At 34.4% G+C, this 57,671-nt stretch carries 38 protein-coding genes (2 of these 38 only partly in view); 18 read left to right on the top strand and 20 right to left on the bottom strand.

The features are described from left to right. A protein-coding gene (locus tag FUA24_RS15390) for a dihydrofolate reductase (protein ID WP_148543901.1) crosses the window boundary here: on the top strand, positions 1–701 show its 3' portion. The gene continues 214 nt to the left of window position 1, outside the view; the window shows 701 of its 915 coding nt (coding positions 215–915); the start codon falls outside the window, past its left edge; the stop codon is at positions 699–701. Between the two features lie 7 nt (positions 702–708). On the opposite strand, the gene FUA24_RS15385 is transcribed toward FUA24_RS15390, so the two are convergent. After that, complete coding sequence (locus tag FUA24_RS15385) at positions 709–2,190, bottom strand: aminotransferase-like domain-containing protein (protein ID WP_148543899.1); 1,482 nt, start codon at positions 2,188–2,190, stop codon at positions 709–711. 90 nt (positions 2,191–2,280) lie between these two features. On the opposite strand from FUA24_RS15385, the gene FUA24_RS15380 reads away from it, so the two are divergent. The 4 genes from FUA24_RS15380 to lspA all read left to right on the top strand — a co-directional run bounded on the left by FUA24_RS15380 (position 2,281) and on the right by lspA (position 5,790). Next, positions 2,281–2,943 carry a pyridoxamine 5'-phosphate oxidase family protein gene (locus tag FUA24_RS15380; RefSeq protein ID WP_148543897.1) on the top strand — a complete coding sequence of 221 codons (663 nt, stop codon included), beginning with the start codon at positions 2,281–2,283 and terminating at the stop codon, positions 2,941–2,943. Positions 2,944–3,024: 81 nt separating this feature from the next. Continuing rightward, positions 3,025–4,338 carry a Kelch repeat-containing protein gene (locus FUA24_RS15375; RefSeq protein WP_148543895.1) on the top strand — a complete coding sequence of 438 codons (1,314 nt, stop codon included), beginning with the start codon at positions 3,025–3,027 and terminating at the stop codon, positions 4,336–4,338. Positions 4,339–4,399: 61 nt separating this feature from the next. Then, positions 4,400–5,293: an ACP S-malonyltransferase gene (gene fabD, locus FUA24_RS15370; protein WP_148543893.1), complete on the top strand. Its 894-nt coding sequence runs from the start codon at positions 4,400–4,402 to the stop codon at positions 5,291–5,293. Further along, positions 5,293–5,790, top strand: coding sequence for a signal peptidase II (gene lspA / locus FUA24_RS15365; protein ID WP_148543891.1), 498 nt, complete (start codon positions 5,293–5,295; stop codon positions 5,788–5,790). Before fabD ends, lspA begins: the two co-directional genes overlap by 1 nt. Positions 5,791–5,835: 45 nt before the next feature. Here the strand turns inward: lspA and FUA24_RS15360 are convergent, their stop codons facing one another. The 5 genes from FUA24_RS15360 to FUA24_RS15340 form a co-directional block, all read right to left on the bottom strand. Then, the gene (locus FUA24_RS15360) at positions 5,836–7,257 is read right to left on the bottom strand and encodes a RagB/SusD family nutrient uptake outer membrane protein (protein ID WP_148543889.1); all 1,422 of its coding nucleotides are present in this window, start codon (positions 7,255–7,257) and stop codon (positions 5,836–5,838) included. An 11-nt stretch (positions 7,258–7,268) separates the two neighbouring features. Continuing rightward, positions 7,269–10,421: a SusC/RagA family TonB-linked outer membrane protein gene (locus FUA24_RS15355; protein ID WP_148543887.1), complete on the bottom strand. Its 3,153-nt coding sequence runs from the start codon at positions 10,419–10,421 to the stop codon at positions 7,269–7,271. Positions 10,422–10,680: 259 nt separating this feature from the next. Next, on the bottom strand, positions 10,681–12,177 hold the full coding sequence (locus tag FUA24_RS15350) for a helix-turn-helix domain-containing protein (protein ID WP_148543885.1): 1,497 nt from the start codon (positions 12,175–12,177) through the stop codon (positions 10,681–10,683). 200 nt (positions 12,178–12,377) lie between these two features. Beyond that, a complete protein-coding gene (galE, locus tag FUA24_RS15345; protein WP_148543883.1) occupies positions 12,378–13,400 on the bottom strand; it encodes a UDP-glucose 4-epimerase GalE in 1,023 nt (340 codons plus the stop codon). Next, complete coding sequence (locus FUA24_RS15340) at positions 13,393–14,526, bottom strand: DegT/DnrJ/EryC1/StrS family aminotransferase (RefSeq protein WP_148543881.1); 1,134 nt, start codon at positions 14,524–14,526, stop codon at positions 13,393–13,395. Before FUA24_RS15340 ends, galE begins: the two co-directional genes overlap by 8 nt. Before the next feature lie 94 nt (positions 14,527–14,620). Here FUA24_RS15340 and FUA24_RS15335 point away from each other — a divergent pair, with 94 nt between their 5' ends. Both FUA24_RS15335 and FUA24_RS15330 read left to right on the top strand, forming a co-directional pair. Beyond that, positions 14,621–15,901, top strand: a complete 1,281-nt coding sequence (locus FUA24_RS15335; protein ID WP_246147059.1) for a 3-deoxy-D-manno-octulosonic acid transferase — start codon at positions 14,621–14,623, stop codon at positions 15,899–15,901. A 119-nt stretch (positions 15,902–16,020) separates the two neighbouring features. After that, positions 16,021–16,374 (top strand): hypothetical protein, encoded by a 354-nt coding sequence (locus tag FUA24_RS15330; RefSeq protein ID WP_148543879.1) that lies wholly within the window; start codon positions 16,021–16,023, stop codon positions 16,372–16,374. A 46-nt stretch (positions 16,375–16,420) separates the two neighbouring features. On the opposite strand, the gene FUA24_RS15325 is transcribed toward FUA24_RS15330, so the two are convergent. Beyond that, positions 16,421–17,704 (bottom strand): hypothetical protein, encoded by a 1,284-nt coding sequence (locus tag FUA24_RS15325; protein WP_148543877.1) that lies wholly within the window; start codon positions 17,702–17,704, stop codon positions 16,421–16,423. Between the two features lie 114 nt (positions 17,705–17,818). On the opposite strand from FUA24_RS15325, the gene FUA24_RS15320 reads away from it, so the two are divergent. Then, a complete protein-coding gene (locus tag FUA24_RS15320) occupies positions 17,819–21,118 on the top strand; it encodes a DUF5107 domain-containing protein (RefSeq protein WP_148543875.1) in 3,300 nt (1,099 codons plus the stop codon). An 88-nt stretch (positions 21,119–21,206) separates the two neighbouring features. On the opposite strand, the gene FUA24_RS15315 is transcribed toward FUA24_RS15320, so the two are convergent. The 7 genes from FUA24_RS15315 to FUA24_RS15285 all read right to left on the bottom strand — a co-directional run bounded on the left by FUA24_RS15315 (position 21,207) and on the right by FUA24_RS15285 (position 28,835). Then, positions 21,207–21,548 (bottom strand): L-rhamnose mutarotase, encoded by a 342-nt coding sequence (locus tag FUA24_RS15315; protein WP_148543872.1) that lies wholly within the window; start codon positions 21,546–21,548, stop codon positions 21,207–21,209. Positions 21,549–21,571: 23 nt separating this feature from the next. Further along, positions 21,572–22,879 (bottom strand): L-fucose:H+ symporter permease, encoded by a 1,308-nt coding sequence (gene fucP / locus FUA24_RS15310; protein WP_148543870.1) that lies wholly within the window; start codon positions 22,877–22,879, stop codon positions 21,572–21,574. A gap of 107 nt (positions 22,880–22,986) precedes the next feature. Next, positions 22,987–23,778, bottom strand: coding sequence for an SDR family oxidoreductase (locus tag FUA24_RS15305; RefSeq protein WP_148543868.1), 792 nt, complete (start codon positions 23,776–23,778; stop codon positions 22,987–22,989). A 3-nt stretch (positions 23,779–23,781) separates the two neighbouring features. After that, positions 23,782–24,609: an amidohydrolase family protein gene (locus FUA24_RS15300; RefSeq protein ID WP_148543866.1), complete on the bottom strand. Its 828-nt coding sequence runs from the start codon at positions 24,607–24,609 to the stop codon at positions 23,782–23,784. A gap of 3 nt (positions 24,610–24,612) precedes the next feature. Then, positions 24,613–26,049, bottom strand: coding sequence for a tagaturonate reductase (locus FUA24_RS15295; RefSeq protein ID WP_148543864.1), 1,437 nt, complete (start codon positions 26,047–26,049; stop codon positions 24,613–24,615). A gap of 105 nt (positions 26,050–26,154) precedes the next feature. Next, positions 26,155–27,807 (bottom strand): UxaA family hydrolase, encoded by a 1,653-nt coding sequence (locus tag FUA24_RS15290; protein ID WP_148543861.1) that lies wholly within the window; start codon positions 27,805–27,807, stop codon positions 26,155–26,157. Positions 27,808–27,824: 17 nt separating this feature from the next. Then, positions 27,825–28,835, bottom strand: coding sequence for a zinc-binding alcohol dehydrogenase family protein (locus FUA24_RS15285; RefSeq protein ID WP_148543859.1), 1,011 nt, complete (start codon positions 28,833–28,835; stop codon positions 27,825–27,827). A gap of 213 nt (positions 28,836–29,048) precedes the next feature. Here FUA24_RS15285 and FUA24_RS15280 point away from each other — a divergent pair, with 213 nt between their 5' ends. Next, complete coding sequence (locus FUA24_RS15280; RefSeq protein ID WP_148543857.1) at positions 29,049–30,074, top strand: LacI family DNA-binding transcriptional regulator; 1,026 nt, start codon at positions 29,049–29,051, stop codon at positions 30,072–30,074. On the opposite strand, the gene FUA24_RS15275 is transcribed toward FUA24_RS15280, so the two are convergent. Both FUA24_RS15275 and kduI read right to left on the bottom strand, forming a co-directional pair. After that, positions 30,064–31,230: a DUF4861 family protein gene (locus FUA24_RS15275; protein ID WP_148543854.1), complete on the bottom strand. Its 1,167-nt coding sequence runs from the start codon at positions 31,228–31,230 to the stop codon at positions 30,064–30,066. The two genes, FUA24_RS15280 and FUA24_RS15275, sit on opposite strands and share 11 nt — an antisense overlap. A 20-nt stretch (positions 31,231–31,250) precedes the next feature. Further along, the gene (gene kduI / locus FUA24_RS15270; protein ID WP_148543846.1) at positions 31,251–32,090 is read right to left on the bottom strand and encodes a 5-dehydro-4-deoxy-D-glucuronate isomerase; all 840 of its coding nucleotides are present in this window, start codon (positions 32,088–32,090) and stop codon (positions 31,251–31,253) included. A gap of 135 nt (positions 32,091–32,225) precedes the next feature. Between kduI and FUA24_RS15265 the strand changes: the two genes are divergently transcribed. Beyond that, entirely contained in the window at positions 32,226–33,245 is a 1,020-nt protein-coding gene (locus FUA24_RS15265; protein WP_148543840.1) for a LacI family DNA-binding transcriptional regulator, read from the top strand. A gap of 21 nt (positions 33,246–33,266) precedes the next feature. Here the strand turns inward: FUA24_RS15265 and FUA24_RS15260 are convergent, their stop codons facing one another. Continuing rightward, positions 33,267–35,732, bottom strand: a complete 2,466-nt coding sequence (locus FUA24_RS15260; RefSeq protein ID WP_148543838.1) for a glycosyl hydrolase family 95 catalytic domain-containing protein — start codon at positions 35,730–35,732, stop codon at positions 33,267–33,269. A gap of 36 nt (positions 35,733–35,768) precedes the next feature. Next, the gene (locus tag FUA24_RS15255; RefSeq protein ID WP_148543836.1) at positions 35,769–37,457 is read right to left on the bottom strand and encodes a DUF4955 domain-containing protein; all 1,689 of its coding nucleotides are present in this window, start codon (positions 37,455–37,457) and stop codon (positions 35,769–35,771) included. Between the two features lie 330 nt (positions 37,458–37,787). On the opposite strand from FUA24_RS15255, the gene FUA24_RS15250 reads away from it, so the two are divergent. The 6 genes from FUA24_RS15250 to FUA24_RS15225 all read left to right on the top strand — a co-directional run bounded on the left by FUA24_RS15250 (position 37,788) and on the right by FUA24_RS15225 (position 51,412). Further along, positions 37,788–40,859 carry a SusC/RagA family TonB-linked outer membrane protein gene (locus FUA24_RS15250; protein ID WP_148543833.1) on the top strand — a complete coding sequence of 1,024 codons (3,072 nt, stop codon included), beginning with the start codon at positions 37,788–37,790 and terminating at the stop codon, positions 40,857–40,859. A gap of 20 nt (positions 40,860–40,879) precedes the next feature. After that, complete coding sequence (locus FUA24_RS15245; protein ID WP_187388296.1) at positions 40,880–42,661, top strand: RagB/SusD family nutrient uptake outer membrane protein; 1,782 nt, start codon at positions 40,880–40,882, stop codon at positions 42,659–42,661. 139 nt (positions 42,662–42,800) lie between these two features. Further along, complete coding sequence (locus FUA24_RS15240; protein WP_148543829.1) at positions 42,801–46,943, top strand: hybrid sensor histidine kinase/response regulator transcription factor; 4,143 nt, start codon at positions 42,801–42,803, stop codon at positions 46,941–46,943. Between the two features lie 141 nt (positions 46,944–47,084). Beyond that, on the top strand, positions 47,085–48,284 hold the full coding sequence (locus FUA24_RS15235; protein WP_148543827.1) for a glycoside hydrolase family 88 protein: 1,200 nt from the start codon (positions 47,085–47,087) through the stop codon (positions 48,282–48,284). A 2-nt stretch (positions 48,285–48,286) separates the two neighbouring features. Next, a complete protein-coding gene (locus FUA24_RS15230; protein WP_148543825.1) occupies positions 48,287–49,846 on the top strand; it encodes a DUF4955 domain-containing protein in 1,560 nt (519 codons plus the stop codon). A gap of 3 nt (positions 49,847–49,849) precedes the next feature. Beyond that, a complete protein-coding gene (locus FUA24_RS15225; protein ID WP_148543823.1) occupies positions 49,850–51,412 on the top strand; it encodes a sulfatase family protein in 1,563 nt (520 codons plus the stop codon). Between the two features lie 51 nt (positions 51,413–51,463). Here FUA24_RS15225 and FUA24_RS15220 read toward each other — a convergent pair whose 3' ends face one another. Further along, on the bottom strand, positions 51,464–54,085 hold the full coding sequence (locus tag FUA24_RS15220; RefSeq protein ID WP_148543821.1) for a T9SS type A sorting domain-containing protein: 2,622 nt from the start codon (positions 54,083–54,085) through the stop codon (positions 51,464–51,466). 217 nt (positions 54,086–54,302) lie between these two features. On the opposite strand from FUA24_RS15220, the gene FUA24_RS15215 reads away from it, so the two are divergent. Together FUA24_RS15215 and FUA24_RS15210 are read left to right on the top strand one after the other, a co-directional pair. Further along, complete coding sequence (locus FUA24_RS15215; protein ID WP_148543819.1) at positions 54,303–55,406, top strand: helix-turn-helix domain-containing protein; 1,104 nt, start codon at positions 54,303–54,305, stop codon at positions 55,404–55,406. A 96-nt stretch (positions 55,407–55,502) separates the two neighbouring features. Next, the gene (locus FUA24_RS15210) at positions 55,503–57,239 is read left to right on the top strand and encodes a sodium:solute symporter family transporter (RefSeq protein ID WP_148543817.1); all 1,737 of its coding nucleotides are present in this window, start codon (positions 55,503–55,505) and stop codon (positions 57,237–57,239) included. A 4-nt stretch (positions 57,240–57,243) separates the two neighbouring features. On the opposite strand, the gene FUA24_RS15205 is transcribed toward FUA24_RS15210, so the two are convergent. After that, positions 57,244–57,671, bottom strand: the final stretch of a protein-coding gene (locus tag FUA24_RS15205; protein ID WP_148543815.1) for a PQQ-binding-like beta-propeller repeat protein. Its footprint extends 1,471 nt past the window's final position; 428 of the gene's 1,899 nt are visible here — the last part of the coding sequence; its start codon lies off the right edge, out of view; it ends in the stop codon at positions 57,244–57,246.

Raw genomic sequence — 57,671 nt, 5'->3', positions numbered from 1 at the left:
TGGTTTGGTTATTCTTTTTACTGTACCATACTTTTAATGTGTTTGTAACCCATAAATTCATGGGGAAATCTTGGGAACAACAGCAATTAGACAAACTTGTTTCTCTTCAAAAAGCACGAATTGAAAAGATAAAAAGCGAACTAAAAAAAGAAGCGCCAGTAATTGCTGAAAGTGAGGTCTATAATGAGACCAAAAGTTCCGATACAACAGGTTCTGAGTTAACGATAATAGTTGCTGCCGCTGAAAATAATGCCATTGGTAAAGACAACAAGTTAATTTGGCATTTAAGTAATGACTTAAAAAGATTTAAATCTTTAACCAACGGACATCACATCATTATGGGGCGAAAAACTTTTGAGAGTTTCCCTAAACCGCTACCTAACAGAACACATGTTGTTATTACAAGACAAGTAGACTACAAAGCGCCTAAGGGTGTTATTATCGTAAATAGTTTAGAAGCTGCTATTGACGCTTCTAAAAATGATTCACAACCCTTTATAATTGGTGGCGGACAAATTTATGAGCAGGCTATGATGATAGCCAATAAAATTGAGTTAACAAGAGTTCATGAAACTTTTGAAGCTGATGCATTTTTTCCAGAAATAGATCTGAACATTTGGCAAGAAATTGACAATGAATTCCATAAAAAAGATGCCAATCATGATCATGAATTTTCGTTTATCACTTACATAAGAAAATAACCTTCCTTTAAGCATCTAAAAGCAATAGCGTTGTTTTCAGTCTTTTTATAAATTCTTTAATCTCTTCGGTATTGTAACGTGCAAAACCTATTCTAATACCATTATGTCCTATGTTTGCTCTATCATATCGTTGCAATTCTACAAACAATAATTTTTGGTTTTTGGCCACCTCTGTAACTTGAGACCAAGTATACGTTTTACTTAATGTTACCCACACGGCCATTCCTCCTTTTGGAATTTCAAAGGTTAAATAGGCGCCGAGTTCTTCCTTGAGTAGTTTGCAAAACAAATCTCTTCGTTCCTTATATGTCTTGAGTACTTTTCTTTTATGACGGTCTAAACTTCCTTCCTTAATAAATTTTGCAAAGGTCATTTCTAATATTGCATCTCCTTGCCTATCTATAAATCGTCTAAGTTTTGCGCATTCGTCTACAAAGTCTTTCGATGCCACCAAATACCCTACCCTAAATACTGGTGCTACTGTTTTGCAGATAGAACCAACGTAAATTACATTTCCTGAAACATCATGACTTGCTAAAGGTAATATAGGTGCATGATTATAATTAAAGTCATAATCATAATCATCTTCAATAATGGCAAACTCATAACATTTCGCTAAATTGAGTAATTGCAACCTCTTTTTTGCCGACATAGTAACGGTAGTGGGATGATGATGATGAGATGTTGTATAAACCGCTCTAATGTTTTTGTCTTTACAAAGCTTTTCGATTGCAGTTATACTCAATCCGTCATCTTCAACTGGAACTCTTAAAATATTTGCTTTGGCATATTCAAAGGTAGTATCAGATGAACTATAGTTAGTCTCTCCTACAATTATATATCCTCCATTTTCAAACAATATTTGAGAAGATAGAAACATACCCATTTGACTTCCCCTGGTAATCATAATATTATCCAAACTTATGTTCAACCCTCGTGTTTCATTTAAATAGTCTACTAAGGTTGTTCTCAACTCTAAATTTCCATAAGTAGTACCATAACCAAAATGCACCAAGTTACTCTTCTTTCCTAACAATTTTCTGTATATAACACCTATCTCATCAGTTGGTGTTAAGCGTTCATCATTTACACCATCATTTACATACATATAAGACGCATCGAATGCTTGTGGAAAATTTCTATCTAGAGTGGTATCTTTATTAAAATAAAAGCCAGATTTGTTATTTTCCTTTACCCCCAAAGAATTGTCTAACTTTTGTTGGTTCAACTCGGGGAGATTATGATGCACATATGTTCCTTTTTGAGGAATACTTTCTGCCCAACCTTGTAAAACCAATTCTTCATAACACGCCACAACTGTTTTTCTATGCACCTCCAATAACTCGGCAAGTGTTCTACTTCCTGGCAGCCTTGTTCTCGGCAATAAGGTTCTATCTTTTATAAGCTGAATAAACTGATTAGTAAGTTGAATATAAACAGGAGTTCTACTCTCTCTACTAAAATTAACTATGGTTTTATAGGGAATCATAACTGGACTACTTAAAAAATGATTTCTGGATGATTACTGCGCTCCACAAAACTATTAATTTTGATTTAAAATAAACACAAAACACTTAAAATGAGTTCTTACAACACTTCAAATCTTAACAAAGTCATTAGAGGGTCTAATCGTGCCACTTATGATATTGAAACAGTTAACACTATTCTTGATGACGGATTTATTGGTTATGTATCTTATGTTTACGATGGCACACCAATCTCAATACCAATGGCTTATGGAAAAATAGGAGATAAAATCTATTTGCACGGGTCTTTAAAAAATAGAATGCTCTTATCTATTCTAGACAATAAAAAAGTAAGTATAACGGTTATGCATCTAGACGGCTTAGTTTTAGCAAGATCTGCTTTTCACCATTCTGTTAATTACAGATCTGTAACATTGTTTGGAGATGCTGTAAAAGTTGAAGACGAAAATGTAAAAAGAACAGCTCTTAAATGTATTGTGGATCAAATGATAGAAGGTAGATGGAACACGCTACGCCCTATGACTGATAAAGAATTTAATGCGACTCTGGTAATTGAAGTACCCATTCAAACTGCTTCCGCAAAAGTAAGAGCAGAAGGCGCCATAGATGAAAAATCAGATTTAGAATTACCAATTTGGGCAGGAGTTGTACCAATGAAACAAGTAGCCCTGGCTCCAGAAAGTGATAATTTATTAAACCCAAATACTCATGTACCTAAACATGTTTTGGAATATTGCGAAGAACATAAAGACTGAAATTCATTACGTTAGAAGGAAAGGTTCTTTCATCAAATAATCAAAAACTAATTAGTACATTGCATACACAAACTAAACACTATGCAATATCAACTAATTACCTTAAAGAAACTTTGCTTAAGTTTCTTTTTTGTTTCAGTATTTTTCTCATGTAAATCTCAGTCACAAATTAAGGATGTCTGGATTGATAAGGATGAAGACGAAAACTACACAGCACGTCATGAATGTTCATTTGTACAAGCTGGAGACCGATTTTACATGTTTGGCGGGCGTGAGTCTGCTCAAAAATTAGACATATATGACTATGAAAACAATTCCTGGTCTTCAGCAAAAAGTAGAGCTCCAAAGCAATTTAATCATTTTCAAGCCACTTTTCATAAAGGGTTTATTTGGGTAATTGGTGCTTTTAAAACTAACAAGTTTCCGAGAGAAATTCCAGCGGATAATATTTGGTTATATCACCCACCAACAGATGCTTGGATTCAAGGTCCTGAAATACCAGAAGATAGAAGACGTGGTGGTGCTGGCTTAGTAGTTTATAAGGACAAATTTTATTTGGTTGGAGGCAATACTATAGGCCATGATGGAGGTTATGTAAATTGGTTCGATGAATATGATCCAGTAAATAATACATGGACAGTCTTAGAAGATGCATCTCAGGCTAGAGATCATTTTAGTGCTGCTATAATTGACAATAAACTTTATGCCGTTGGCGGTAGACATTCGGGAGGTAAAGGTGGTGTTTTTGCACCATTAATTGGTATCGTAGATGTTTATAATTTTGACACTCAAAAATGGTCTACATTAAAACAAGATTTACCTACCCCTAGAGCAGCTCCTGGAGTTGCCGTTTTTGGCAGACAACTTTTGGTTATGGGAGGTGAGGGAGAAAAGCACGGACCTGCTTACAAAATTGTTGAAGCTTACAATCCAGAAACTGGACAGTGGACTAATAAAGCTAGTATGCATTATCCAAGGCATGGTACACAAGCTATTCTCTCTGGAAAGGGTGTTTATATTGCCGCTGGATCTCCAACCCGAGGTGGTGGAAGACAGCACAATATGGAAGTTTATAATGAAGACAAACCAGAAGGCAAGACTTTGACAGCTTCAAAATTAATTGTCCCAAAAAAAGTAAAAATTAAGAAAGGGCAATCTACCACTATAAGTATTAAAAATGAGGGTGGTAATACTGGTTGTTTTATAACGAGTTTGAAAATTCTTGATTCCGATGACTTTTTGCTCAAAAAAAACTACAATTATACCTTATTAGATGCCAATTCTAAATTAGAGATACGTGTTAATAATCAATCCAAAGCATCTAACTCTTACGCCAATTTAGAAGTCTCTTATAATGACAATAAAAAAGAAGTGATTAGGCTTATTAGTAAATAAGTTTCATAATATTGATAATAAGATATTATTCCTATTTTTGCCACACTTAAAAATGAATTAAATGAAGGCATATATATTTCCAGGTCAAGGTGCTCAGTTCTCAGGAATGGGCTTAGACTTATATGAAAACTCGGCAGAAGCACAAGAATTATTTGAAAGTGCTAATGATATTTTAGGTTTTAACATTACAGATACAATGTTCGAAGGTTCTGCAGATGATTTAAAACAAACTAAAGTAACACAACCTGCTATATTTTTACATTCTGTTATTTTAGCAAAAACCTTAGGAACATCTTTCAAACCAGACATGGTTGCGGGCCATTCGCTTGGAGAGTTCTCTGCGCTTGTAGCTAATGGTTCTTTGAATTTTGAGGATGGTTTAAAACTGGTGTCTCAACGTGCCCTAGCAATGCAAAAAGCATGTGAGTTACAACCAAGTACCATGGCAGCTGTTTTAGGGTTGGAAGATAAGATTGTTGAAGATGCTTGTGCTAGTACTGATGGTGTTGTGGTTGCTGCAAATTACAACTGTCCTGGACAGCTTGTTATTTCTGGAGAAATTGAAGCCATAAATAAAGCTTGTGAAACGTTAAAAGAAGCTGGCGCTCGTAGAGCTTTAGTATTACCTGTTGGAGGTGCTTTTCACTCTCCTTTAATGGAGCCTGCTCGTGAAGAATTAGCTGCAGCTATTGAAAATACTACATTCAGCAAACCAAATTGCCCAATTTATCAAAATGTAACTGCAAATGCTGTTACAGATGAAAGTGCTATTAAAACTAATCTAATTTCTCAATTAACAGCTCCAGTTCGTTGGACACAGTCTGTACAACAGATGATTGAAGACGGTGCTACATTATTTACTGAAGTTGGTCCTGGTAAAGTTTTACAAGGCTTGGTAAAAAAGATTAACAGAGCTTCAGAAACGGCTTCTGCAACTTTTGAAGGGTCTTTATAATGAAAGTTACGCGTCGTTCCATATATATTATTGTAACCATTATTGCTTCTATAGCTTTAGATCAAGTATCTAAAGTATGGGTAAGAACTAATGTAAAACGAGGAAGCCAATCGTCTATTATAGGAGACTATTTCTCTTTGCACAACGTTGAAAACACTGGCGCCTTTTTAGGTATGGGTGGAGACTTAGAAGACCCTTTAAGAACAATTTTACTTCTTGTGTTACCTGTTTTAGTATTAGGCTTTGTACTCCGTTATATTTTTAAGGATAAAAGTTTAGACAATTGGTCTCTTTTTGCCTTTGCCAGTATTATAGGTGGTGGTATTGCAAATGTTTATGACCGATTTGTTTACGGCAGTGTTACTGATTTTTGGTATGTTAAACTAACCGACACTTTAAGAACAGGGATATTTAATGTAGCCGACGTATTTGTTACTACTGGAATGATTATTTTAGTATTTATAACACTATTTAAAAAGAAAGCAAAACCCGATTAAAGATAATATTAATCGGGTTTTAACTAAATTCGAGAAGTCTAAATATTAGCGATTATCATTTACGCTCTCGTCTATATTAGGGTTTGCATCAATTTCTGAAATTGGAATCTTAAGGAAGAACTTTTTATCATCTGGCTCTAAATCTGAGTTTATTAACCTATGATTTCCAGTTCTTGGAATACCACGTCTTAAACGTTTTGCGTCAAACCACTCAACTCCAATTTCGGCATAAAGCTCTTTTCTTCTTTCAACCAAAATCTCTTCGTATAAATCATCACTAGTATTTGAAGATTTTACAGCAGCAGTGTCTCTATTAGATTGTAAGTCAAATAACAAATCATGCGCTGCCGATTCTTGACCTTGTTTAAATTTAGCCTCTGCTTCGATTAAGATCATTTCGGCTGTTCTCATTAAAGGCATATCCGAATCAAACTGAAAATTGAATTTAGTAGTTGTTAAGTACCACCAGTCTCCAGGTGATCCTCCGTAGGTGTTATCAAATAAATTTCTAACATCTGTATTAGAAAACAGGGCTGCAAATTCTTGATTTACCCAAGTTCCAAAATAACCATCGTTAAAGTGGTCTGTAAAAGCGTGAGGCGCAATATAAAAGAAGTTTGACTGATCATTAGTTTGTGGGCTTCCCCACAACCATTCTATATTTGAAATATCATCAAATCCATCTCCATAAGTATCTGGTGCAAGTACAGCGTTTACATCACCTCCATAAGCTGCATTTGCAGCAGCCTCTGCTCCTGCCCAATTTTCAACAACTTGATAAACTCTAGCCAAAATTCCATTAGCTACCTGTTGGTTAACATAAGATTTACCTAACCTATCGTTACCTAATCCAGCAACAGCATCTGTTAAATCGGCAATTATCAGATCATACATTTCTTCTAAAGTACTCATTGGCTTTCCTTCTTGAGCCACCTCGGTATAAATTGGAGGGGCAGGCAAAGAAGCATCATAGGTATACGTATGTTGATACTCCATAGCTAATTGGAAGTAGAAAAAACCTCTAAGCGCCTTTCCTTGGGCAATTAGCTCTATTTTATCTGCATCTGCTATAGATGTACTCTCTTCAACTCCGTTAATAAGCACATTCGCCTGATTGATTAAGTAATACGGAAATTCCCAATTAAATTTAGTTCTTGTATAATTTGGCTCCCTGTTATCATTATCATAATCAAAATTATACCAAGAATTTTGAATAAAGTCATTACCCTTTACCGTACGTGCAAAATAAAGTGTATAAACCCCACCAGCATCAGTTCTTGTAAATTGCCTTCTAAAATTTCTTTGTATTCCTGATAGTAAAGCCTCTGCTCCTTCTCTAGAACCAAAAATCACATTGTCTGATACCGAACTAGTAGGCGCTGGGTCATTTAAAAAGTCTTTTTCACATCCAGTAATCAACAAGACCACTAGAAATAAAGCACCGAATTTGTATAATATATTTTTCATAGTTATTTTTTTTAAAAGTCTAAATTAACACCAAAAGAGAACACTTTTTGATTGTACGATCTGTTGTTTGTTGTTCCAGCTAAACTCTGTTCTGGATCAATTCCTTTGTGACTTTGAAACGTAAGTAAATTATCCCCTTGGAAAAACACTCTAACCCTAGACACGCCGAACTTCTCTAAGTGTCTATTTGGCAAGGTATACCCCAAGGTTAATGCTTTTAACCTTACATAATCATTCTTGAATAAGAATCTATCGGATCTACTTGAAAAATCGTTTTGAGATTGTAATAGTAATGGAACATCTGTAATATCTCCTGGTTGTTGCCATCTGTTGGCATAGTCTACAGTTCCAGGTCCACCAGCAGTCTCAAAGTTTCCAAATAGTCCGGCATATATCGAATCATAAACGTATGAACCAAAACTAAAATTAAACAGCACATTTAAGTCAAAAGGTCCATAGGTAATACTATTATTGAAACCTCCAATTACATCGGGTAAAGATGATTTATTTACATAGTTTCTTGATGCTTCGGAGTACTCTTCTGTAATAGTCTGTTCTCCCGTTGGGTTTCCTTCTCCATCTAAAACATCTACATACCATTGGGCGTATCCATTATCTGGGTTTACACCCGCCCATTCTGGCATGAAAAACTCGTATAATGATCTCCCAACTTCCCATCTTTTTGTTCCATTAATGAAAGATTCTTGTGTAAGCTCAGTAATTTCATTATTATCAAATGAAAAGTTTAAACTTGAACTCCAACTGAATTTTTCAGTGCTAATTAAGTTGGCATTTAAAGTAACCTCAAGACCATAATTTCTTAGTGCACCAATATTTCTTTTAATGGATTCATTACCCGTAGAAATAGCTAATGGCTGGTCGTATATTAAGTCAACCGACTCTTTGTTGTAATAATCTATAGAACCATATAATGTGTTTCCAAATAGTGCAAAGTCTAAACCTATATTAGTCGAAGACGTTTTTTCCCATGTTAAAAACTCATCTGTCACCAAACCAAATAATACACCTGTATTATCTAATTCGTTTTCACCTGTATTAAATAGTGATAAGTAAGGGAAGTAATCTGGAACTAACACGCCGGTACCATCATCTACAAGCGTTCTATTGTTTCCAAGTTCTCCATATGATGCTCTTAATTTTAAAAGATTAATGGTATTGCTATCACTTAAAAAGTTTTCATCAGAAATTACCCAACTTCCACCTACTGAGAAAAAGTTACCCCATCTTACTGGCTCTGCAAACCTACTTGATCCATCAGTTCTAAAAGACCCCTCTAAGAAGTAACGTCCGTCATAATTATAGGCTAGTCTTGCCAAATAAGATTCTAACGTCTCATCTGTAAAAGAACCACTAATTGATTCTGGTGTTGTACTACCATTTAAAACTTTTACGTCTGGTAAAAATCCAGCACCTTGAGCTCCCAATTCATCATTATTTCTTTCAAAAGCTTCATGAATTGCATCTAGACTAAAGTTATGATCACCAAAAGATTTTTGATAGTTAAAAGCATTTGTAATGTTTTTAGTTGTAGTAAAATCTCTATCTTGATCTACACGCCCGCGTACACTAGCGGCAACACCAAATTCATTATGGTTGTACTCATAAGTATCTAAGATATATTTCTCATAAGACACTTGCGTTTTAAAACTTAGATTCTCTAGTATCTGAAATTTCAAGTAAGCATTTGCCGTAAAATTATCTCTTTTGGTAATGTTATCATATAAAAACAATGAACCTACAATGTTTTCACCTTGGTATTGAGGCCTTGAAGCGTTTACTGGCTGCCCCCCAGATGTGTTTCCATAATCATAGATTTTATTGCCGTTTCCATCTAACACCAATGCCCCATTTTGATCTCTTCTATAAAGTGGGTAGTACGAAGACATATTGTTTCTCCATTGAATGGTACTCGTAAACGATGTTCCATCCTGATCTGGAACATTTTGCTTAGAAGTGGAATAAAAAGTACTTAAACCAGCACTTAGCCAGTTATTTACTTTAGTATCTACACTAAGGCGTGTTGTTACTCTTTCAAAATCTGACGTATTAATTGATCCTTCTTGATCTAAATAATTTCCTGAGAAAAAATAGGATGTATTTTCACCACCACCAGATATAGAAAGTGCATGTTCCTTTCTAACCGCAGCATTGTTTACCAACAGACCAGTCCAATCTGTATCCCATAATTTTTCTGTTGTAGCAAGTTCTCCATTTGTGTTAACAGGATTAGCAACTCCGTAAGGGTTATAACCTAAAGTTGGAATTAAGTTATTAGTTGCAAACGTTGCTGCATCACTAGCTGAATTCCCATCTTCGTATTGAGATGCATTACGCATAGCCTCCCAAGTATACCTAGTAAAGGTATCTGTATCTGTAATGTCATGCATGTCTACAGCTTGACTTGCAATACCAATGGTAGATCTAAAGCTTACTTTTGGAGCAGAGTTAAGATTACCTTTTTTAGTAACAATTAATATAACACCGTTAGCACCACGAGACCCGTATAACGATGTTGAAGAAGCATCTTTTAACACATTAATACTCTTAATTTGGTCTGCACTAATCGTATTAATATTTCCGTTAAATGGTGCCCCATCTACAATAATCAATGGAGAAGCAGAGGCATTAATTGACGAAACACCTCTAATCCTAATTGTTGGATTATTTCCTGGTTGTCCTCCTGAAGAAATAATATTTACCCCTGGAACACTACCTTGAATTGAACTTGTAACATCAATTACCTGTTGCTTTTCAATTACACCTGCAGACACTTCGGCTATTGAACCTACCACAGATTTCTTGGTTTGTGAACCATAAGCTACTACTACAACCTCTTCTAAAGTGGCAGCATCTTCTGCCAATACCGCTGTAATGGTATTAGATGAACCTACTGTAATTTCTTTAGAAGCATAGCCAACAAAACTGAATACAAGGGTTTCTCCTTGGCTAGCTTTAATAGAATACACTCCATCAAAATCAGTTGAAGTACCTTTAGACGTGTTTTTAACCAAAACGGTGGCGCCTGGAAGTGGTAAATTGTCTTTGTCCACAACTTTACCTGTAATTGTTCTTTCTTGTGCAAAACCTAAAGACACGCAAAAGACTAAAAGCACCAATAATAAATAGCGTTTTTTTACTTTCATGAATAATAATTTTATGAGTTAGTCAAATGCAGATTGAATAAGGAAGGCAGTAAAGATTTTTTTAAGTGACTAATTCAAAAAATTATACTTTACTTACTGAAATCTAAAGTTTAGTGAATTCTAAGTGATATTTTGTAAAGCTTCTTTATCTGCCTTACCTTTTACAATTGCAATAGTAAAACAAATCATAATCTACCCAAACGCGGGTAACACTTATAATACTTTACTGTTCCGAAGAAAAATTACCTTGGGTTTACTCTTAACTATTACGAGTAATAGACTGAATGTATTCTGAAGGTGTAACAGACATTTCCTTTTTAAAAGCTTTATTGAAGGTGACTTTATTATTATATCCTACTTCATAGGCCACATCAATAATATTTAAGCTTCCATGTACATCATCCTTAAACATATTAACGGCTTCTTTAATTCTAAACTTATTAATAAGTTCAAAAAAGTTCATGTTAAAATGTTCATTTATAATTTGAGACGTATTATGCCTTGTGGTATTTAACTTATTTGATAAAATTTCTAGGCTAATGGCATTCTCCTTATAAATCTTATCATTGATAAATAGATTAATGAGATTTTGTTTTAGTTCTTCAGATAAGGCATTGGTTAACCCCGACTTTTGATATTTTTCTATAAGTTTATCTGCTTGCCTCTTAAAAATATCAGGCTGTAAATAGGCGTTATGTGCAATGTATACAACTGTAACCGACATAATTGTTATTTGCAGATAGTAAATCACTTCAGACCATGCTCCTAATAAATTAAAAATGGACAACCCATAGATTAGATAAGATATTATATAGGCCATATGAAACACATAAACATTTCTTTTCCATTTCCAGGTTTCATCATCATGCTTATTGACACCTTCTTCATTAGAAAACAACATTTTCTTAGTAAAAAATGCGTATACGGATAACGAAACAATTTTTGATACAAAAATTATAATATCATAAGTCTTATTTAATGGATTAAGTCCCAGCATCATTTTTAGCTTTTCCTCAGAACTTAGTATGTATAAAGGAATAAACAGAATTACAAAAATCACAAATGGTAAAAAATGAAGGCAATCAACCAATCTAAACTTATGATTTTCTACAATAGACTTAAAATAAAAAAACAGGAAAGGGCCAAACAATAAAGCCACTATTGAGGCCATTCTGTAAGTATGGGGAAACTGATATTGCACATTAGTCATGAAAAGCACAAACTCAAGAATAAATAGAGCATTAACTCCTATAAAACATCCCATAAATAACTTAGCATGCCCATTTACGTTCTTAATAAAATTCATTACCACCATAAAATAGAATCCTATTAGCGCAACGCAAAAATATATAAAAGCCAAAACTCCAATTTGAGGTTTATATTTCTTATCAAGTACTTCATATTGGGAAGTTCCTTTTAAAGACTCATAAGAAACATCTTCAAGGATAGATAGATCCAAAGTATTATGTATATACTTCTCTGTAAAAAGTAGGGCGTCCTCCGGTTGCTCTAATTCGGCATTTAACAATGCTAAATTTTTAAAAATACCAATGGAGTCTTTATGTTTTTGAGCCCATGCCTCTTGATAAAGTATTAATAGCTCTAGTTGAGTCATATCGCTGTTAATACTTTTTTCTTGAATTAAACTATCTATCTGAAAACTTCTAGTTTCCCCCAGTGAGAATCCAGAAGCTTTTAAGCAGAATAATAACGAAAAGCTTACAATAAAAACCTTCTGTTTTATTGATTTGAACATTCTTTAGATTTGTTAGTCCAGAGTAAAATAAAAATATTGCCTACTAAAAATCTTAAAAGAATCTTAAAAAAGGAACTCCCGATAATAGTTTACCTTTTTAAAACGGTATTTGTAAGAAATATTGTTGAATTATGGATATGAAAAAAGCCCGATTAAATACTTAATCGGGCTTCTCAATTTTATGTTAATTATCAATCTTTTTACAGACCTCTAACCTTTTTCTCCCAAGTCCAAGCAGAAAGAATAGCATCATCTAAACTTAACTCTGTTTGCCATCCTAATTCATCCTTTGCCTTTTTAGTATCCGCATAGGCAGAGATAACATCTCCCTCTCTACGTTCTACTATTTTATAATTAAGCTTCTCTCCAGAAACTTTCTCAAAAGATCGAACAACCTCAAGAACAGAGCTTCCTTTTCCTGTTCCCAAATTAAAGGTTTCATATGAGTCTTTATTCTTCTTTTGTAATAATCTCTCTAAAGCAACAACGTGAGCTTTTGCTAAATCAACTACATGAATATAATCTCTTATACATGTTCCATCTGGTGTTGGATAATCATCTCCAAAAACAGATAATTGTTCTCTTATTCCTGCCGCAGTTTGCGTAATAAATGGTACTAAATTAAGCGGAACACCCAGTGGTAACTCTCCTATCTCTACAGATTCATGAGCTCCAATAGGATTAAAATAACGTAAAGCAATTGCATTTAGAGTTGGTACTACTTTACATGTATCTTTTATGATTTCTTCTCCAATCTGCTTTGTATTTCCATAAGGAGATTCAGCAGGTTTTACTGGTGCATTCTCAGTTATAGGTAATTCGTCTGCTTGCCCATAAACGGTACATGAAGAACTAAAAATAAAGTTAGCTTCAGGTAAATTCTTTAATTCTTTTAATAAGTAAACAAGTGTACCTATATTATTTTCATAATACAACAATGGATTCTCCACACTCTCCCCAACCGCTTTACTTGCTGCAAAGTGAATAACACCTTTTACATCACTGTGCTTTTTGAAAAAAGCTTCAACATCTGCTTTTTCTTTTAAATCTATTTTTTCAAAAATTGGAGTTATTCCTGTAATAGCAGTAATGCCATCTAATACTTTTTCTGAGGAATTAGACAAGTCATCAATAATAACAACTTCATGTCCTTCTTTTTGTAACTCCACTACGGTGTGAGACCCTATAAAGCCTAAACCACCTGTTACTAATATTTTACTCATTGACAAATTTTATAACGGTTGATGTAATAAATTCTATTTGATCATCTTCCAATTCCGTATGCATTGGTAGTGAAATCACTTCTTTAACCAACTGGTTTGTAACTATAAACGCCTCTTCATTATACCTTTCGTCTACATAGGCCTTTTGCTTATGTAAAGGAATTGGGTAATACACACCACAAGGGATACCATTTTCATTCAAATGTTTAGCTAGAGCATCTCTATCTACACCCTTTACCTTTAAAGTATATTGATGAAATACATGATTATCTTCTGCACCATATCTGTAAGGTGTTTCTATACCAGAAACGCCTTTAAAAGACTTATCGTACTTATCTGCAGCCTCTCTTCTTCTTTTATTGTAAGTATCTAAATTAGGCAATTTAGCATCAAGAACTGCTGCCTGAATACTGTCTAACCTAGAATTAACGCCAACAACATCATGATGATAACGTACGTACATACCATGATTTACAATACCTCTTATGGTATGCGCTAATTCATCGTTATTGGTAAATATAGCCCCGCCGTCTCCGTAGCATCCTAAATTCTTCGATGGGAAGAAAGAGGTTGCTCCAACATCTCCAATAGTTCCAATCTTTGTTTTGGTTCCATCTTTATGCGTATAATTAGCTCCGATAGCCTGTGCTGTATCTTCTATTACAAAAAGATTATGTTCCTTAGCAATTTCCATGATTGCATCCATATTAGCGCATTGCCCGAATAAATGAACTGGCACAATAGCTTTTGTCTTAGGAGTAATAGCTCTTTTAACCGCATCAATATTAATGTTAAAATCATCTTCATTAACATCAACCAAAACTGGTGTTAAATTTAATAGTGCAATTACTTCTACGGTAGCTGCAAAAGTAAAATCGGCCGTAATAACCTCGTCACCCGGCTTTAAGCCCAGTCCCATCATAGCTATTTGTAAAGCATCGGTACCATTAGCGCATGGTATTACATGTTTTACATTAAGATAGTTTTCTAAATTCTTTTGGAATTCATGAACCTTAGGTCCATTTATAAATGAGGTGGTTTCAATTACCTCTTGAATAGAAGGGTTTACAACATCTTTTATACCTTGATACTGACCTTTTAGGTCAACCATTTGTATTTTCTTCATCTGCAAATATTAGAACTCTCAATTTTATAATTATATAGAAAATTACATTGAGTTTATGTCCTACGAAATTACAAAAAATCGTGTAGGTAAACCAATGATTTTTCTCAAAGAAACGTATTTTAGCAACAAACAATTAATATTGAGTTTTCTTTACAACATTGGCATCAATTTAACTGGTTTTGGGTTAAAATTCTTAGCTTTTTTCAACGAAAAAATTAAAAAAGGCGTAGTTGGCAGGCGCAATTTGTTTAGCATTTTAGAAAAAAACTTAAATGAACAAGATAAAACGCTTTGGTTTCATTGTGCCTCTCTTGGTGAGTACGAGCAGGGACTACCTGTCTTCAAAGAATTAAGAGAGCTATATCCAAACCATAAAATTGTCTTAAGCTTCTTTTCTCCTTCTGGTTACGACATTAGAAAAAACTCACCCGTTGCAGATATTGTTATTTACATTCCGTTAGATACAAAGAAAAATGCAAAACGATTTATAAGCATTTTAAAACCAGAACTAAGCATTTTTGTTAAATATGATATATGGCCCAATCTATTGAATGAATTAAAGGCTAGAAATCTTAGAGCTATTTTAATCTCTGCAGTATTTAGAGAAAAGCAACCTTATTTTAAATTTTATGGACAGCAATTAAGAGATGCTCTTTTTTCTTTTGAACATATATTTACTCAAAATGAGCATTCCAAAACTTTACTTAAGTCTATTAATTATAATAATGTAACTGTATCTGGAGATACAAGATTTGATAGAGTTTACAGTCAATTACAACAAGACAACAACCTTAACTTTATTGACTCCTTTAAGGATAATAAATTATGTATTGTTGCAGGAAGCACATGGCCAGAAGGCGAAAAACTAATTACCGCCTATATAAATTCCTTTAAAGATAAAGATGTAAAATTTATTATTGCACCCCACAATATTAAAGACGCGCAAATAAAAAATCTTTCTGAAAAACTGGAGGTAAGTACCGTCTTGTATTCTAATAAAGATACCGCTAACCTCAGTACTGCAAAAGTTTTCATTATTGATACTATAGGTATTTTATCTAAAATATATAATTATGCAGACATCGCTTATATTGGTGGTGCGTTGGGAAATACTGGTCTTCATAACACCCTCGAAGCTGCAGTTTTTAGCGTTCCTATTATAATTGGGAATCATTATGAAAAGTTTCCAGAAGCTCATGCATTAATTGAAAGTGGTGGTACGTTTTCTATCTCAAATCAGAATGAATTTAATCTTATTCTTAACAAATTAATTGACGAGAGTGACTTTAAAACTGATTGTGGGTCAAAAAACTTTGAATACGTAAATAAAAATAGAGGAGCCGTAATCCAAATACTCGATTATCTACGTATATAGCTAAAGTTTAGGTGAAATGTTAAAATTTTTAACAAAAACCTTTTAACCGTACAAAAAATACTATTACATTAGTAATCAGTTTTTTGAAACATAATTAATTAACACTAAAACGAAAAATCATGAAAAAACTAATTTTAAGTACTGCTGTATTATTAGCATTATCTGTTTCTTTAACTTCTTGTAGAGATACTAAAAAAGCTGAAGAAGCTGGAGACGCTATTGAAAACGCTGCTGATAAGGCTGCAGATGCTGTAAAAGAAACTGCTAAAGATGCTGCTGATGCTGTTGAAGAAACTGCTGATAAAGCTGTTGACGCTGCTGGTGAAGCTGTTGAAAATGTAAAAGACGCTGCTGGCGAGGCTGTTGAAGACGTTAAGGAAGCTGCTGGTGAAGCTGTAGACAAAGCAAAAGATGCGGCTGACAAAACTGTTGATGCTGCTGCTGACAAAGTAAAAGAAGTTACTGGTCACTAAAAACCAATAACTACGACATAAGAAAGCAGCCAAATGGCTGCTTTTTTTAATTAAAGTTATTCTTAAATCGTTTGTTTCTTTTTAAATCCTCCATACTAAGATAATCCAACATTCCTGTACCTTTAAATACTACTTCTAATCCTATTATCTTACCATTGTTACCTTTATAATTACCCGTGAATATCTTATTATTGTTTATATAAACTTGGGCCGACTTGTTTTCTATGACCAACCTTAAATCATTCCAAACCCCCAGATTAAACATAAACGAAGATAAATCTTCGTTTACACCACTTAAAACGGTTTTACCTATTCTCATTCCAGAAAATTGAGAACAACCATTCTGCATGAGTTTAATATTATTACTTTCATTTTCACATATAATGCGTACAATAAAATCATAACAAGTAATTCCTCCCAATCGCTGAGAACTTTTAAACCGAGTATTTAACTCAAAATTATCTCCATCTATATTAAATTCTTTAAACAACCTATGAGACAGATAAAACACTTGTTTAGTGTCAAAGCCAAGTGAATCTAGATATTCTGGGGCATAATACAGTTTACCATTAAATGGTTTTCTTTTAATTTTATTATCAATCCAATAATTCCCTATGGCTGTCTCCGGACTAAAATAACTTTCCCAAGAGTTCGATTTTGCAAGTACCTTTTTAGAACCTATAACGTTTCCGTTATTCTTTAATTTAATCTCATATTGACCAGGTATCTGATAAGTAAAATTCCTAAGAAACTTTTCTTTATCCATTAAAACAGATTGCTTCCCTCTAACGGGATGATTAAAACCAAAATCGACCATTATACTATCTGATGTCATTTGAGAAATATCGTAATCAATAGAAACCGTATATGGCACTACACCAATTGAATCTCTCATTGAAAAATCAAAAACCTCATTTTTTCCATCTGTACCTTTTAAAGTATTACTAAATAGTACTGAAAATAAAACGGCTACTACAACCAATACCAAAGCACTAGTAATTAACTTTTTCTTCTTACTCCTATTATTTAAAACATTAGCATCTGTCTTTTCTAAACTCTTCTTAGAAGACACAAAATCAGACCAACTGGAATACTCCAAAAATTTAGCCAGAGCGTCCTTGGTGGCCTGCTGTGGATTGTAATATTTCTTATATTTTATTTTTCCAAAAAGACGTTTTAGTGTGTGAGGACTAATAGAGATTCCAGACTTCTCCGTAATAGTTTCAGATAGTCTTATAAAGTCAGATTCTTTCCATTCCGAAGACGGTTTCCAACTTAATTTCTCTTCAATTTCTTCTAAACAATATTTAAGGTATTCCTGCTCAACCATGAATGATATGCAAACTTTGTACACACTTTGCACAGCAATTTACAGCAATATTTATAAAAATCAAGATATATTTAAAAGGAAAGTTACCAACCTAAACCAACTAAACTACAAAACATGACATTACGAAATAAAGTACTATTTGCTTTTTTGCTATTTCAAATAGTAATATTAAATGCCCAAGTTAAGATTTACGAAGGCACGGAGATTATACCCACCTATAAAACAGGGGAAAATTTAAAAAGTCCAATATTTTATACAGGTAGAAGTGTACAAGGCGCCCAGGGCCATGTTTACCCCTATCCTTCACAAACCGATTTAGGCAGAGCATTGGTAGATGTTAGCTATGATATGGTCTATTTAGAAAATGAGTACATTATTGTAAAAGTACTTCCTGCATTTGGGGGTAGATTGTTTTCGGCTATAGATAAAACTAATGGCCATGAATTATTTCATACCAATAGTGTTATTAAACCAGATTTAATTGGCACCTTAGGTGCGTGGGTTTCTGGAGGAATAGAATGGTGTTTCCCTCATCATCATAGAACCACAACCATGCTGCCAAGTGATTATAGATTAATTAAAAATGAAGATGGCAGTGCAACCATTTGGATAGGAGAAACCGAAAAAACTATTCGTGCTAGAGGTATTGTTGGTATGACATTACACCCTGGTAAATCTTATATAGAAGTTGATTATAGATTGAATAATACGAGTACTAAAACCAAAGCATTCTTATTTTGGGCAAATGTGGCTATTACTGCGAACGATGATTTTAGAACATTTTGGCCTCCTAGTCAAGAAATTGGGGTTTTTCACAACAACAGAAGCTTTATTCAATGGCCAATTTCTAACGAAACTGACAGCTACGGAAGAACAAGTTATAAAGAAGGGGTAGATTTAACCTGGTGGAAAAATCACCCAAACCCTGTATCCTTTTTTATGTGGGACATAAAAGAAGGGTTCATAGGAGGTTATGATTACGGAGCCAAAGCTGGGACAGTACATGTCGGTGACCCACATAAGAACAATGCTTCTAAGTTATGGCAGTTTGGACCTGGACTTCAAGGGCAAAACGCAAGAAGGAAGCTAACAGATGATGGGAAAGCCTATGTAGAATTAATGACTGGTACATTTTCTAACAATCAGCCAGATTATAGTTGGAATTTACCTCATGCTGTTAAAGATGCTAAAAACTTCTGGTACCCTATAAGAGATCTTGAAGTTGTAAAAAACTCAACTGTAGAAGCTTCGGTTACGCTTCAAATGAGAAACCCTAAAACAGTTTTTTATGGTTTTAACACTACCCAAAACTACCAAAACGCTAAATATATTTTAAAGTCCGATTCGGAGATACTTACACAAGGAACAGTAACAATTAATCCTGCAAAACCCTTTACTGCTACCTATAAATCTAAAAAACCATTAGACGAGTATAAACTGAAGGTAATTTTAACTGATGAGAATAATAATGAATTGGTTTCCTATACACCTTACAAACCTTTAAAACCAGAATTACCAAGACCTCAAGAAAAGGTAAAAAGGCCAGAGGATATAGAAACAGTTGAAGATTTATACCTCACTGGAAGGTTTGTGGAACAATTTAATAGACCAGGAAAGAATCCGGATGATTATTACTTGGCTGCTCTTGATAAATCGCCCAATGACTACAGAACTAATATTGCGTTAGGAATTAGAAGAATTAACCAAACTAGATATAAAGAAGCCCTAGACTACCTTCAAACAGCCTCTGATAAATTACAAATTAAATATTTTCAGCCTAAAGAAGGTGAAATCTATTACTACAAAGGGTTAGCTTACAGGGCTCTTGGCAATAATGAAGGGGCTTATAAAAACTTTGCCCGTGCTACTTGGTACTACCAGTGGTTTTCAGCAGGAAACTATCAATTAGCGCAAATGGAAAGTATTGGTGGAAATTACGGTAAAGCCTTAGAATATATTAAGGAAGCCTATTCTACTAATACAAGAGATGGTAGGATTAATATACTGTATAGTGCCTTGTTAAGAAAAACGGGACATGAAGAAAAAGCAAAACATCTTATTGATGATTTACTGACTTACGATCCACTGAATTTTTCGGCGCTTTATGAAAAGAGTCTTATTGATAAAACGACATCAATTAATAATTGGGATAAAAACATGCAAGACCTAGATAATAACTATTTAGAAATTGCAACCAATTATATGAATGCGGGGTTGTATGATGAAGGTATTGCATTACTTTCAACTTTAAAAAATAGCACCAATCCTTTAGTTTATTATTATTTATCTTATTTCAATAATGAATTAGGTAATTCTAAAGAGGCAAAGAAATATGTATCCTTAGCAAAAGAAGTTTCTCTTGATTACTGTTTTCCTTACAGAGAGGAAACCGAAGCGGTTCTAAACTATGCAATTAAGAACGACGCTTCGAATGCTTCGGCTCATTATTTGCTTGGAAATTTATTATACAACAACAGAAAAGAGGAAGCTATAGAGGCCTGGAAAAAAGCCAGTACACTAGATGACAATCTGGCTATGGCTTGGAGAAATTTAGCATTTGGAGCTTACTACCATGAGAAAAACATGGAGAAAGCCATTAATTTAATTAGTAAGGCCATTGCTAAAAATAATAGCATACCACTTTGGTATTCTGAATTATCTAAATATTTTGATGTTTCTAAAACCGACTATAAAAGGTGTTTGGCGGTGTTAGAAAACAATCTTGAAACGGTTAGAAAAGATGTACAGGCGCCAAAAACATTGGTAGCATTATACAATATAGATGGCAGCTATGACAAGGCATTAGACTTCCTAAAATCGCATAGGTTTAGAACTTGGGAAGGTGGTAGAGAAATTTACTGGCGCTATGTTGATGCTAATATCTTAAAAGCTTTACAATTAGCTGACAACGGGGAATTTGACAATGCCATTAAACACCTAAATGCCGCTATGGAATACCCAGAAAATCTTGAAGTAGGTAAACCAACACACGATGAAAAAAATGCTATGATACATTACTTTAAAGGTGAAGTATATACCAAAATGGGCAACAAAAGAAAGGCTAAAGAGAGTTACACGAAAAGTACATCCTCTGTCAATAATTGGCGTATGTATGATCTCTTATATTTTCAGGCTCAATCTTACAAAAAGCTTGGAGATAAAGCTAAAGCCGAAGAACTATTTAATAGTTTAATTGAAAAAGCTCATGCTTATAGAGATAAAGGTGCTGGAAATACATTAATTGCTGTAGAGGAAGCTTCTGCAACAAACAATAAATTAATGTCGCACTCCTATTATTTAGAAGCTCTTGGGAATAAAGGATTAGGAAACACCAGTATAGCAAATACCTTTTTTGATAAGGCTTTAAATGAATACCAAAATAATCTTTGGGCAAAAATTATGAAACAGAATTAGTTAGTTTTTTATCATATGTTTTAATGTTAGTTATTAATTGAAAAAGCAGCCAAATGGCTGCTTTTTGCTTAAACTAAATATACAAATATTATAATTGGAATACTTGTTCTAATTCAATCCATTTCTCACCTGGTTTGGCCCAAGGTAATTCTTGCTGGTAATTCCACATTAAATTCTCCCACTCCTGTACTTTAGGATTATTGGCATCCATTTCGGCTTTTTTAACAGGGTCAAACGTTTCATCAACCTCCATAATCATAAACATACGGTTACCTGTTAAATAGATCTGCATATCTACAATTCCAGCATCCTTAATACTTTTAGTAATTTCAGGCCATGCATTACCAGCAGCATGGTATTCTTTATATTCTGCAATTAATTTCGGATTGTCTTTTAAATCGCATGAAAAACAATATCTTTTTGTACTCATTTTATATTCTTTTATTTTAATATTTAAACAGCTTCTTTAAAAGGGTACTTTTTGTAAGATCTAAACCCGTAAAGCGCAATAAACACGAAACACACTAAAGGCAACAAGTAAGACATATTAACATTTACTGTGTCTATAATATAAGCCTGTACATATGGTAACAGAGCTCCTCCTCCAATGGCCATTACTAATCCTGCCGCGCCAAGCTTTGCATCGTCTCCTACACCTCTTAGAGCAATTCCATAAATTGTTGGGAACATTAGAGACATACATGCTGAAATTGCTACAAGCGAGTATAAACCAACCATTCCACCAACAAAAACCACAGGAATACATAATACAATACCTCCTATAGCTAAATACATTAGTAAAGAACCTGGAGTAAGATATTTTAATAAGAACGTACAGATAAACCTAGAAATAGCAAATATTATTAAGGCATAAATAGTGTATGACCCAGCCTCTGTGGCAGCATCTGCTTCAATCATTCCCGCATCCATAAAAACTTTAGTTCCGTATTGTATCGTATAGGTCCAAACACAAATTTGAGCTCCTACGTAAAAAGCTTGAGCAATTACGCCTTCCTTATATCTAATATTAGATAATAGCCTATCTAATGTACCTTTAATATCTAACCCTTTACCATTATCGGCTTCTTTATTCTTAGGCATTTTTTTCAGCAAGATAAGTACGAACATAATTGCTATTACTATCCCGATAATTACATAAGGTGTTTTTACAACCTCAAGATCTGCCATTTTAATAGCTTCAAATTCTTCAGTTGGCAATGCTGCTCTTTCCTCTGTACTTAACTTGTTCATTTTAGCCAAAATAAAATCTTTTGCCACCCATGCTCCCGTAATTGAACCTATTGGATTAAATGCTTGGGCAAAGTTTAACCTTTGGGTAGATGTAGACTCATCACCCATGGATAAAATGTAAGGATTAGCACTTGTTTCTAAGAAACTAAGTCCACATGTTAAAATAAAGAACGCGGCTAAAAAAGGCCAAAACAGACCTGTTGAAGCTGCTGGAATAAATATAAGACCGCCAATTGCATAAAGTGCTAAACCTAGTAAGATTCCAGACTTATAGGTGTACTTTTTTATGAACAAAGCCGCAGGAATAGCCATTAAACAATACCCGCCATAGAAAGCAACTTGGGTAAAAGAACTTATAGTCTGGCTTTGATTAAAAATTCTTCCAAAAGCACTTACTAACGGATTAGTAATATCATTTGCAAATCCCCAAAGAGCAAAACAAAATGTTATAAGAATAAATGGTACGATTAAATTCGATGGAATTACAGGTATTTTATTTTTAGCACTCATAATAATATTAGTTGTTATTGGTTAATTTTTAGTTTAGTTGTTATGCAAAATAAAAAAGCCAAAAGTGTTTTTTTGGCTTCTTTGTCTTTTATTAGACAACAAATGTTTTATTCGGTAAGTAACGATCTATCTAAATGAACGTAACCTCCATCTACTGTAATAAATTGCCCAGTTGTATGAGACGACTTCTCAGAAATAGCAAACAAGCATTGACTAGCAATTTCTTCGGGAGTTGTCATTCTATTTTCCAAAGGAATCTTTTTAACTATAGATTTTAATTTTTCTTCACCGTTATCTAAGGTTTTTATCCAAGCATCATAAGCTGGTGTCCAACTTTCTGCAATAATAATAGCGTTAGAACGTATACCTTCTTTTATTAAATCTACTGCCCATTCTCTAGTTAAACCTAAAACGCCACCTTTAGATGCGGCATAACCAGATGTTCCTCCTTGACCTGTTAAAGCTACTTTAGAGCCTATATTTAAGATATTACCCTTTACCTTTTTAATCATTGGTAAACAGAATTTAGTCATAGCGAAAAAACTAACCATATTCAGTTTTAAAGAATACATAAAGTCATCCATTGATGCATCTAAACCTGCACCATCATTAACACCAACGTTATTAATTAAAGCGTCTACTCTACCGTATTTTTCTTCAATTACTTTGGCAGCTGCCTCTATTTGAGTGTAGTCCGATAAATCTGTTTTTATAAAAATAGTATCTACGCCTTTGGCTTGTAATTCCTCTGCATACCCGAAACCTCTGTCATTTCTATCTACGATTACAGGTGTAGCGCCTTCCCTTGCTAATTCCTGAACAATAGTTTCTCCAATACTTCCTTTTATCCCAGCTGCTCCTGTTACAACAACTACTTTGTCTTTTAATCCTAAATCCATATTCTATAAGTTATAAAACTCTATAGCATTTTGCCCCATAACATTAGTTTGTTCGGTAGCACCTAAACCTGCTATAAAATTTGTAATTAATTGTTTTACTTCACTATAATTTCCGGCCACCAAACATACTGGCCAATCAGAACCAAACATAATTCGCTCTGCTCCAAAAGCTTCAAAAACCAAATTCAAATAAGGGTTTATTTGTTCTGGAGTCCAAGAGTTAAAATCTGCCTCAGTAATCATTCCGGACACTTTGCAGTATACATTTTCATGTTTCCCAACTTCCTTCATTAAAGCCGCCCAACCATCATAAAACCCATCTTTTATGTAAGGTTTAGCTATATGATCTATCACAAAACGCATATTAGGAAACTGCTTTACGAATTCTAAAGTAGCGCCTAACTGATGCGGAAAAATTAAAATATCATATGTGTAGTTTTCCTTTTCTAGTGCTTTTATGCCGTTTACAAAATTTGGTCTTAATAAGAAATTATGATCTGGTTCTCCTTGAACCACATGTCTAAATCCTTTTAAAATTTCAATCCCTTTGTAAACTTCTAATTCAGATTCAATAGCATCACTTCTTAAATCGACCCAACCAACAACACCTTTAATAAATGTGTTTTCTTTAGCAAGTTGAATTAAAAAATCTGTTTCAACAGTCGTTTGATCTGCTTGAACAGCTACACACCCATCTATACCATTTTCTTGGTAAACAGCTTTTAAATCGGCTGGTAGAAAATCTCTACGAATTACTTTCATAGAATCATCTATCCATTCGTGCTTTTTTGGTTCGTAATTCCAGAAATGTTGATGTGAATCTATAATCATACCTTACTTAACAAAGTTTTGTAGCGTTTCTTGCATGCCGTTATTTACTATATTTTCTAAGTTTTTAGTAACAACATCTAATAGGCCTTCATACTGCGTTAAGTCTTCTCCCCAGAAATTTGTGTTTTCAAGTGTTGCTTTTGCAACAGCAGCGATATCTCCTGTTGCCCACTGATCTTTGAAGAAGTCTAATGCCGATTGATCGTCTTTTAACGGAATGTCTTCCCCATTTCTATCACCTTTATAAAACGCTATTAACGATGCTAAAGAGAATAATAAACGCTGCGGTAATTCTCCTTTTCTTTTGATAAATTCTAAAACTGATGGCAATACTCTTGTTTTGTATTTAGATGTAGAATTCAATGAAATACTAATTAAAGCATGCTCTAAATACGGATTTCTGAATCTGTCAATTACATCATTGGCAAACTGATTTAGTTCTGCTTCTGGTAAATCTAAAGTCGGACAAATCTCTTCGAAAATAGCCTGTCTTAAGAAACCACCAACAACAGTATCTTCTAAAGATTCACGTACTCTATCTATACCATATAAATACCCAACTGGCACTAAACTTGTATGCGCACCATTAAGAATTCTCACTTTACGAGTTCTATAAGGCTCCATATTATCTGTAAAAACAATATTTAAACCACAGGCTTCTGCTGGAATCTCTTCTTTTACAGATTCTGGCCCTTCAATAACCCATAAATGGAACTGTTCGCCTTCAACAACGAGATTATCTTTATAACCTAATTCTTCTGTTATTTTATCCATTTTATCTCTTGGATAACCAGGAACAATTCTATCTACTAAAGTGTTGCAGAAAATATTATCTTCATTAATCCACTCTGTAAATTCTGCACCTAAATTCCAATCATCTGCATACTGAAGAATAATCTTCTTAAGATTATCTCCGTTTCTATCAATTAATTCACATGGAATAATAATTAACCCTTTATCTGAAGCACCTCCAAATGTTTGAAAACGTTTGTATAAGAGTGCTGTTAGTTTACCTGGAAAGCTTAATTGTGGCGCGTCATCCAATTTATCATCAGCATTGTAAGCAATACCCGCTTCGGTAGTATTAGATATTACAAAACGAAGGTCTGGATTTTCTCCAAGGGCTAAATAATCTGAAGGATTATCATAAGGATTGATTCCTTTTTGAATACAATCAATGATCTCATGCTCACTTATAGCTTCCCCGTTTTTAATTCCGTTTAGATATAAGGTGTATAATCCATCTTGGTCATTTAACATTTTAACCAATCCTTGATCAATAGGTTGTACAACGGTTACCCCAGCATCAAAACCAGCTTTTTTATTCATTTCATGAATCATCCAGTTAGCAAAAGCTCTTAAAAAATTACCTTCTCCAAACTGAACTATTCTATCAGTATACGTATTTACAGATGCTGTATTTCTATTTAATGAATTCATTCTTTTACTTTTTCCTGCAAGGTCTAGAGACCTTGTGGGTATTATTAATTGATTGTTTTTTTTAAACCAACAAGGTTGCACAAACCTTGCAGGTTAACTTTTATTTTAAAGTGAAACGCCTCTTTTCCAAGGAATAAAATCGTTGTTTCCGTGAAGTACAGCTTTAGACGGCACCTCTCCACTTGCCACTTTAATAATATGATCTAATATTTTTTCGCCCATAGATTCTATGGTATCTTCTCCAGTAATTACTGTACCTGCATTGATATCAATAATATCATTCATACGTTCATATAAGTTCGTATTACTGGACATTTTTAATACAGGCGCCACAGGGTTCCCTGTTGGCGTTCCAAGACCAGTGGTAAACACCACTACGTTACAACCAGAACCAACTAAACCAGTAGTAGACTCTACATCGTTACCAGGTGTACATAATAAGTTTAAACCTGGCTCTGTAACCTGTTCCGTATAATCTAATACCTTAACAACAGGAGATGTTCCTCCCTTTTTAGCTGCACCTGCAGATTTCATGGCATCTGTAATTAAGCCATCTTTTATATTTCCTGGTGAAGGGTTATTTTCAAAACCAGATCCTACGGCCACTGCTGCTGCCGAATATGCTCTCATTAAACCTGAAAACTTTTTAGCATCTTCTTCGGTTTCGCATCTATTAATTAACTCTTGTTCCACACCATTCAATTCAGGAAACTCTGCCAATACAGGAGAACCTCCTAAACCAACAAGTAAATCTGACGCATATCCTAAAGCAGGATTTGCAGAAATTCCTGAGAATCCATCGGAACCGCCACATTCTAAACCAAGCACTAACTTGTTTAATGGCGCTGGTTTACGTTCTAATTTGTTAGCCTCAGCCAACCCAATAAATGTATGTTTAACCGCCTCTTCTATTAAGGCTCTTTCACTAGAACTTTGTTGTTGTTCTAAGAAATGTACTGGCTTTGTATTTTCAGGATCAATTGCATTTATTGATTCTTGCAACATGCTTATCTGTGCATTCTGGCAGCCTAAACTAAAAATAGTTGCTCCAGCAACATTAGGGTTAGAAATATATCCTGCTAATAAATTACACAATACAATAGCATCTTCTCTTGTGCCTCCGCAACCGCCATCGTGTTTTAAAAACTTAATACCATCTACATTAGGAAATACTCTATTCTTAGTCATTTCCTCTTTTGTAGTAATAATAGGTGTATTCAAGATGGTCTCGTTAGATGCTCCTGCTTTGTATTGCTCTATTAACGCATCTGTATTTACAGCAAAGTCCTTTTTGGTTTCATAACCTAATTTTTCAGATAGAGCACCTTCAAGAACATCAACATTTCTATTTTCACAGAATGTTAAAGGAATTACCAACCAATAGTTAGCTGTTCCTACTTTACCATCTTTTCTATGGTAACCATTAAAAGTTCTTCCTTTAAAATTAGAAACATCTGGTGCAGACCAACTATAAGTTTCTTTAGTATCTTGAAATTCGGCAGAAGCATGTTTTACATTATCAATAGTAATTGCGCAACCTTCTTGAATTGGTTGCGTTGCTTTACCGATAAGCACACCATACATGTAAATTTGGTCGCCTACATTAAAATCATTTAATGCATACTTATGCTTTTGTTTGATATCTTCTTTTAAAACGACTTCTTTACCTGCAACTTGAGTTTTCAACCCTTTTTCTAAAGGTGTAATTGCAACAATAATATTGTCTTTTGGGTCTATTTGAACGTAACTCGCTGACATTTTTTCTTTTTCTTTCTTTAATTAAAATTTACAGTAGCTTTCATAACACCTGTTTCTGGCTTTAACCAGCTATCAAAGTTTTCTATCATCTCTGTAAATGGTACATTGTGGGTTATAAAAGATTCGGTTGGAAATTGGTCTAATACATTAATAACATGCTCAAAATCTTCAGTAGTAGCATTTCTACTGCACATTAAGGTCATTTCTTTGGCGTGAATTTTTGGGTGTGTATAGGTTAACTCTCCTTTTGATAAACCTACCAGTACGAATCGGCCTCCGTGAGCCATATAATCAGGACAAGACTCTAAAGCATACTTGTTACCAGACGCATCAAAAACGGCCGTACATAAATCGCCATTTGTAATTTCTTCAACAGCTTTAACGGCCTCTTCTCCTGCTTTAACAATATAGTCTACTCCTATTTTTTCTTTGGCGTATTCTAAACGTTGTTCATTCATATCTATAGCAATAACTTTTGCTCCTGCTATTTGAGCTAGCTTCATAATTCCTATTCCTATAGGTCCGCAACCCACAACGGCAACTGTCTCGCCTGGTTGTATATCTGCTCTTCTTATTGAATGTGCTCCAATAGCTAATGGCTCTACAATAGCCATTTCGTCATCACTTAAATTATTTGCTGGCAATAATATATCTGCAGGAACTGTAATCTGCTCTTGCATGCCTCCGTCTCCATGAACACCTAAAACCGTAATATTTTCGCAACAGTTAGTTTTTCCGTTTCTGCAAGCAATGCATTTTCCACAGCTTACGTATGGCATTACTACCACTTTATCCCCTGCTTTTATACCTCTTTCATTTTCATCAATCTCTAAAACCTCAGATGCCAATTCATGCCCCAAAATTCTAGGATAAGTAAAAAATGCTTGGTTTCCCGCATAAGCGTGTAAATCTGTTCCACAAATACCTACTTTCTTAATCTTTAACAAAGCCTCTCCTTCTTTTCTAACTGGAGCTTCTTTTTCCTTTAATTGAAATTCACCTGGTTTTTCACAAACAATATATTTCATCTGCCTTTAGTTATTTTGTTATTTAGAATGGGATAATATCACTCTACTTTTCTACACATGTTCAATCGTTTGAACAATTTTTACAAAAAATATCCAAAACACCCATGACCCCTTATAAAACAAAGCTTTATAAAGAATTTTGTATTTTGAATTATTTGAAAAAGTTCTTACTTTTGTTCAAACGTTTGAACAAAAGTATAAAAATATTTCAACATCAAGAAAAAAACAACCATAAAAGATATTGCTGAAGCCTTAGGGCTAACACCTTCTGGAGTCTCAAAAGCCTTAAACGATCACCCTAGGATAAGCGATAAGACTAAAGCAGATGTTAAAAAAATGGCTAAAAAGTTGAATTACCAACCTAACCATTTAGCTACAGCATTGAGAAAAGGCAAAAGCAATCTTGTTGGAGTCATTATTCCGAGGAATAATAGTAATTTCTTCTCTTCTGTTGTTGAAAACATTGAAGGCGTTTTAAACGAAAAAGGGTACAACGTTATTATTTCTCAATCTAATGAGTCTCATAAAAAGGAATGTGATTGTATAGATGCCCTTTTAAGTGCCCAAGTTGATGGTATTATTGCTTCAATGGCTAATGAAACGACCAATCTAAAGTTTTATGAAAAAATTAAAGAAAAAGGTACGCCTTTAGTGCTTTTTGATAGAGGTGAAAATGACTTAAATGTTGACTACATCTGTATTGACGATTACAACAGTAGCCATAAGGTTGTTGAACATTTAGTTAATCAAGGTTGTGAACGTATAGCTCATATTGCAGGTTCTAGCAATATTAGAATTTATAAGGAGCGTGAAATTGGATATAGAGATGCTTTAGAAAAGTACAACCTACCTATTGAAGATGAACTTATTGTTGAAAGCACTTTAAGATTAGAAGACGGAAGACGCATTATGCAGGAATTACTTGAATTGAATGAAAGACCAGATGCTGTTTATGCTTCTGGAGACTATGCAGCACTAGGCGCTTTACAGGTACTTCAGGAAAACAATATTAAAGTCCCAGAAGAAATTGCATTAATAGGTTTTAGTAATGAACCTTTTACTTCTTTTGTTTCTCCTTCAATATCCACTGTAAATCAGCATAGTGAGGAAATGGGAAAACTTGCAGCTGAAACCTTTTTGAATCGCCTTGAGAATTCTTCTGAAGATGTTTCTTTAAACAAAATTACATTAAACACAGAATTGATTATTAGAGACTCGTCTAATAAAACTAATTCTTAACTAAAGTAACTTCTAAAGGTGCAGTAAGTTTCTTTGCAAAATCTCGTAAATATTGCTCCCATTCTAATTGAGTCTTAAACTGATTGCTTTTACTCCAGGTAAATCCAGAATAATACACAACCTCATTATTAACAACTTTTAAATGCATAAAAGCATTACTTAAATCTTTTTCTTCTGTTTCGTATTTCTCGTTTCCAGCGTAATACAAAGGAGAAGTTACAAGAGCGGTTCCTAATTCAGCATCTGCATGAGGTTGCCAATAGTTTAACCAAGTCTCGTCTTTATGAGATGTTACAACACCATCTTTTTCATGTAATGTAAGTCCGCTAGAGATCGTATCTACGCCCGTTAAATTCACTTGAAATTTAGATAAATTATTCCCATAATCTAGGCTAATAACTCTAGACTCCTTAATGGGTTGGCCTTCTGGTCCCCACAGGTCATATTCCACTGAGAAACTTGTTCTAATAGGACCAGTGGTAATGGTTTTATGTGAAATAAAGTTTTTAGAAATATAATATGTTGAATCTTGCTTATATGCTAAACCTCCAACACCTCTACTTTTTCCAACATGGAAATTATCCAAACCTTCACCTGTATCTTCATGATACGTTCCTGTTTTCTCTGTGTACTTTTTATACCATTTATTGATTATAGAATAATCTACTTTCTTTAACCATGCATCAACACCGCTTGAAAGTGTACCTTCCTTTAATTTGTTTTCAAATCTGTATTGCGCATTCGGCCCAAAAATTCTGAAAGCAACTTTATCATTTTCCCAAGCATAATCATCGGTTCTCTCTGGAACAAATCTTGAATAGCAGGTAACTTTAACACTATCCGAAACTACCGAATTAATCACTTTAAAAGCTTTGGTAGAATTAGCCTTTACAGATGGCTGAAATAGCAAAAGGTCATTAACACCATCTCCATTGTTATCTACTAATTGAGATGTAAGGATCTCATTAGTTTTTACATCTAGAATAGCCAAACCCTCAAGTGCATCAACGTTTAAAAAAGATTTTGAAAGTTCTACGGTCTCGTAGGTTCTATCTAAATCAAGTGTGTTTTTAACTTGAAATGTAAGTGCTTCCTCTTTACAAGCAAACACCGTAGTGAATAATGATACAATAAATAATGACCTTAGAACTTTCATCTCTTTTGTTTTATTAATAATTATTTTAAATCTGTAATTTTTGCAGTGTCCATGTCTGAGTAGTCTAAATTTTCACCCGCCATTCCCCAAATGAAAGTATAATTACTTGTACCTGAACCTGAATGAATTGACCAAGGTGGCGATATTACCGCTTGCTCATTTTGCATCCAAATATGTCTTGTCTCATGAGGTTGCCCCATAAAATGACAAACCGATTGATCTTCTGGCACATCAATATAAAAATATACCTCCATGCGTCTGTCATGAACATGTGCAGGCATAGTATTCCATACATTTCCTGTTTTCAAAGAAGTCATTCCCATTTGTAACTGGCAAACATCTACAACGCTGTTAACAATGTATTTTCTTAATGTGCGGGCATTAGCAGTTTCTTCTGCCCCTAATTCAACCACTTCAACGTCTTCAATGCCTATTTTTTTGTTTGGGAATGCCTTATGTGCAGGTGTTGAATTTAAGTAAAACTTAGCAGGTGCATTAGAAGAAGCACTAGAAAAAACCACGTCTTTATTTCCTTGTCCTAAGTAAAGAGCTTCTTTATGGTCTAATTCATAAACCGTTCCATCTACAGTAACAATTCCCTTTCCTCCTATATTAATGATACCTAGCTCTCGTCTTTCTAAAAAAAAGTCTGATTTTAATTCATCTACCGTTTCAAGAGGTACATTTTTTTCTGGAACCACGCCTGCCACCATAAACCTATCATAATGAGAATACACCCATTTAATTTCGTTTAAGGTCATTACTTTTTCAATTAAAAACTCATCTCTAAGCTCTTGCGTGTCCATTTGTTTTACTTCTCTTGGAGAAGCTGCGTATCGTACTTCGCTATTTTGTATCATTTTAATCTGTAAATTTTATAATTGTAAAATTAGTAATTTATTTTAAAATACAATCGATTGTATTTTAAAATATTTATTATATTGAACTTCGATTACATATATTAGCTGGCCTTTAAAAAATAGGCTTTTACAAGAATGAAAAACGGCGATCAGGTTACAATACATGATATTGCAAGGGCATTGAATATTGATAGTTCTACAGTGTCCAGAGCTCTTAATAACAGCCCTCGTGTTTCCTCGAAAACCAAACGTAAAATTCTTGACAAAGCCAATGAATTAGGGTATCAGCGTAATATTCTAGCTTCTAATTTAAGGACTAATAAAACCAACACCATAGGTGTTATTGTACCTAGAATTTCTCGTAACTTCTTTTCTAGTGTTATCTCTGGTATTGAAGAAACTGCCCAAAAAGCTGGCTACAACGTAATTATTTGTCAATCTTTTGAAGATTTTGAAAGAGAAAGACAACTTGTTGAAACCTTACTTTCTAATAGGGTTGATGGCATTTTGATTTCTATTTCCATGCAAACCGATACTTATGAGCATTTAAGACCTTATTTAAAACTCGGCGGTTCTATTGTATTTTATGATAGACCCTGCAATTTTGAAAACTGCTCTAGTATTAGTGTAGATGATTATAAAGCTAGTTTTATTGCCACAGAACATTTAATACAAAATGGCTGTAGGAACATTGTTCATTTCTCAGGCCCGCAGATTAACGATTTATATAAAAACAGAAAACAAGGTTATATAGATGCCTTATTAAAACACGGATTAGAGTTTAAGGAGGCTTATTGTTTAGAATCTAAACTATCTGAAAACGATGGTGTTCATTTTGCAAAAAAAATATTAGAAATGGGGAATGTTGATGGTATTTATTCTTCAAATGATACTGCTGCTATAGCGGCAATTCAATATTTGAAAAGTCAAGGCATTAGTATTCCAAAAGATATTGCGGTTGTTGGTTTTAATAATGATCCTATTTCATCTGTTATTGAACCTGCTTTAACAACCATAAATCAACCCGACTTTGAAATGGGCAAAATGGCATCAACGCTTCTTATTGATAAAATTGAAAAGAAGACTACAGAAAAAGAACTAAAGGTACTTGATATAGAGTTGATTGTTAGAAACTCTTCTAAATTTAAATCTTAAGTGATTCTAACATCAATCTGCCTACTTCCATTTAATTATAATATCCTTTACCTCAGCAACATTAAAAGTCACTTTAAATGTATCTCCATCTACATTAACGACTTCTCCATTTACTTTTACTTCTAAAATTGGTTTACGCAATTGAAACTTAATATCTTGCTTTTTCCCGCTAGATACTTTGGCCATCATTGTTTTACCAGTCATATCCCACTCCAAGTGTTCCAGTTTAGCTTGAGTTCTGCATAATACCCCAGAAACACTTCCTTTTTGAAGTTTTTCTGACAGTGCTGGCAAAAACTCTATAACCCCAGGTTTTGAGAACACTAACATCTCTAAAATTACCGCGGGAATAGAATGTAATGCGTCTGTATTATAAATGATTCCAGGATTATGAGATGTTACCAAACTATTATAGAGATAGTCATTTTTCATTAGGAATAATAAATTGCCATAGACCAAATCGGCTTTCTTTAATCGGGTAGCAATTAGGGCTGTATGTGCTAAACCATGGGCACTACCATTTCCTCTTCCTCGTTTTTCAATTGCAACATTAGAAGCATCAAAAAGCGCTTTATTTTCAGGGGAAATTTCAAGTCCTGGCCAAACAGGATACAAATGTGAAATATGTCTGTGATTGTAGTTTTCTCCTAGATCTTTTCTTGCCCATTCTTTTAAAGCGCCGTCTTCATTGATTAAATAGGATGGTAATTTTTCCAATATATTTTTCCAAAGTCCCACCTTTTCATCTCTTAAATCTAATTCTTTATTCAAAGTAATGAGATTGGTTAATAATTCTCTAATTACTGCAATATCCATAGTGGCATTAGCCACTGCTCCTAAACGATCTCCATTTGGTAAAATGGCCTTGTTTTCTGGAGAATACGAAGGACCAATTAAGTATGTACCATCATCATCATAGGTATCTAAAAAGTCTTCATAAAAAAGTGCTGTTTTCTTCATCATGGGATAAAGCCTGTTTAACATAAACTCTTTATCTCCGGTGCATTGATAATACTCATAACACGGTAATAGCAACCATTCTACTCCTGCGGTCCAATAATTCCCTGGCCATTGCCCAAAATGCGTATGAAAATTACGTCTACCCGATGTTCTTGTACCAGACACATACCCTCTACAGCCAAAGAGATGCTTTGCATTAACCTCCCAATCTGGAGCAATACGTTCTAATAAAGTCATGTAACTATCTATAGCCTCTTTTTGATTTGCAAGATTAGCTGCAGCAATCTGTAAATTTATGTTAGCATCTAAAGTAAAGTCTCCGGACCATCTGGGTCTCCAACTCCCATTCCATATTCCCATGAGGTTTGGTGGATTTTCACCACTACTAGAAATTAATCCATAAATTCCCATATTGAATACTTTTTCTAATAGGTAAGGATTAATTTCTTCATCCGTCTTCTGACTAGCAATTAGTGTTTCATTAGAACCATCTAAAAAACCTGTTTTATCAAGATGTAAAGAAACCCTATTAAACATTTCTCCATGAACGTTAGAATGTCTACTTAAAAGCACGTCATAGGATGGTAAGTTTTCGATAGCTGCCTTAGCATCTAAAAGTTCAGATTTGGAATATGGCTCAATAGGAATAACCTTAGCCAACACTTCTACACTATCTGCATTTTCAACACTAATAATACCTTTAGCATTGGTTAATGTTCCTCCTACATTTTTAATCTTTACAATTACCTCATAACCTCTATCTACTAACTGATACTTACTCCTAAAGGTTATCCAATTCTTATCTAAACTAATTTCGGGCTTTTCTACAAGGGGATTATTGAGTTCATCTAATCTATCCGGAAATAGCATTTTTACATTTTGTTCTATACCAGACTCTTTTGCTTGTGCGGATTGTTCAGTATCAAACTGATGTGTAAGGTCAAAAGACACATTAATAGTACTTGCTTTACTACTTATAATTTTAGTGGCAATAACCTTGTCTGGTCTAGAGACAAATGATGTTCTCGTGTAATCAACATTATCTGCCAACCAATTTACTGTAACCTCTCCATTTTCATAATTCAAAAGTCTTTGATAATCTAAAACTGCTCCTTTAAAGTCTTGATTAAAATTCAAAACACAGGCAGGGTGATAAGGATCAGTCCATAAAATATCTTGATATCCTCTAGTCTTGGCTAATTCTAATATTTTTGTTTTGGCTTCTTGGTACTGTGAGTTTTTAATGAGTTGTTTTACCTCTGGCATAATATCACCAACAAAAGGCGGTTCTATAGTTTCTGTTCCTATATATTCATAAAGAAGCTCATGGTTAAAAATAATCTTCTCCTCACTTGGATTACCATAGACCATAATCCCCATTTCTCCGTTTCCACTTATTAAAGCATCTCGCCAATTACTTGCAGCTGAATCTGAAAAATTGCTAAGCACTAAACGATCTTCTACCTCCTTGTTACTTTGGCATGAGATAATACAAGCTATGATGATGGTTAAGAATATCTTTTTCATTGGTGTATATTCGGTTTTGAACGACTATTTAAAGCGTTAATTTACATATTCTGATAAAACTACACGTCTCCAATCTTTCCATTCTTTTAGAATGTTATCTAGCCATAAAGGTCTTTTTCCTAGCCTGTATTCCAGTTGAGCTTCATAAAGCGACTCAGGAACTACTTTCTTACCTAAACTTTCTTTATATCCAATACTAGATGCAACAAATGTGGTTTCAGAACCATGAAAACCAACCACTACTGGTTTGGCTACAGCAAATCCCCAGTATTTACTATTTACATTTTCTTTTTTAGGCTTCATTGACCAATAATCGTAACCCTTTACCGCAGGTCCTGTTTGTTTGAAATTCCAAAGCGTAAAGCCTTTCATATGATGAGGCTCAACTTTATAGTTTCCTCCATTACCTGTCATATTATATCCTTCATAGCAATCGTATAGGGTAGCCCTAGTATATCCAGAGTGCAAATCGAAACCTCTACCTTGAGGAGCAAATATTCTCCATGCCACATTACCTGCGGCCATATGTGAGGCATCAATACCATGCCATTGACCATAATCTGTCTTATCTAGCCATAAACCAGTAAAGTTTCTAGTTCCAAATGTCATTTCAACAGAACCATGACCTTGTTTACCATCAATAATGTTCATTACCACCGAACTCGATATACTACCTGTAACCCTAGCGGCGTAATTAACATTGGTAAAAACGCATCTACGAATCCAACCATTAGAGACGTGCGCCATATTAACACCTTTCCAACCACTGTCATGTATTTTATTTTTGTGATGCACAAATTTCTCTTGAAAATTCCCAATAAGATGAATATCCTCAAAACCACATTCTGAAATTACCTCATGCGGCGCCACGTACCACCCGAATTTAGGTTTAACATCTGTTAATAAAGGGTGTTCAAAAACAATGGTATTTCCTTTAATTGCTTTTATCTTATGAATCTCATTGGCTGTAATTCCTTTGTTATTAATGCGTTCCCATTGTGGACGTGTTGGAACATCCCCAAGAAAATCTTTTACACATTCTTTATTATAAGGCATTACCAAAACAATATGAGTAAGCCCCACAAACTGAGAAGCATCTTTAACCTCAATTTCATAGCTTCCTTCCGAAGAAAACTTTGTTATTGGGCTGGTTATCTTATAAGGTCTTGAAGCGGTATTGGTTGAACAAAAAGCATCATAATCTAATCCTTCTGGTCTGAAGGTAAACATATGCGGACCAATCCACTTAAACACTGCTTTATCATGGCGCATATAATCTTGCATAAAAATTTCGGTACCACCAGGACCAGCTCCTTCTCCTTTAATTACAATGTTAGAGTGATTAACCTCAAAACCTTTATACCGAACTCCTTTACAAACCACATACCTACCCTTAGGCAAAAAAACAACACCTCTTTTTGCCTCTTCGGCAGCACGAATGGCAGCATGAATAGCTTCATCATCAGCAATAGTATCATTAGGTATGGCCCCAAAATCTATAATATTGAAATAGGGATAATTTAATTGAGCAACATCAGGTATTTCCTTTTCTCCGAAGGCGTAACCTGCTCTAGAGTAGTCTACTAAAACGGACTTAACACCTCTTTTTGAGTCCTTTTTAAAGGTCTTCCAAACTTTTGCCTCTTTTTGGGCAAATAATGACATAGATATACTACCACAGAGGAGTATTAAAGTCCATAAATCTTTAAACTTATTACCTTTCATATTTTTAAAGCTCAATTACTACTTACGCAAGATCTAACTATTTAAAGTATTGTTGGGGTATTTTTTAGGATGGTTTGAGGTACATTTAATTCAACTTAAAAATTTTGGGCATTATTCGTAGTATGAAATTGAATATATCCACTCAAGTATCCACTTTAAAATCTATCATCTCATATTATAGTAGCCCAAAAAACATGGGTTAACTTAAGGGTTAGAATTTAAAAATTCTTCATCTAAGAATGATTTACCCCCTGTTTTAAAATTCATTTTACCTCACTTTTAGTTGTTTGTTAAAGTTCTTTGAAGAATCAACAATAACTAATTATTTTTATGAAAAAAACCAAACTAAACGCACTAGTAACTAGGCATCTCTTATTTTACTTTATTGCCTTCTTTATTAGTATGACTGCAATTGGTCAGAACACCATAAACGGAACTGTTTCTGACAAAAGCGGCCCTCTACCGGGGGCCAATGTAATAGTTAAGAGTACCAGTAATGGAACTCAAACAGATTTTGACGGGAATTACAGCTTAAACAATGTAACTAACTCAGATATTTTAGTAGTTAGCTTCTTAGGCTATAAAACGAAGGAAGTGACTGTTGGAAGTCAAACAACGGTTAACATCATTCTTGAAGAAGACACCGAGTCTTTAGACGAGGTTGTTGTTGTAGGTTATGGTACTCAGAGAAAAGCAGACTTAACAGGTTCAGTTTCCACAATTAAGGGAGGTTCATTTACTAAAGCTGCCACACCAAATTTAAATGCAAGCTTAGCGGGTAAAGTTACTGGGGTAACGGCAATGTCTAGATCTGGTAGTCCTGGTTCTGAAGATATTGACTTCTTTATTCGTGGTAAAAGTACATTTAACGATGGGAACAACTCCCCATTAATCTTGGTTGATGGTGTTCAGCGTGGAATGAGCAGAATTAACCCTAACGATATTGCAAGTGTTACAGTATTGAAGGATGCTGCATCAGCTGCAATTTATGGAGTTCAAGGTGCAAATGGTGTAATTCTAATTACTACTAAACGTGCTACAGAAGGTAAAGCTGAAATTAGCTATACAGGAAGTTTTGGGGTGCAAGACCCTTTATTCTTACCAAGAAGAATGAACTCTTATGAATACGCTACTCATTTGAACGAAGCGATTTTTAATCTTGCTGAACGTTCTGGAGGTACATATGTTCCTGAATTCACAGACGAACAATTAGCTGCATTTAGAGATGGTACTGGGGCTAATACAGACTGGTGGGCAGAAGCAATGGATGAATCAGCTCCTATACAATCTCATAATATTACTATATCCAATGGTAACAAAAACATTAGGTATTTAACTTCTTTAGAATACCTTGATCAGGATGGATTATATGATGCATCTTCATATAAGCGTTATAACTTTAGAGCTAATATTGATGGAGATATTACTAAAAACCTAAGTTTATCATTAAATCTAGCTGGAAGAATAGATGAAAGAAATGAATCTGCCCAAGAAAATTTTGGTTTGATTAACCAAAGTTTCCCAACTTTTGAACCATATATTGACATTAATGGCCAACGCGAACTAGGTTGGAATGGATTAAACCAATCTCCTATTGGAGCAATGAACAATTCAGGGTACAATAGGAATACGAACTCAAGTTTTCAAAGCACAGTTAGTTTATCTTATAAGGTTCCTTTTATAGAAGGACTAACGGCAAAATACGCCTATTCTTTTGATAGAGACGTTCTAAAACGTAAGCAATTCGAAACACCTTATGTGTTTTACACAGGAAGTGATCCAATTGCAGATAGAAAAGAATCAATCCCAACAATTGAGCTTTTACAGCGTATGACTGAAAGAACAAGAAAAACGGGGCAGTTTACTTTAAACTACCAAAAATCATTAGGCGATCATTCTTTTGGAGGACTATTTGTTTTTGAACATTCTGATTTCTTCAATGAGTGGATTCAAGTATTCCGCGACGGTTTCTTATCAGAATCTATTGATCAGATTTTTGCTGGTTCAACGGCTAGAATTGGAAACGATGGATCTGCTAATGAAAACGCCCGTTTAGGATATGCGCTACGTGTCAATTATAACTATAAGGACAAATATTTACTACAATTAAATACGCGTTACGACAAGTCTTTTAACTTCCCTAAAGACAATGCTGGAGGATGGTTTCCTGCTCTATCTGCTGCATGGAGAATTTCTAATGAAGATTTCATGCAAGGAACCGATTGGTTATCTAACCTAAAGCTAAGATTTGGATGGGGTGTTTATGGTAACGACCGTATTACACCATACCAATACCTTTCCTTGTTTGAGTTTAGTGAAACACGTAACAACCCAGCAGGAACTGTTACTGCCAACGGCTTTCAACAAGCAATTTCTCCAGACGTAATTCCAAATCCACTTGTTACTTGGGAAAAAGCTAAAATCTACAATTTCGGTTTAGACTACGGATTATTTAACAACAAAATAACTGGTGATTTGGAAATATTTAAGAAACGTACAGAAGATCTATTAATTGCAAGAAGAGATATTCCTGATGAACTTGGAGCAAGTCTTGCTCCTTCAAACGTTGGTATTGTGGAAAACAGAGGTCTAGAAGCTTCATTACGTTATAAGACAAACATAGGTAATGTAAACATGAACCTTCAAGGAACCTTTACTTATGCAACAAGTGAAATTATTGAAATGTCTGAAGCAGCCAATGTACCTGATGGTTTAAGACAAACTGGTCGTCCATTCGATTCTCGCTATGGCTACATTTCCTTAGGCCTTTTTAAAGATGCCGATGATGTTGCAAATTCTCCTGACCAATCTTTCTTTGGTGATTACCAATCTGGAGATATTAAATATAAAGATATCTCTGGACCAGATGGTGTTCCAGATGGTAAAATAGATGGAGACGATCGTACGTTCATTGGTCGAGGTGGTATACCAGAAATAGTATTTGGTTTGAATACGTACTTCTCATATAAAGGTTTTGAATTATCTGCAGATTTCCAAGGTGCCTCACGTTTTACTCACAGGTATAAACCAGCCCCTTTTGTAAACAATAGTAATGGACCGGCAGCCTTTACAGATGCTTGGACAGTTGACAACCCTAATGGATGGCTACCAAGACTTTACCAAGGCACCTCTAGTAACAATGATCCAAATTCTGATTATTGGTTAACGGATGGATGGTTTATAAAACTTAGAAATGCAGAATTTGCTTATAACATTCCATCTCAACTTCCTGTTCTACAAAAGTTAGGTGTTGACTCCTTACGTTTGGCAGTTTCAGGAAATAACCTTTTATCAATATCTAATATAGATTTTTGGGATCCAGAAGCAGCAGATATAGGTACACACCCTTGGTACTATATGCAAATGAGAACTGTAAGTTTTTCTGTAAACGTAACCTTTTAACTTAAAAAATTGAAATGATGATGAAAAAAATAAAAATCTTTTTAGCGTTAGCAGGACTTCTGATCGTTGGCTGCTCTGAAGAATACCTTGAAAAACAACCGCTTAATAAAATATCAAGTGCTGCTGTATTTGAAAATGCAGGGTATGCAAAAGCATTGTTATATGATATTTACAGCTACATGCCAAATGGCTGGGGCTGGGACTCAACAGGACATAAAGCTCGTGGGTACGGAAGACGTACCATGCTTGATTGTACTACAGATATAATGGTTAATAAAAGTGGATGGGTTGAAGGATGGAGATTTGTGAATTCTGGACCAAACCCAAATCAAGATTATGAATTTGGTAATTGGGAAGAAAATTACACAGCTATTTTTCAATGTAATACTTTAATCGAAGGTATATCACAATCATCTTTATCTGAAGATCCAGAAATGCAGTTAATTATAGCAGAGGCTCGTTTTCTCCGTGCTTTTTACCACTTTGATTTAGCTCGTAGATACGGCGCAGCACCTTTATTTACAGAAGTGCCAGATATTACAGATTCTGAAGCATTATTTAAGGCTAGAACACCTGCTAATGAACTATATGACTTTGTTGATTCTGAGTTTACTGCAATTGCAGAACTAATCCCCCTAGCTCAAGATATGAATGCTTCAGGTTCGGAGTGGGGTCGTGTTTGTAGAGAAGCTGTTTGGGGATTCCACGGACGTGTATTATTGCATGCAGAAAGATATGCTGAATCTGCGGCAATGTCTAAAAAAGTAATTGATGCTGTAAATGGTGGAACAAGTGACCGTGAATTAGCATCAGATTATGAAGCTTTATTTATTTCAAAAGGAAATAATAAAGAAGTTCTATTTGAAATATTATTTGATGGTGTGAACAAAGGAGGAACTATAGATAATTTCTCTCGCCCACCTAGTAATCGTGGATCTTGGGGTGGACAACATAATCCTACAGAAGACTTAGTTGCTTCTTACGAATTAACAAATGGTCTTCCTGCAACAGTAGCCAATGGTCATGACCCACATAATCCTTTTGTAAATAGAGACCCTAGATTAGAACAATCTATATTACACCATGGATCTACATTTTTTGGTCGTACTTATGATTTTGCATGGAACTTAGACACATCTGACAATACCTGGAAACCTGTACCAAACACAGATGCACCTCACGCACAAGGTTTAGCTACTGTTACAGGATACTATTTACGCAAATTTATGGATCCAGACCTCGCGGCTGTAGATTTTGGTCTATCATCACAGAGTTGGATTGTGCTTCGTTTAGGCGAAGTATATTTAAACTATGCCGAAGCGCAAAATGAAGCTGTCGGTCCAGATCAATCTGTTTATGACGCCATTAATGCTGTAAGACACCGTTCAAATATGCCTAGTCTGGAGGTTAATTATCCTGGTTTAGATAAAAATGGCATGTTTGGAAGAATAGAGCAAGAACGTAAAGTTGAACTAGCTTTTGAGGGGCATCGCTTTTGGGATCTTAGACGTTGGAGAAAAGGTGCAGAAGTACTAAACGGCACTGTACCTGCTAATCCTGGTAATCCTTTAGATGGAGGACATATGTCTTGTTCTTATCCCCTAAGACAGGCTGATGGTTCTATACGTTATGTTACACCTAGCACTATTAATGATGTTTTAGCTCCTGGGGAAAACTTACAACAACAGCCATACACAAATTTTAGAAGAACGCATGTCTGGAACGACCGTATGTACTTAATGCCTGTTCCGCAACGAGCAATAGATAGAAACCCAGAATTAGATCAAAACCCGGGATATTAAATCATATTTAAAAGTAAAACATTTGCTTAGGAGTAATTGTTTTAGTTAGTTTTAGTTAATTTAAATAATCCCCAATCTGGGCATAGTTGATTGGGGATTATTATTTTATGTCTTAAATTGTAAAAATAATAAGGTTAAGGTGACGGTAACAGATAACATTTCTATTAAAAACTCAGTGGTTTCTTTTTTGAGGCTTCTTTTATTGTGTCATTTCATCTTATGGCAAACGTTCTCTTTTTGTCAAAATAAAACATCATTTACAACCAGCCTAAACTTTAAAAATATTGGTACAAAAGATGGACTTTCTCAAAGATCTGTGGTTACAATAGCCCAAGACAATCAAGGCTTTTTGTGGTTCGGTACTAGGTATGGGCTAAACAAGTTTAATGGTTCAGAATTTCAAGTCTATAACTATAATTCTAACAATGAAAAAAGTCTAAGTCATAATAGGATTACCGCTTTAAAAGTTGATACCAAAGGGCAACTATGGATTGGAACAGAAAGCGGTCTAAATTTATATAATCCTAATGAAGACAACTTTGTTAGGCTTAAAATCTCAAATAAAGCCAATAAATACTACACTAAGAGTATTAGAGATATAGTACCTATAGATTCTACTGCTTTATGGATAGCTTCTAGTAATGGGCTTGACAAAATAAACCCTAAAACTGGCGAGCTTTTTAATATTAGCACTTACTTAAAAGGCCAGCTTGGTTCTAATGATGTAACATCCATTATACAAGGCGAAAACAGCACCTTATGGATATGTAACTCAGAAAATATTCAGGTGTTCGACATTAAAGCAAATACACTTAAAACCTATACTTACCCCAATAATTTTAGTCCAAACATTACTAAAAACTTTACCACAGAATTATATAAAGATCATGAAAACAATATTTGGTTGGGTTATAATGGCGGATTAGCATTTTTTAATAAGATTACAAAGGCTTTTGAAGACTATACACTTAATTCTAAAAAAGCCATAAAAAGTCCCGTAAGAAGTATTTATCAAGATAAAGACAATTTGTTTTGGATTGGAAGCTATGAAGGACTTCATGAACTAAATTTAGAACGCAAATCTATACGCAAATATGAACATAACGTTAATGACCCGCAGAGTTTAAGTCAGAATTCAGTATACAGTATAATAGAAGATGCTCGGGGAGATTTATGGGCGGGCACATGGGCTGGAGGCGTTAATTACATAGACAGAAACTCTAATAATTTCCGAACTTTCACAGTAGGTTCTAGCTCTAAACATTTAAACTATAAAGTAGTAAGCTCTATTGTTGAAGATGCTAATGAAAACCTATGGATTGGTACAGAAGGTGGTGGATTAAACTTCTATGATGCTCAAGAACAAACTTTCAAATTCTTCAAACAAAATTCCAACAACCCAAAAAGTCTTAACACCAACAATATTAAAACCATTGCGCTTAATCATGAAGGCAACTTGTGGATTGGAACTCACGGAGAAGGTTTAAGTCTATTTAAATTAAAAAATAACGTAAATAGGTTTACTTACTTTAAAAGTCTAAATAACATTTACGATAATAAGATTACCTCTTTGTTAGAGGATGATAATCATAATATATGGATTGGAACAAATAAAGGCGGTTTAAGTTTCTTTGATGTTGCATTAAAAAAGCTCTCTAAAATAAAAGACCCTAATGAAATATTGGGAGGCAATTCTATTTCGGTTATCACTAAATCTAACAATAAAAGTTACATTTATGTTGGTGGGCAAAACGGACTTGCCAAAATCAATATCAATGAACGCCAATTAAGAAAGATAAATTTTAAAAAAACGCCGGAAAATCTTCCATTTACAGTTAATAAGGTTATTAGTTTATTGGAAACAGATGAGCACACCCTCTGGATTGGCACTGAAGGCGATGGTTTATACAACTATGATTTAACAACTGGCTCTAGCACAAGCTATGGTATAAAAGATGGGTTACCAAATGAGGTTATTTACGGTATCTTATCCGATGATAAAAATAACATTTGGATAAGCACAAATAAAGGGATTAGCAGAATTAACACATCCACAAAAGAAGTTAAAAACTTTGATGAATCAGATGGTCTACAAGGTAACGAGTTTAATTACGGAGCCTACTTAAAAACAAAAAAGGGCAACCTTGTGTTTGGAGGAACTTCTGGGTTTACAATAATTAATCCAGACCATATTATTGAGAAAAATAGTTACATCCCTCCAATTGAAATAACTGCATTTAAAGTGCGTAACAAACCTTTTCTTAAAAGAGTAGATGCCTTAAATACCATTAATCTTGCACACAACCAGAACGACTTTAGTTTTGACTTTGTTGCACTTGGCTTTGCACATCCTAAAAAACATCAGTATTCTTATAAACTTGAGGGGTTTGATTCTGATTGGAACTATGTAGGCAACCAAAAAACAGCAACATATACCAATTTAAACCCAGGTGACTATGAGTTTTTGGTTAAGGCTTCAAACGGCTATGGTGTGTGGAGTGAATTACCTAAAAAAGTATACATTAACATAAAAACACCCTATTGGAAAACTTGGTGGGCTTATTTAGGTTATATCATAATATTATCTACTATAACCTTAACTATTAGGCGTTATTATTTATTAAGAGTTAAAGATAAAAGAGAGTTAAAGCAAGAAAGAGAAGACCGGGAAAAAGTAGAAGAAGTAAACCGTTTAAAGCTTCAACTCTTTACAAATATCTCTCATGATTTTAGAACACCTCTAACTCTTATTATTGGCCCCTTAAAACGTTTAATTGATAAAAATGAAGGCAATGGTCATTTACAAAATCAATTAACAGGCATGTACAGAAATGCCAATATTCTTTTGCAATTAATAAACCAGTTGCTAGATTTTAGAAAAAGTGAGGCAGGAAAATTAAAGCTATCAATAGGTAAAAGAGACATCATTTCTTTCTTGGAAAACATAAAACTCTCTTTTGATGAATTAGCTAATGAGCGCAATATAGATTATAATTTCATTTCAGATAAAACCTTTTTTGAGATGTGGTTTGATGAAATTGAAATGAAAAAAGTTATTTTGAATATACTATCTAACGCCTTTAAGTTTACACCTTCCGGTGGAAAAATAACTCTAGGTGTGGCTATTAAAAGCAACTCCGAAGAGTTAGAAATAATTATTGAAGACAACGGAAAAGGGATCAGAAAAGAAGATCTTCCAAATGTTTTTGACAGGTATTTTCAATTAGGGCAACATCATGAACTAAGATCTGGAACTGGTGTAGGGTTAGCGCTTGCCAAAGATATAGTTCTGCTGCATAAAGGGGAAGTTTTAGCTGAAAGCGAAAAAGGTAGCGGTACAAAGTTTACTATTCTACTTCCTACTGGTAAAAGTCATTTCAAAAAAGAACAATTTATTACAACTAACGAAGATTTAGATATTTCGGTGGTTCAGAACCCATCAATAGTAAACATTGGTTGGGTTAATGAGGAAGATGAAATTAAAGATATTACAATTGATAACAACCTTCCTTCAATATTACATGTTGAAGATAACAAAGAGGTAAGACAGTTTATTAGAGATATTTTTAGTGAAGCATACAACGTATTTGAAGCCGAAAATGGAGAAAGAGGTATCTCCATTGCTCAAACCAATACCATAGATCTTATTATCAGTGATGTGATGATGCCGAAAATGGACGGGCTTGAATTTTGTAATACCATTAAATCAAATCTAACCACTAGCCATATACCCGTATTATTGCTAACAGCAAGATCATCTACAAAAGCCCAAAGAAATGGTTTTAACAAAGGCGCTGATGTTTATGTTACTAAACCTTTTGATGCCGATTTGCTTAAAATGCAGGTTAAGAATCTATTGAATTCAAGAAAAACACTCATTGAAAAATTCAGAAAAAACATTCTCTTAGAACCCAAAGAATTAGAGTTAGAATCTCCCGATGAAGCTTTTCTTAAAAAAGTGATGACTATTGTAGAGGAGAATTTGTCTGAGTCTACTTTTATGGCTTCAACTCTAATAGAAAAAGTACATATGAGTCAATCTGTACTCTACAGAAAACTTAAAGCTTTAACCGGGCAGTCTATCTCAGAATTTATAAGAACCATTCGACTAAAAAGAGCCAGTCAACTTCTAGTTAAATCTAATATGGGCGTTGCAGAAATTGCCTATGAAGTAGGCTTCAATGACCTAAAATATTTTAGACGATGTTTTAAAAAGACTTTTGACGTCACACCTTCAGAATACAGAAAGAAAACATTTAATCAACCAGTAAACACCAACTAACACAAATTAATGTATAAAAAGTATAAATATTAATCTATTGAATTTCAACTAAAAGCGGATTACCCCCTTTATTACATGAAAAACACCCCCTAACTTAAAGGTGTTACGTTGATCTTTGAAATTCAAATCAAATAAATAAAAATGAAGTCATACCAACTATTTGCTTTAATAATTCTGTGCATTACCCTTTCATGCGCAAATAATGTCTCTGAAAATGAAAGTTTTTCAGCTAATGAACAATTCGAATCTGCCGAAAAACAACTTGCGCTTTTACTTAAAGATGCGGAAACTGCAAATAGAATTCCCAGAACTTTAAATAAGGAAGGTGATATGCATTGGACGAATCCAAATTTTGATTGGACCGAGGGTTTTTATCCAGGTAGTTGCTGGTATTTATTTGAGCAAACCAAAGACCAAAAATGGAAGGTTGCCGCAGAAAAGTTTCAAGCCCTTTTTGAAGACCATAAAAATTTAACGACAAATCATGATTTAGGTTTTGTATTTAATTGTTCTTATGGCAATGGCTATAGATTAACAAACAATGCAGCCTTTAAAGAGGTAATGATTACGGCTGCAGATTCTTTACTTACACGATTTAACACAAACGTTGGCTGTATTAAAAGTTGGGATGTTGATAGAGGGTGGCAAGCAGAGCGTGGTTGGAAATACCCTGTAATTATAGACAATATGATGAACTTAGAACTCCTTTTTAAAGTAAGTGAACTCACAGGAGAATCCAAGTATAAAGACGCCGCAATTACTCACGCTAATACCACTATAAAAAATCATTTTAGAGCAGATAATAGCTCGGTTCACGTTGTAGATTATGACCCAGAAACGGGAGACGTAAGAGGTAAATACACAGCTCAAGGTTATGCTGATGAAAGTTCATGGGCACGCGGACAGGCCTGGGGATTATATGGGTATACCGTTTGTTACCGGTTTACTAAAGACCCAATATATTTGCAACAAGCAGAAAAAATTGCGGAATACATTTTAAATTTTGAAGGCACTCCACAAGATGGTATTCCATATTGGGATTACCATGCGTCTAAAGTTCCAAATGAACCAAGAGATGTGTCTGCCGCAACAATTACCGTGTCTGCCCTTTTAGAATTAGACAAGTATTCTAAAGAAGACTATAAATCTTCTATTACCAAAATAATGACCTCATTAGCTTCTAATGCATATACCGCCAAATTAGGAGAGAATAAACATTTTATTTTAAAGCATAGCGTTGGTAGTATTCCTCATGGAAATGAAATTGACGTACCCTTAAACTATGCTGATTATTACTATTTAGAGGCTTTAGGCAGGTTTAAATCATCTCAAAATCAATAGTTATGAAACAACTGTGGATCCTGAGCTTATGTTCCGTTATGATATTAAGCTGTCAAGAAAAATCAACTAAAAACCTTAAAAAAACAGTTTGGGAGGATTTTGTAGAAGCTAAAAAGAATGGTACAACACCTATTCTACCAGACTTCTCATATTCAGGTTACAAGTACAGTGAAGTACCCTTACCAAAAGTTACCTATAAAGTATTTAATGTTAAAGATTTTGGAGCAATCCCAGACGATACTATTTCAGATAAAGATGCCATAAATAAAACTATTGAGGCTGCTAAAAAAAATGGTGAAGGCATAGTGTACTTCCCTAAGGGAAAATATTATATTAATTCTGGTAATGATGACAATAGCATTATTACTATTAACGCTTCTAAAATTGTATTTAGAGGAGAAGACCAATCTAACACTATTTTATTTTTCGATAGAGATTTACCTCCAGCCCATCCTAAAAAATTATGGACTTGCCCGTTTGCTATAAAAGTAACCACAAAAGAAAAGGATGAAGTAATCACTAAAATTACTGGAGATTCTAAACGTGAAACATTTGCTATTACTGTTAGCGATGCATCGCGAATAAAAAAAGGAGATTGGTTAATTATTGAAGTAAAAAACAACTGTAAAGATTTAATTGAATATGATATTGCCCCTCTTGAACCACCAAAAGAATGGACAGCTATTTTAAAAGATGGTGTTCAAGTGAATGAACGTCACCAGGTAGCCTCTGTTAAAGGGAATACCATAACACTAGCGTCTCCAATTCATTATGATATACAAGCCAAACACAATTGGGTTATAAAACGTTTTGCACATGTAGATCATGTAGGCTTTGAAAATTTAACCTTTCAAGGTAACTGGACCAAAGACTTTGTGCACCATCGTTCCGCTCAAGATGATGGTGGCTGGAGTATATTATCTATTAATAAAGCTGTAGACTCTTGGGTTAACAATTGTAGTTTCATTAATGTTAACAGAGTTCTTAGTTTTTCATCTTCGGCTTCATGTACTGCCTTAAATATTATTATAGATGGTAAGATTGGGCATGCTGCAGTGCATTCGGCAGGTTCTACGGGTGTTTTATTAGCCAAAATAAACGATAAAGCAGGAATGCATCATACCACAGGTGTAGGTGGAGGAAGTAACACAGGAACCGTTATTTGGCGTTCTAAACATCCTGCCCACACTTGTTTTGAGGCTCACGCTTCTCAACCAAGAACTACTTTATTTGACAATGTTGAGGGTGGCTTCTTTCAAGGACGCGCTGGAGGTGCAAGATTTAATCTACCAAACCACGGAAGACACCTTGTATTGTGGAACTATAAAGAAACTGATAGTGCAGAAACCAATTTTAGATTTATAGCCACAGAAACTTGGTGGTGGCGTATCGTTCCGCCTATAATTGTAGGGTTTCATGGCTCGGGAACAACATTTAAAGAAGATGAAGTTCAAATTCTTGAAAGCTTAGGTACACCTGTAAAGCCAGAATCTTTATTTGAAGAACAATTAAAATTGCGTTTAGGTAAACTCCCTAAATGGCTAGATGATATAAACGACTAAACCATGAAAAACACATTATACTTCTTGCTAATAGCTCTAACGGTATTTAGCTGTCAAAATAAAAAAACTGAAGTAAAACAAGCATCTAAAAAACCTAACGTTTTAATTATTTTCCCTGACCAATTAAGACGTTATAGTGCTGGTTTTTGGCACGAATCTCCGTATAAAGAATTAGCTCAAGGAAAAGCTGACCCTGTAGTTACACCTACCATAGACAAACTTGCTAAAAATGGTATTGTATTTACAAACGCCATTAGTAACTATCCATTGTGTAGCCCATATAGGGGTATGATGCTTTCTGGCAGATATCCAGAGCAAAATGGTATTTGGAACAACTGTAAAAAAGGAAGAAATGAAAGTTTGAGAGATGATATAAGCACAATTCCAGATCTGTTTTTCAAAGCAGGTTATAACACCTCTCTATTTGGGAAATGCCATTGGTTGAGAAACGACCCTTTGTTTGACGAAAATGGGAATTATGTAGGCAGTGAAGAGGCTCCTGGAGGGCATCGTATTAATGCATATGACACCTATATTCCTCCCGGAAAGTCTAGACATAGTATTGAATATTTTTATCAAGCTTTAAAGGATGAACACTTTAATCCTAGAGTTTATTCTAACGACCCAAGTGCTATTGAAGGGAAAAAGGATGGCGAATTGCACCTTCCCAAAATGTTTTCGGCTAAAAATGAGGCTGAAAAGATTATTGATTATCTAAAAAATGAACGTGGACAAAGAGATGCTTCTAAACCTTTTTGCATGATATGGGCAATGAATCCTCCTCATAACCCCTGGGATGATGAAAATACAGATATGGAGACTTTACACAAATATTATGATAAAGATAAATTCCCTGAAATTGATGAAAAGCTTGTAGTAAGGGAAAATGTAGATTTAGAAACTGCTAACTACGCAAGGCATTATTTTGCAAATATAACTAGTGTAGACATGTACATGGGCAAAGTTATTAATGAGCTGGAAAAAATGGGAGAATTGGATAATACCATTATCCTTTTTAGTTCAGACCACGGTGAAATGATGGGAAGCCATGCTAAAACGGGAAAAAATACTTTTGAAACAGAATCATTAGCCATTCCTTTTATTGCGCATTGGCCAAAAAATATATCAGCAAGTACAGAAGATGTTATTTTTAGTGTTCCTGATATTTTACCTACTGTTATGGGACTTGCAGGCCTTGGTGCTGACATTCCATCGGATATTGAAGGTACGGATTTTTCAAGCTTACTTCTTGCATCAGAAACAAAAGTAAAAAAGCCTGAAGCTGCTTTAATAATGCTTGGTAACTCCCGCGGTGTTCATACAGCAAAATACACCCTTTGTTTAAAAGAAAGCAAAAAGCCATGGGACAAACATGAGGTTAAGACTATTGATGAGGCCTACTTTTATGATAATATAGAAGACCCTTACCAAAAACATAAAATTAAACTGGAAGATAACCCCGAAGTTTCGGAAGCTTTATTACATCATTTAGCAAGATTACTTCAAAAAACAAATGATCCTTGGTATCAGCAGAAAAAACATAATGAGATAATCCCTTATTTATAAAAAAAAGCTGGAGATTACCTCCAGCTTTTTTTCATTCTATGCTCAAATTATTTAGTTCTTAATAATCTTAATGATTCTGGGTTGGTTAGTTATAATCTTAGCAAAATAAATTCCAGGTTCATTGTTCTCAATAGTCATATTAACTACTCCAGATTGAATAGTATAAACTCTTGACGATAGCATCTGTGAATGTATATTATAAACTTCAATTAATATATTTCCTTCATCAACAGGTAATACAAATTGAAAATCTCCAGTTGTCGGATTAGGGTAAGCCGTTATGTTCTTATAAAAGTCTATGGACTCTATTAATTTACCTTCACAATCTTTATCTGATATTACCTCAACAATATCCCCTTGATTCACAGGAACAGAAAACGAATAATCTGAAGTTTGAAGCACTAACTCATTATTTACAACGACATTAAATGGTGGTGTTCCTTGAGTAATATTTACTGTATAATTATCTTTATTTAAAATTGTTTTGCCACTAAGACCTTCAGTTTCCTTAATTTCAACTTCATAGCACTGACTTTCATTAGGTTCACTCTTCAGAGCAATGCATAAGGTGTAGTTTCCAGGAGCTAAATTTTCTATAGTTGTCTCTTTCGTAAATTCGGTATCATTACTGTTAAAAGTAACAACGTATTCTAATTCTACATCCGCAAGGATATTTACTTTTCCATTATCTGCATCCGGACAAGTCTCGGCATTTACTTTAATTCTAAACTGGGTATCGTAAATAGACCAATCTAATGGTTCCCCTGTATCCTCAATAGCGTTAACACCAGCAGTCCATCTTGTACCTCCTCTTTCATAAGCTCCAATATCTGGAGCAGTCCCCTTAAAAGATTTATTAAAGCCAGTAATAACTTGTCCTTGATCTACTAATGAACTTGAAGATTTAGGCATAAAATTTTGTGTGCTGGCATCTTCAAAAGGAGAATCAGAAAAAATAGGACTGTTTTGTATATCGAAATCAGTGGCCGTTTTCGTAAACCAATCTCCTGTATTTGCAAAACTATTATAAACCTTATTATTCTCTTGTGGACCATTTATGTCCCAAGAATCCATAGCTCGTTCCGCATTCCAAATGGTATTATGAAAGAAATCTAAATGCGTATTATTCCAATTTACCTGATATCCGCTCCAAGAAACATTCCAAACAACATTGTGATGCACGGTATAACCTTTACTATCATTATCTAAGTAAATCCCTGCTGCTTTACCTGGGTCACTTGGGTTATGAGAATAAGAAGGTGCAGTTGCATCATGAAACCAGTTATGGTGTATTTCATTATTTTTTAAATTATCATTCCCTACGGTATAAAACACTCCAGAATCACTATTTATTTTCTGAGAAGCAGACACATCATTATAAGCAATTTCACAATTCTGACCTGCCACATACATACCGTCTCTACCTGTATTAAAAATAGTATTCTTTACTATTTTAATATTGTCTCCACTCGTTCTAATTGGAGAGGCATGTATACCTACGTAATCGGTATTACTTATTGTATTACCTTCTAATATACAATCATCGGCAGCCCAACCAGCTATGAGTATTCCGCTTACAGAACTATGATTTATGGCACAGCCTTTTACTAATGTATTATCTCCTAAGATTTCTATTGAAGCCTCGCCAACTTGAGCAGAGGTATTTTTTAAAGAATCATGACCTTCACTACCATGTACGATTTTACAATTTAGTAACTGGTTATTATCAGCATTATTGTGGATTTTAACACTACCCCCAAAGAAGTTTATCCCTTCAATTTTAATATAGTCTCCTTGAATTTGTGCAGCGAACTTTCTTGTAGCATATTCAACGGTATTATCAGCTGGCATGCTGCCATCTGCTGTTTGGAAATACAGCACTTTTGCCGTATCATCATAATACCATTCTCTGGCATGATCTAAAGCCTCTAATTTATTAAACAGGAATAATTGCCCTCTATTGTTACCTGGATAATTACGCCATGTTTGCGGATTGTGTGTACTAAAAGGCCATCTAGAAGTATCTACAGATGTAAAATCTATTCGGGTTGATGAACTTGAAGTTATCTCCCTGGTCCAACTGGCTCCAGAATGTGCTCCTAAATAATACACTAGGCCTCCTGTCCAATCTATGTTTTGAATACCGCTAACAACAAAGTGACTTCCATCTCCATTTTCTACAGGATGACAATCTACAGTCCATCTGTTATTATCTGTATTATTAGGCCATCTTGCCAAGTCCATATATTCATTATTATGATAAACTGCTCTATATCTAGTTTTATATGTGACATCATTTGAGTCCATATCATCACCATCCTTCACCTGCATGTCCACACTTACCTTATAAATACTTCCGCTATGAACTTGCCAACCACTTAATTTTGCAGTGGCTCTAACTTCTACGACTTCACCATCTGCAGCCTTAAACGTTAAGTAATTACCTGCAGACCCGTTTTTGTTTATAACCAATTCTTCTTCATAAACACCTTCTCTAATAACACATGTATCTCCTGCCGACATTTCTGACACAACTTTGTTAAAGGTCTTGAAAGGACTTGCCATAGTACCTGCATTAGCGTCATCGCCATCCGTAGCAACATAATAGGTGTTCTGAGCAGAAAGAAATGCTGTTAAGGATAGAAAGAAAAGCAATAGTAAATCTTTTTTCATAGTGTAGTTGTTTTGAATTTTCAAAGTTACTTTAGAATACTATTTGTATAAAGTTCATATGTAAAACAAATCTTTGATATTGTATCACATATGGTCATTCTATACGATCTTAATCCTATACCGACTCTTTTTTTAGCTTAATTTGTTAAATTCACTTTAGTTTATTTTGCTTATTATTACCTAAGCATATTACTAGTTTTGATATCTATAGCCATAAATGATTGACTCGTACTTAAATATCTTTTCGCACTTTCAGGTTTTTGGTCTTTTAAATATTTCCTTACTTTTTATATTAATATTTGCATACTCAGACACAAAGCTACGCCTTTGGTATGGTGCTTTTGTTTTATCTATTGCTCTTGAAATTTTTAATACTAAGGGGCTTTTTTATCTTTACAACTACTCTCCCAACTTTACTCTTGTTTACTTACCTTGGATTGCTTTTGCGCCTATTGCCTTTTATAAACACACCATAATTTCTCTTAACCTAAACGCTTCATCATACAGAAAGACATTTAGACTTGCTACCTCAATATTCGTAATAATGCTAGCCTACTTTGTTATAAAGTCGTACTATGTCCTTTTAGGTGATTTAAGCATTAGAGAGCGTTTTTTTTCAACTCAGTATAATTATCCTAAAATTGAATATTGGATAAACAATAGTATTATTATAGCTTTTGATTGTTTTGGCCTATTAACCGCCTTTCATGTATTTAAAGTAAAATCTCTTAAATTTTCTAAAGATGGTTACGTGCTATTTTTTATGTTGTTGAGCATTACAATTGTTCATGTAGCCTCCTTTCTAGCTGATAGTATTCATGGCGCAGACAGTATTCTCTCAGCGCCCAACCATTTTTATTTAACAATTTTAACTATTGGCGGTATGATTATAGCTTACAGAAAAATTATGGGGCTTAATCAAAAACTTGAGAAGGAAAAAATTCATACTACAAACAGAATAGATAAAGAACAACTGATAATTTTAGAACAAAAACTAATTACTTCTATGGAGGATGATAAGTTGTTTAAAAACCAAAAACTCCAGTTAAAAGATTTAAGCAGGGCAATGAATACTTCAGAAAATTCAATTTCTGAAGTCTTTGCAAAACAACTGAACACCAATTATTACGATTTTATCAATGGCTACAGAGTACAAGAAGTCATTAGACTTATGAAATTAGAACGGTTTAATGACTACAAGCTTATTGCAATTGCCGAAGAAGCCGGATTTAATTCTAAAACTACCTTTAACACTGTTTTTAAAAAAACTACAGGATATACACCTTCACAATATAGAAAGGAACTGGCATTAAGCGTATAACACGTTCGTTTCAGCTTAGGCGAACTCATTTTATCTCTCCTGAACGCTTTAAAAAACCAATGCTAATAGTTTTGGCGCAAACCAAAATTGTTAGACATGCTTTTATCAAAACTAGACTTAATTATTTTATTTACTTACTTAATTGCAATTATGATTTATGGCCTTTGGATGTCCAGATCTAAAAACAAAAATGTTTCCGATTATTTTTTAGCAAGTAAATCTTTACCATGGTGGATAATAGGTGGTTCTCTAATAGCATCAAACATATCTGCCGAACAAATTTTAGGAACAAATGGTTCCGGATATGCCATAGGTTTGGCTATTGGCGGCTATGAATTAATGTCTGCTCTTACCCTTATTATTGTTGCTAAATTTATGCTCCCTGTTTTTCTGGATAAAGGCATTTTTTCTATTCCCCAATTTCTAGAAGAACGATTTGACAACCGTGTTAGAATCATCTTTAGTTTTATATTGGTCATTCTATACGTTTTCGTTAATATCTCATCTATTTTTTACTTAGGAGGACTTGCTATTTCAAATTTAACCGGTATTCCTATGTTGGCTGGTATTTTAGGATTAGTTATCTACTCTGCTAGTTTTTCAATATTTGGCGGTCTTAAAGCTGTTGTTTGGACAGATGTAATTCAGGCCGTTGTGCTTCTTATTGGAGGACTCATTGCAGCAGGAGTAGCTTTGGCGGCTTTAGGCGAAGGCAATGTTTTGAGCGGCATGGCTAATCTTTATGAGTCTATACCAGAACATTTTGATATGATTCTGGGCAAATCGCACCCTCACTATGCAAGTGTGCCAGGTATAAGTGTATTAGTTGGAGGTATGTGGATTGCAAATTTGTATTACTGGGGCGCTAATCAGTTCATTATTCAGCGCGCTTTAGCAGCAAAAAACATTAAAGAAGCACAAAAAGGAGTGGCTTCTGCGGCACTTTTAAAGTTATTAATACCATTAATTGCAGTAATTCCAGGTATGGCGGCTTTTGCACTGCAAGCAGATATCTCTACGCCAGATGAAGCATTTCCTTGGGTTTTAAGTGAATTGGTTCCTATTGGCATTAAAGGGCTTGTTTTTGCCGCTTTGGTTGCGGCTATTGGTAGTTCAATTAGCTCACTAGTTAACAGTGTTTCTACAATTTCAACCTTAGACCTCTATAAGCCTATTTTTAATAAGAACGCAAAAGAAAAACATTTGGTGAAAATTGGTAAAATCACGGCGGCGGGAGCACTTATAATTGGCATGCTTACAGCTCCCTTTTTAGCCATATTGGAGTTAGATCAAGCTTTTCAATTTATTCAAGAATTTTCTGGTTTTATAAGCCCAGGGATTTTTGTTACCATCATTTTTGGCCTTTTCTGGAAAGGCACCAGCGCTAAACCAGCACTTTGGGTAGCGCTTTTATGTGTTCCTTTATCTGTTGCTCTTTTTATTTTTACAGAACTTCCTTTCTTTTATAGAATGACTATTTCTTTTGTAATTCTCTCCATGTTAATTGTTATTTTATCCCATTTCGAAAAGACGAATTTTAATGATAACATTACTGAAATAAAATCTGGACTTCTTATAGCTGGGGTAATGCTATTAATTTCAATTCCTTTTTCGTTAAGAATACTAATTGGGGATATTAATTTACCTCAATGGATAGGAATAGTTGTTCTGTTTTCAAATACATCAATCTTATTTTACATATTTAAAAACAAGAAGGTAAATCCAAAAGCCATTAAAATTGATGCTCAATTATTTAGAACGGAACCCCATTTTAACATAATGTCCATTTTAGTTATAACAATTCTAGGCTGTATTTATTTATGTCTTGGATAAATCATTAATTATCACCAATACAAATAAGTTCTTTCATAGTTCTATGATAAATATGGCCATTGGCAAAACTTAGAGAATTTACGCTCCATGTTTGGCCTCTTTCGCCAAGATCATTAACAGCTACTAGTGCCGATGCGTTAAACGTTTCGGCATTTGCATCAATAACATACACCAATCCTAAAGCATTGGTAAAATAGATATAATTATTAATCATTGTTGGAGAACCTAAAAAGCACTTTTGAAAACCATCACCTCGGGTTCTTGGGTCTCCTGTGTGTAATTGCCCTTGAGCATTTAACCCATCATTTTTTTGAGGCTGACCCCATATAAAATTACCACTGTCATCAATCTCATGTGGTAATTCTATCTGTTCATTTTTTCCAGTAACCATATTATGTCTAGCCATAAATGGCTTGTAGCGCACCATATAAA

The organism is Seonamhaeicola marinus (genome assembly GCF_008085455.1).
This window is presented reverse-complemented; position numbering and strand designations above follow the sequence as displayed.

What these genes read in the sequence shown, in the direction of transcription:
- FUA24_RS15340 (WP_148543881.1), bottom strand. Translation starts at nt 14,526, where the DNA reads ATGAAGAAAATACAAATGGTTGACCTAAAAGGTCAGTATCAAGGTATA.
- FUA24_RS15350 (WP_148543885.1), bottom strand. Translation starts at nt 12,177, where the DNA reads ATGTTCAAATCAATAAAACAGAAGGTTTTTATTGTAAGCTTTTCGTTA.
- FUA24_RS15380 (WP_148543897.1), top strand. Translation starts at nt 2,281, where the DNA reads ATGAGTTCTTACAACACTTCAAATCTTAACAAAGTCATTAGAGGGTCT.
- lspA (WP_148543891.1), top strand. Translation starts at nt 5,293, where the DNA reads ATGAAAGTTACGCGTCGTTCCATATATATTATTGTAACCATTATTGCT.
- FUA24_RS15300 (WP_148543866.1), bottom strand. Translation starts at nt 24,609, where the DNA reads ATGATTATAGATTCACATCAACATTTCTGGAATTACGAACCAAAAAAG.
- FUA24_RS15275 (WP_148543854.1), bottom strand. Translation starts at nt 31,230, where the DNA reads ATGAAAGTTCTAAGGTCATTATTTATTGTATCATTATTCACTACGGTG.
- FUA24_RS15265 (WP_148543840.1), top strand. Translation starts at nt 32,226, where the DNA reads ATGAAAAACGGCGATCAGGTTACAATACATGATATTGCAAGGGCATTG.
- FUA24_RS15260 (WP_148543838.1), bottom strand. Translation starts at nt 35,732, where the DNA reads ATGAAAAAGATATTCTTAACCATCATCATAGCTTGTATTATCTCATGC.
- FUA24_RS15235 (WP_148543827.1), top strand. Translation starts at nt 47,085, where the DNA reads ATGAAGTCATACCAACTATTTGCTTTAATAATTCTGTGCATTACCCTT.
- fabD (WP_148543893.1), top strand. Translation starts at nt 4,400, where the DNA reads ATGAAGGCATATATATTTCCAGGTCAAGGTGCTCAGTTCTCAGGAATG.
- FUA24_RS15285 (WP_148543859.1), bottom strand. Translation starts at nt 28,835, where the DNA reads ATGAAATATATTGTTTGTGAAAAACCAGGTGAATTTCAATTAAAGGAA.
- FUA24_RS15375 (WP_148543895.1), top strand. Translation starts at nt 3,025, where the DNA reads ATGCAATATCAACTAATTACCTTAAAGAAACTTTGCTTAAGTTTCTTT.
- fucP (WP_148543870.1), bottom strand. Translation starts at nt 22,879, where the DNA reads ATGAGTGCTAAAAATAAAATACCTGTAATTCCATCGAATTTAATCGTA.
- FUA24_RS15320 (WP_148543875.1), top strand. Translation starts at nt 17,819, where the DNA reads ATGACATTACGAAATAAAGTACTATTTGCTTTTTTGCTATTTCAAATA.
- kduI (WP_148543846.1), bottom strand. Translation starts at nt 32,090, where the DNA reads ATGATACAAAATAGCGAAGTACGATACGCAGCTTCTCCAAGAGAAGTA.
- FUA24_RS15355 (WP_148543887.1), bottom strand. Translation starts at nt 10,421, where the DNA reads ATGAAAGTAAAAAAACGCTATTTATTATTGGTGCTTTTAGTCTTTTGC.
- FUA24_RS15305 (WP_148543868.1), bottom strand. Translation starts at nt 23,778, where the DNA reads ATGGATTTAGGATTAAAAGACAAAGTAGTTGTTGTAACAGGAGCAGCT.
- FUA24_RS15385 (WP_148543899.1), bottom strand. Translation starts at nt 2,190, where the DNA reads ATGATTCCCTATAAAACCATAGTTAATTTTAGTAGAGAGAGTAGAACT.
- FUA24_RS15330 (WP_148543879.1), top strand. Translation starts at nt 16,021, where the DNA reads ATGAAAAAACTAATTTTAAGTACTGCTGTATTATTAGCATTATCTGTT.
- FUA24_RS15210 (WP_148543817.1), top strand. Translation starts at nt 55,503, where the DNA reads ATGCTTTTATCAAAACTAGACTTAATTATTTTATTTACTTACTTAATT.
- FUA24_RS15295 (WP_148543864.1), bottom strand. Translation starts at nt 26,049, where the DNA reads ATGAATTCATTAAATAGAAATACAGCATCTGTAAATACGTATACTGAT.
- FUA24_RS15335 (WP_246147059.1), top strand. Translation starts at nt 14,621, where the DNA reads ATGATTTTTCTCAAAGAAACGTATTTTAGCAACAAACAATTAATATTG.
- FUA24_RS15225 (WP_148543823.1), top strand. Translation starts at nt 49,850, where the DNA reads ATGAAAAACACATTATACTTCTTGCTAATAGCTCTAACGGTATTTAGC.
- FUA24_RS15230 (WP_148543825.1), top strand. Translation starts at nt 48,287, where the DNA reads ATGAAACAACTGTGGATCCTGAGCTTATGTTCCGTTATGATATTAAGC.
- FUA24_RS15290 (WP_148543861.1), bottom strand. Translation starts at nt 27,807, where the DNA reads ATGTCAGCGAGTTACGTTCAAATAGACCCAAAAGACAATATTATTGTT.
- FUA24_RS15325 (WP_148543877.1), bottom strand. Translation starts at nt 17,704, where the DNA reads ATGGTTGAGCAGGAATACCTTAAATATTGTTTAGAAGAAATTGAAGAG.
- galE (WP_148543883.1), bottom strand. Translation starts at nt 13,400, where the DNA reads ATGAGTAAAATATTAGTAACAGGTGGTTTAGGCTTTATAGGGTCTCAC.
- FUA24_RS15255 (WP_148543836.1), bottom strand. Translation starts at nt 37,457, where the DNA reads ATGAAAGGTAATAAGTTTAAAGATTTATGGACTTTAATACTCCTCTGT.
- FUA24_RS15245 (WP_187388296.1), top strand. Translation starts at nt 40,880, where the DNA reads ATGAAAAAAATAAAAATCTTTTTAGCGTTAGCAGGACTTCTGATCGTT.
- FUA24_RS15220 (WP_148543821.1), bottom strand. Translation starts at nt 54,085, where the DNA reads ATGAAAAAAGATTTACTATTGCTTTTCTTTCTATCCTTAACAGCATTT.
- FUA24_RS15315 (WP_148543872.1), bottom strand. Translation starts at nt 21,548, where the DNA reads ATGAGTACAAAAAGATATTGTTTTTCATGCGATTTAAAAGACAATCCG.
- FUA24_RS15215 (WP_148543819.1), top strand. Translation starts at nt 54,303, where the DNA reads ATGATTGACTCGTACTTAAATATCTTTTCGCACTTTCAGGTTTTTGGT.
- FUA24_RS15250 (WP_148543833.1), top strand. Translation starts at nt 37,788, where the DNA reads ATGAAAAAAACCAAACTAAACGCACTAGTAACTAGGCATCTCTTATTT.
- FUA24_RS15360 (WP_148543889.1), bottom strand. Translation starts at nt 7,257, where the DNA reads ATGAAAAATATATTATACAAATTCGGTGCTTTATTTCTAGTGGTCTTG.